The 51,517-nt window shown below is 32.6% G+C and carries 53 protein-coding genes and 1 tRNA gene (1 of these 54 running past the window's edge); 29 read left to right on the forward strand and 25 right to left on the reverse strand.

All coding sequences use genetic code 11. From position 1 onward, the window contains the following. The 3 genes from AAYQ05_RS20520 to AAYQ05_RS20530 all read left to right on the forward strand — a co-directional run. Nucleotides 1-361 carry the 3' portion of a DUF502 domain-containing protein gene (locus AAYQ05_RS20520; protein WP_343545135.1) on the forward strand. It extends 230 nt beyond the left edge of the window, so 361 of the gene's 591 nt are visible here — the last part of the coding sequence; its start codon lies off the left edge, out of view; the stop codon is at nt 359-361. Between the two features lie 59 nt (nt 362-420). Beyond that, nucleotides 421-1,377, forward strand: coding sequence for a geranylgeranylglycerol-phosphate geranylgeranyltransferase (locus AAYQ05_RS20525; RefSeq protein WP_343545136.1), 957 nt, complete (start codon nt 421-423; stop codon nt 1,375-1,377). A gap of 201 nt (nt 1,378-1,578) precedes the next feature. After that, the gene (locus AAYQ05_RS20530) at nt 1,579-2,487 is read left to right on the forward strand and encodes a pseudouridine synthase (protein WP_343545137.1); all 909 of its coding nucleotides are present in this window, start codon (nt 1,579-1,581) and stop codon (nt 2,485-2,487) included. A 64-nt stretch (nt 2,488-2,551) separates the two neighbouring features. Here AAYQ05_RS20530 and AAYQ05_RS20535 read toward each other — a convergent pair whose 3' ends face one another. Together AAYQ05_RS20535 and AAYQ05_RS20540 are read right to left on the reverse strand one after the other, a co-directional pair. Beyond that, a complete protein-coding gene (locus AAYQ05_RS20535; RefSeq protein ID WP_343545138.1) occupies nt 2,552-3,154 on the reverse strand; it encodes a DUF937 domain-containing protein in 603 nt (200 codons plus the stop codon). A gap of 284 nt (nt 3,155-3,438) precedes the next feature. Beyond that, complete coding sequence (locus AAYQ05_RS20540; RefSeq protein WP_343545139.1) at nt 3,439-3,939, reverse strand: DUF456 domain-containing protein; 501 nt, start codon at nt 3,937-3,939, stop codon at nt 3,439-3,441. Between the two features lie 199 nt (nt 3,940-4,138). Between AAYQ05_RS20540 and AAYQ05_RS20545 the strand changes: the two genes are divergently transcribed. Together AAYQ05_RS20545 and AAYQ05_RS20550 are read left to right on the forward strand one after the other, a co-directional pair. Next, entirely contained in the window at nt 4,139-4,369 is a 231-nt protein-coding gene (locus AAYQ05_RS20545; RefSeq protein ID WP_343545140.1) for a hypothetical protein, read from the forward strand. A gap of 34 nt (nt 4,370-4,403) precedes the next feature. After that, complete coding sequence (locus tag AAYQ05_RS20550; protein ID WP_343545141.1) at nt 4,404-4,889, forward strand: hypothetical protein; 486 nt, start codon at nt 4,404-4,406, stop codon at nt 4,887-4,889. A gap of 12 nt (nt 4,890-4,901) precedes the next feature. Here the strand turns inward: AAYQ05_RS20550 and AAYQ05_RS20555 are convergent, their stop codons facing one another. Next, complete coding sequence (locus tag AAYQ05_RS20555) at nt 4,902-6,005, reverse strand: glycosyltransferase family 2 protein (protein WP_343545142.1); 1,104 nt, start codon at nt 6,003-6,005, stop codon at nt 4,902-4,904. Beyond that, nucleotides 6,002-6,946, reverse strand: coding sequence for a hypothetical protein (locus AAYQ05_RS20560; RefSeq protein WP_343545143.1), 945 nt, complete (start codon nt 6,944-6,946; stop codon nt 6,002-6,004). Before AAYQ05_RS20560 ends, AAYQ05_RS20555 begins: the two co-directional genes overlap by 4 nt. A 120-nt stretch (nt 6,947-7,066) precedes the next feature. Here AAYQ05_RS20560 and ruvC point away from each other — a divergent pair, with 120 nt between their 5' ends. From ruvC to AAYQ05_RS20595, 7 genes are all read left to right on the forward strand, one after another. Further along, nucleotides 7,067-7,621 carry a crossover junction endodeoxyribonuclease RuvC gene (gene ruvC / locus AAYQ05_RS20565; protein ID WP_111288456.1) on the forward strand — a complete coding sequence of 185 codons (555 nt, stop codon included), beginning with the start codon at nt 7,067-7,069 and terminating at the stop codon, nt 7,619-7,621. Between the two features lie 86 nt (nt 7,622-7,707). Beyond that, nucleotides 7,708-8,841, forward strand: a complete 1,134-nt coding sequence (gene hemW, locus AAYQ05_RS20570) for a radical SAM family heme chaperone HemW (RefSeq protein ID WP_343545144.1) — start codon at nt 7,708-7,710, stop codon at nt 8,839-8,841. A gap of 78 nt (nt 8,842-8,919) precedes the next feature. Then, the gene (locus AAYQ05_RS20575) at nt 8,920-9,687 is read left to right on the forward strand and encodes a cyclase family protein (protein WP_343545145.1); all 768 of its coding nucleotides are present in this window, start codon (nt 8,920-8,922) and stop codon (nt 9,685-9,687) included. Nucleotides 9,688-9,854: 167 nt separating this feature from the next. After that, nucleotides 9,855-10,256, forward strand: coding sequence for a GNAT family N-acetyltransferase (locus tag AAYQ05_RS20580; protein ID WP_343545146.1), 402 nt, complete (start codon nt 9,855-9,857; stop codon nt 10,254-10,256). Then, nucleotides 10,253-10,603 carry a DUF4260 domain-containing protein gene (locus AAYQ05_RS20585; RefSeq protein WP_343545147.1) on the forward strand — a complete coding sequence of 117 codons (351 nt, stop codon included), beginning with the start codon at nt 10,253-10,255 and terminating at the stop codon, nt 10,601-10,603. Before AAYQ05_RS20580 ends, AAYQ05_RS20585 begins: the two co-directional genes overlap by 4 nt. Before the next feature lie 6 nt (nt 10,604-10,609). Next, entirely contained in the window at nt 10,610-10,969 is a 360-nt protein-coding gene (locus AAYQ05_RS20590; RefSeq protein WP_343545148.1) for an MmcQ/YjbR family DNA-binding protein, read from the forward strand. 84 nt (nt 10,970-11,053) lie between these two features. Then, nucleotides 11,054-11,767 carry a PH domain-containing protein gene (locus AAYQ05_RS20595; RefSeq protein ID WP_343545149.1) on the forward strand — a complete coding sequence of 238 codons (714 nt, stop codon included), beginning with the start codon at nt 11,054-11,056 and terminating at the stop codon, nt 11,765-11,767. Nucleotides 11,768-11,917: 150 nt separating this feature from the next. Here AAYQ05_RS20595 and AAYQ05_RS20600 read toward each other — a convergent pair whose 3' ends face one another. Then, the gene (locus tag AAYQ05_RS20600; RefSeq protein WP_343545151.1) at nt 11,918-13,018 is read right to left on the reverse strand and encodes a DUF4407 domain-containing protein; all 1,101 of its coding nucleotides are present in this window, start codon (nt 13,016-13,018) and stop codon (nt 11,918-11,920) included. 242 nt (nt 13,019-13,260) lie between these two features. Here AAYQ05_RS20600 and AAYQ05_RS20605 point away from each other — a divergent pair, with 242 nt between their 5' ends. Together AAYQ05_RS20605 and AAYQ05_RS20610 are read left to right on the forward strand one after the other, a co-directional pair. After that, nucleotides 13,261-16,071, forward strand: coding sequence for a TonB-dependent receptor (locus AAYQ05_RS20605; protein ID WP_343545152.1), 2,811 nt, complete (start codon nt 13,261-13,263; stop codon nt 16,069-16,071). A gap of 76 nt (nt 16,072-16,147) precedes the next feature. After that, complete coding sequence (locus tag AAYQ05_RS20610) at nt 16,148-17,206, forward strand: phytase (protein WP_343545153.1); 1,059 nt, start codon at nt 16,148-16,150, stop codon at nt 17,204-17,206. A 126-nt stretch (nt 17,207-17,332) separates the two neighbouring features. Here the strand turns inward: AAYQ05_RS20610 and pckA are convergent, their stop codons facing one another. Both pckA and AAYQ05_RS20620 read right to left on the reverse strand, forming a co-directional pair. Next, entirely contained in the window at nt 17,333-18,937 is a 1,605-nt protein-coding gene (gene pckA / locus AAYQ05_RS20615; protein ID WP_278019745.1) for a phosphoenolpyruvate carboxykinase (ATP), read from the reverse strand. Nucleotides 18,938-19,238: 301 nt separating this feature from the next. Further along, nucleotides 19,239-19,625, reverse strand: coding sequence for a DUF423 domain-containing protein (locus AAYQ05_RS20620; protein WP_308067518.1), 387 nt, complete (start codon nt 19,623-19,625; stop codon nt 19,239-19,241). Nucleotides 19,626-19,811: 186 nt separating this feature from the next. Between AAYQ05_RS20620 and AAYQ05_RS20625 the strand changes: the two genes are divergently transcribed. Then, nucleotides 19,812-21,176, forward strand: coding sequence for a saccharopine dehydrogenase family protein (locus tag AAYQ05_RS20625; RefSeq protein WP_343545156.1), 1,365 nt, complete (start codon nt 19,812-19,814; stop codon nt 21,174-21,176). Between the two features lie 222 nt (nt 21,177-21,398). Here the strand turns inward: AAYQ05_RS20625 and AAYQ05_RS20630 are convergent, their stop codons facing one another. The 6 genes from AAYQ05_RS20630 to AAYQ05_RS20655 all read right to left on the reverse strand — a co-directional run bounded on the left by AAYQ05_RS20630 (nt 21,399) and on the right by AAYQ05_RS20655 (nt 27,160). After that, complete coding sequence (locus tag AAYQ05_RS20630) at nt 21,399-22,613, reverse strand: M56 family metallopeptidase (RefSeq protein WP_343545158.1); 1,215 nt, start codon at nt 22,611-22,613, stop codon at nt 21,399-21,401. Beyond that, complete coding sequence (locus AAYQ05_RS20635; protein WP_343545159.1) at nt 22,610-22,984, reverse strand: BlaI/MecI/CopY family transcriptional regulator; 375 nt, start codon at nt 22,982-22,984, stop codon at nt 22,610-22,612. The genes AAYQ05_RS20630 and AAYQ05_RS20635 overlap by 4 nt, the downstream gene beginning before the upstream one ends. Further along, entirely contained in the window at nt 22,981-23,943 is a 963-nt protein-coding gene (locus AAYQ05_RS20640) for a DUF6624 domain-containing protein (protein WP_343545160.1), read from the reverse strand. The genes AAYQ05_RS20635 and AAYQ05_RS20640 overlap by 4 nt, the downstream gene beginning before the upstream one ends. Nucleotides 23,944-24,058: 115 nt before the next feature. Continuing rightward, nucleotides 24,059-25,024, reverse strand: coding sequence for a DUF6624 domain-containing protein (locus AAYQ05_RS20645; protein ID WP_343545161.1), 966 nt, complete (start codon nt 25,022-25,024; stop codon nt 24,059-24,061). Nucleotides 25,025-25,043: 19 nt separating this feature from the next. After that, the gene (locus AAYQ05_RS20650; protein ID WP_281634609.1) at nt 25,044-25,475 is read right to left on the reverse strand and encodes a toxin-antitoxin system YwqK family antitoxin; all 432 of its coding nucleotides are present in this window, start codon (nt 25,473-25,475) and stop codon (nt 25,044-25,046) included. Nucleotides 25,476-25,771: 296 nt separating this feature from the next. Further along, entirely contained in the window at nt 25,772-27,160 is a 1,389-nt protein-coding gene (locus AAYQ05_RS20655; protein ID WP_343545162.1) for a dipeptidase, read from the reverse strand. A 110-nt stretch (nt 27,161-27,270) separates the two neighbouring features. Between AAYQ05_RS20655 and AAYQ05_RS20660 the strand changes: the two genes are divergently transcribed. From AAYQ05_RS20660 to AAYQ05_RS20680, 5 genes are all read left to right on the forward strand, one after another. After that, nucleotides 27,271-27,352: transfer RNA gene (locus AAYQ05_RS20660), tRNA-Leu, on the forward strand. Nucleotides 27,353-27,911: 559 nt separating this feature from the next. Next, nucleotides 27,912-28,490, forward strand: coding sequence for a hypothetical protein (locus AAYQ05_RS20665; protein WP_343545163.1), 579 nt, complete (start codon nt 27,912-27,914; stop codon nt 28,488-28,490). 323 nt (nt 28,491-28,813) lie between these two features. Further along, a complete protein-coding gene (locus AAYQ05_RS20670; RefSeq protein WP_343545164.1) occupies nt 28,814-29,383 on the forward strand; it encodes a hypothetical protein in 570 nt (189 codons plus the stop codon). A gap of 3 nt (nt 29,384-29,386) precedes the next feature. Continuing rightward, nucleotides 29,387-29,701 (forward strand): hypothetical protein, encoded by a 315-nt coding sequence (locus AAYQ05_RS20675; RefSeq protein WP_343545165.1) that lies wholly within the window; start codon nt 29,387-29,389, stop codon nt 29,699-29,701. Beyond that, nucleotides 29,695-29,853, forward strand: coding sequence for a hypothetical protein (locus AAYQ05_RS20680; RefSeq protein WP_343545167.1), 159 nt, complete (start codon nt 29,695-29,697; stop codon nt 29,851-29,853). The genes AAYQ05_RS20675 and AAYQ05_RS20680 overlap by 7 nt, the downstream gene beginning before the upstream one ends. Before the next feature lie 332 nt (nt 29,854-30,185). On the opposite strand, the gene AAYQ05_RS20685 is transcribed toward AAYQ05_RS20680, so the two are convergent. Next, nucleotides 30,186-30,803 (reverse strand): recombinase family protein, encoded by a 618-nt coding sequence (locus AAYQ05_RS20685; protein ID WP_343545168.1) that lies wholly within the window; start codon nt 30,801-30,803, stop codon nt 30,186-30,188. A 276-nt stretch (nt 30,804-31,079) separates the two neighbouring features. Here AAYQ05_RS20685 and AAYQ05_RS20690 point away from each other — a divergent pair, with 276 nt between their 5' ends. From AAYQ05_RS20690 to AAYQ05_RS20720, 7 genes are all read left to right on the forward strand, one after another. Next, nucleotides 31,080-32,351 carry a hypothetical protein gene (locus tag AAYQ05_RS20690; RefSeq protein WP_343545169.1) on the forward strand — a complete coding sequence of 424 codons (1,272 nt, stop codon included), beginning with the start codon at nt 31,080-31,082 and terminating at the stop codon, nt 32,349-32,351. 75 nt (nt 32,352-32,426) lie between these two features. Beyond that, nucleotides 32,427-33,842 (forward strand): KAP family P-loop NTPase fold protein, encoded by a 1,416-nt coding sequence (locus AAYQ05_RS20695; protein WP_343545170.1) that lies wholly within the window; start codon nt 32,427-32,429, stop codon nt 33,840-33,842. Between the two features lie 90 nt (nt 33,843-33,932). Next, entirely contained in the window at nt 33,933-34,763 is an 831-nt protein-coding gene (locus tag AAYQ05_RS20700) for a hypothetical protein (RefSeq protein ID WP_343545171.1), read from the forward strand. Nucleotides 34,764-34,846: 83 nt separating this feature from the next. After that, nucleotides 34,847-35,959, forward strand: coding sequence for a protein NO VEIN domain-containing protein (locus tag AAYQ05_RS20705; RefSeq protein ID WP_343545172.1), 1,113 nt, complete (start codon nt 34,847-34,849; stop codon nt 35,957-35,959). A gap of 67 nt (nt 35,960-36,026) precedes the next feature. Beyond that, on the forward strand, nt 36,027-36,521 hold the full coding sequence (locus AAYQ05_RS20710; RefSeq protein ID WP_343545173.1) for a hypothetical protein: 495 nt from the start codon (nt 36,027-36,029) through the stop codon (nt 36,519-36,521). Next, nucleotides 36,518-37,057 (forward strand): hypothetical protein, encoded by a 540-nt coding sequence (locus AAYQ05_RS20715; RefSeq protein WP_343545174.1) that lies wholly within the window; start codon nt 36,518-36,520, stop codon nt 37,055-37,057. Before AAYQ05_RS20710 ends, AAYQ05_RS20715 begins: the two co-directional genes overlap by 4 nt. 84 nt (nt 37,058-37,141) lie before the next feature. Continuing rightward, nucleotides 37,142-37,963, forward strand: coding sequence for a pentapeptide repeat-containing protein (locus AAYQ05_RS20720; protein ID WP_343545175.1), 822 nt, complete (start codon nt 37,142-37,144; stop codon nt 37,961-37,963). A gap of 392 nt (nt 37,964-38,355) precedes the next feature. Here the strand turns inward: AAYQ05_RS20720 and AAYQ05_RS20725 are convergent, their stop codons facing one another. Then, nucleotides 38,356-38,625 (reverse strand): helix-turn-helix domain-containing protein, encoded by a 270-nt coding sequence (locus tag AAYQ05_RS20725; protein WP_343545176.1) that lies wholly within the window; start codon nt 38,623-38,625, stop codon nt 38,356-38,358. Between the two features lie 122 nt (nt 38,626-38,747). Between AAYQ05_RS20725 and AAYQ05_RS20730 the strand changes: the two genes are divergently transcribed. Then, nucleotides 38,748-39,251 carry a hypothetical protein gene (locus AAYQ05_RS20730; RefSeq protein WP_343545177.1) on the forward strand — a complete coding sequence of 168 codons (504 nt, stop codon included), beginning with the start codon at nt 38,748-38,750 and terminating at the stop codon, nt 39,249-39,251. A gap of 324 nt (nt 39,252-39,575) precedes the next feature. Further along, entirely contained in the window at nt 39,576-39,953 is a 378-nt protein-coding gene (locus tag AAYQ05_RS20735; protein ID WP_343545178.1) for a helix-turn-helix domain-containing protein, read from the forward strand. 5 nt (nt 39,954-39,958) lie between these two features. On the opposite strand, the gene AAYQ05_RS20740 is transcribed toward AAYQ05_RS20735, so the two are convergent. From AAYQ05_RS20740 to AAYQ05_RS20785, 10 genes are all read right to left on the reverse strand, one after another. Then, the gene (locus AAYQ05_RS20740) at nt 39,959-41,260 is read right to left on the reverse strand and encodes a site-specific integrase (RefSeq protein ID WP_343545179.1); all 1,302 of its coding nucleotides are present in this window, start codon (nt 41,258-41,260) and stop codon (nt 39,959-39,961) included. 756 nt (nt 41,261-42,016) lie between these two features. Beyond that, on the reverse strand, nt 42,017-42,460 hold the full coding sequence (locus tag AAYQ05_RS20745) for a hypothetical protein (RefSeq protein ID WP_343545180.1): 444 nt from the start codon (nt 42,458-42,460) through the stop codon (nt 42,017-42,019). An 82-nt stretch (nt 42,461-42,542) separates the two neighbouring features. Beyond that, a complete protein-coding gene (locus AAYQ05_RS20750) occupies nt 42,543-43,277 on the reverse strand; it encodes a hypothetical protein (protein ID WP_343545181.1) in 735 nt (244 codons plus the stop codon). Nucleotides 43,278-43,524: 247 nt separating this feature from the next. After that, entirely contained in the window at nt 43,525-43,758 is a 234-nt protein-coding gene (locus AAYQ05_RS20755; RefSeq protein WP_119789077.1) for a hypothetical protein, read from the reverse strand. A 435-nt stretch (nt 43,759-44,193) separates the two neighbouring features. Then, nucleotides 44,194-44,859 (reverse strand): HAD family hydrolase, encoded by a 666-nt coding sequence (locus AAYQ05_RS20760; protein WP_343545182.1) that lies wholly within the window; start codon nt 44,857-44,859, stop codon nt 44,194-44,196. Between the two features lie 79 nt (nt 44,860-44,938). After that, complete coding sequence (locus tag AAYQ05_RS20765) at nt 44,939-45,949, reverse strand: NHL repeat-containing protein (RefSeq protein WP_343545183.1); 1,011 nt, start codon at nt 45,947-45,949, stop codon at nt 44,939-44,941. A 106-nt stretch (nt 45,950-46,055) separates the two neighbouring features. Further along, the gene (locus AAYQ05_RS20770; RefSeq protein ID WP_343545185.1) at nt 46,056-47,639 is read right to left on the reverse strand and encodes an MFS transporter; all 1,584 of its coding nucleotides are present in this window, start codon (nt 47,637-47,639) and stop codon (nt 46,056-46,058) included. A 1-nt stretch (nt 47,640) separates the two neighbouring features. After that, complete coding sequence (locus AAYQ05_RS20775) at nt 47,641-48,690, reverse strand: HlyD family secretion protein (protein WP_343545187.1); 1,050 nt, start codon at nt 48,688-48,690, stop codon at nt 47,641-47,643. Nucleotides 48,691-48,777: 87 nt separating this feature from the next. Then, on the reverse strand, nt 48,778-50,133 hold the full coding sequence (locus AAYQ05_RS20780; protein ID WP_343545188.1) for a TolC family protein: 1,356 nt from the start codon (nt 50,131-50,133) through the stop codon (nt 48,778-48,780). Nucleotides 50,134-50,404: 271 nt separating this feature from the next. Beyond that, the gene (locus tag AAYQ05_RS20785) at nt 50,405-51,226 is read right to left on the reverse strand and encodes an AraC family transcriptional regulator (RefSeq protein ID WP_343545189.1); all 822 of its coding nucleotides are present in this window, start codon (nt 51,224-51,226) and stop codon (nt 50,405-50,407) included. Between the last annotated feature and the right edge of the window lie 291 nt (nt 51,227-51,517).

Below are 51,517 nucleotides of genomic sequence, written 5' to 3' on the forward strand. Positions count from 1 at the left end.
AAAAACTGCAGCTGCTGAAAAATTAGTTCAGAAACTAGAAGACGGAATTTTAAGTTTTGTTCCTGGCTATTCATTTATGAAAAGCATGAATGAAAATATATTGGGTTTAGAATCTAAAGACGATTTAAAAGTAATTTTAGTTCCTACAGATGCTGGTTTGCAATTTGCTTTTTTAATAGAGCAAGTCAGTGATGAGAAATTCACCGTCTTTATACCAGATGCTCCAAATCCGTGGAGCGGATCGGTGGTTTTTGTCGATAAAAAAGATATTACAGAAATCGATATTACACAAAAACAAGCTCTAGCCTGCATTCGAAAATTAGGTTATGGATCTGAAGAATTGTTAAAAAACAAGCTCTAGTTTTCAGAATCAAAAAATATACTTTAACTTCCCTAAAAATCAATCCCACTATATCATCTATGTTAAGCAGGCAACAAAAACTTTTAGTAATGAAAATTGTTAGTCTGTTCTCTGTAGTTCGAGGTTACAATATTCCTATTATTGTTTTAGCACAATATTTATCGGCAATTTTTATACTTGCCCCAGAAATTAGAGCACTGGATATCTTACTTGATTTTCATTTGTTTTTAATTGTTTTTGCTTCCGCTATTACAATTGCTTCAGGATATATCATCAATAATTTTTACGATAGCCAGAAAGATCTGATTAATCGTCCGAATAAATCAATGCTCGATCGTTTGGTAAGTCAGAAAACTAAATTGAATGTTTATTTCAGTTTGAATTTTCTTGCGGTTCTCATGGCTTTTATAGTTTCATGGAGAGCTTTTTTGTTCTTTTCGGGCTATATTTTTATGATTTGGTTTTATTCGCATAAAATTAAGAAGTATCCAATTATTGGAAATTTAATGTCTGCATTGCTTGCTGTGACGCCTTTTTTTGCCATTTTACTTTATTTCTATAATAAGATTTCGTTTGAAGAAATTGAGAATCACATGAGTCATTTTGTGGTGATTTCGGCACATGCAGTTTTCCTGTTTCTGCTTTTGTTGATTCGCGAAATGATAAAAGATCTTGAAAATCTGAAAGGTGATTTGGTAAGTGAGTATAGAACAATTCCAGTTTTATACGGAGAAAAAATTTCTAAGCAAATTATAACAATTTTGACTTTGTCTACCATTTTACCTGTTTATGTTTTGGTTAATATTTATGACGTGGGCTATATGGATATTTATTTTTACGTCTGTTTTGGAGTTTTGCTTTTCTTCCTAATTTATTTATGGAAATCTGATTCTAAAGAACAATATCTAAAACTTCATAATGTTCTTAAGTTCCTGATTGTATCTGGCGTTTGCTGCATTGTTCTGATTAATCCAAGCGTCTTATGGCATGGTCGCGAATTGATTTCTAATTACTAAGTTTTTTCTTCCATAGAGATTCGCAAAGTATTTTTGTATAACTACGTGAAATTCTTTGTGAATCTTTGCGTAATAATCTATTACAAAAAAGCCAATTACATTGCTTCTGAACATCTTAAAATAAAACGCTATTAATCTAAGAACATTGAACTTAAGATTTATTAGCAGGAAAAAACTATCTTTGCACAAATTAATGATTCTATGAACAACAAGGAAGGCAACAATAAAAGAGGCGGATCGAGACCAAATAGCTCACGACCAAACTCTAACAAGCCAAAACCTCCTATGGCTAAGCGCGCGCAAGGGCCTAAAAAAGTAAAACCTGAAGTTAAAGCTGCTCAGGAAGCTGCTGCTGAAAAATTTAGAAAACAAAATCAGCCAGCTAAGAGACAAAAGGCTTCTGATGAAATTCGTCTGAACAAATACATCTCTAATTCTGGTGTTTGTTCTCGTCGTGACGCCGACATTTATATTCAGTCTGGAAACGTAAAAGTGAACGGTACTGTGATTACTGAAATGGGATATTTGGTAAAACTAAATGATGTTGTAAACTTTGACGGTGTAACATTAACTCCTGAAAAGAAAGAATATATTTTATTGAATAAACCTAAAAACTTTACAACTGCCTTTGATGAAGGCCAGGAATATCGTAACGTTCTAGAACTTGTTCGTGGTGCTACAAATGCAAAAATTGCTGCTGTCGGAAGAATGGACAAAAATACAACTGGTTTGTTATTGTTTACTAACGATACCGATATGATTCGTAAATTTACATTGCCGAATCAGAAATCGTCTAAAATATATCAGGTTTCTTTAGACAAAAACTTAAAATTTGAAGATTTAGAAAAAATCAGCAAAGGTTTAGTTCTTGACGGACACCGCGTTTTTGTCGAAGAAGTAAGCTATATTGATAATGAACCAAAAAGTGAAGTTGGTCTTAAGTTGCGTACTGCTAACGTAAAAGTGGTGCGTTCTATTTTTGAATCCTTTGAATATAATGTTCTTAGAATTGACCGTGTTTCGTTTGCTGGATTGACCAAAAAGAATCTTCCTCGCGGAAACTGGCGCTTTTTGACCGATCAAGAAGTTATCAATTTGAAAAACGTGTAAGCGTCTTTCAAATTTAAGTCATAAATGAATCCTGTTTTCTTATTGAAAATGGGATTTTTTATTTTTAAAAACTAAAGAAATTATGTCCGAAAAGGGTAAAAATAGATCTTCCGATAGATTGGTTTTTGTCTTCTACTGTTTCGTAATTTGAAAAACCTAGTATGATTTTGATTCCGGGCGGAATGCTGTTTAAAATATCTCTTTTTTGATCTTCTAAAAGGAGTTTTAAACTTTCTATTAATTGAAGATTGTATCTCAAGTAAGACATTACAAGTAATGCTGAAAAGTTAAGTATTTCTCTGGCTGTTTCGCTTTTTATTCCAACTTCGTTAGAAACCATTTCTGAAATTCTCCCTTTCTTGTTAGAGAACAATTCTTTCAGCAATGCATTTCCTTCTAAACGGTAACAGTCGTCGACTGATAAAATTCTGCCTGCATTAAAATCTACTTCTTGATAAAAAGTGGAATCTTCTTGGATAAGAGAAACAATTTCAGAATAAAAATCAGATTCTTCGGCTTTGTTGTAGAGTCCCATCAAAATTGTGCCGATCGAGACGTCTATTCCCTTGATTAAAAGTGCATCATTCTCAAAATAAAACTTGTTTAACTTGGAGACAACATTAGAAGAAATAAAGCGTCTAAGTTCAATTTGTAGGTTTGGGGTCATACTCATAACTTAAAAAAATGATTATTTATACTTATTTAAAATAACCGATAAAGTGAGGCTTTTCATCGATTATCGTGATAAAAATATAAAATATTTTAACATTTCCAAAAATTAAGTTAAAAATTTAGACAGTCGATTTTCAAGCATTTAGCCCTAAAAAATAGGGAAATGAGTAAATATAAAGCTTGGCGTAGTTATAAGATACGAAAATTATATTCAAAATTTTAAGAGTTTTTTTCAAAAAATCAAAAATATAAGAAAAAGCTTAAAGTCAAAATTACCATTTAGAAAATCAAGTGTCTAGTTTGCCAAAGGATAGTCAGAAAAATACCTAGATAAATTACTGAGAAAAAGAAGTTAACAAAACTCGAAGCTAAGAATCCGAGTACAGAGCCAGTAGCCGCTTTCAAAGCGCGTTTGTGATTTTGAGAATCGTATAATAGCTCGCCAATTAAGGCACCGGCAAACGGTCCAATAATGACTCCAAACGGAATTGGCGCAAGAATTCCAACAATTAAACCAATATTCGTTCCCCAGACTCCGTAAGAACTTCCGCCAAATTTTTTAGTCCCTTTTGATGGAATTACATAGTCTAAAATTGTGATAATTACCATTATAAGAAAAGTAATCCCGAGAACCCAATAATTGTTTTCTACCGCCTTGGTCAGATAGAGCAATAACAATCCTACCCAACAGCTTGATAATCCCGGCAAAACAGGAAGAAAACTCCCAAAAACACCAACAATTACACATATAAATCCGAGTAATACTAAAAGTAAATCCATAATAGTTTTGTAAATTTGCACTTACAATTTAAGCAATTTTAATAATATGCGAACTCTTGTAAAAATATTTTTATGTTTATTCTTTGTATTCTTTATTAACGACGATACAATAGCTCAATCTAAGAAACTTTCTTCAGACGATCAAGTTTTGCAGGATAGTCTTTACAACAGTAATAAGAAAAAAGTAATGAATTTTTCTATGAAAGACTTTGATAGTCTGTTCTTTGAGTTTTTCAAAAAAAAGAATGACCCAAATATTTTTTTAACCAAAACTGAGTTTTATAATTACACTGTTCAAATAGCAGCTTTTTCGGACAGACTTGCCAAACTATATCCTGACCAAAAGGTAGTTGCAGAAAAAAACAAAGAAAATTGGCTATCCGAAAAATATGAAGATTATTTAGAATACAAAGCTTCTCAAAAAAAATAATCGTATTTTTGTTTTATCATCCAATTTTAAAACTTTGAGGCAGTTTTTCCCTTTTTTTATATGTATTCTTTTTAATTCTTGTCAATATTTTGAGAAGCAGGTTCCTTCTGAAAAAGAGTTACTTCAAAAAGAGTTAAAATCGATCAACTGGAAAGAAGTAGACGAATATCCTTCTGTTCCTAACTGTGATAAAATTGCCGACAAAAAACTTCGCCAGCAGTGTTTCTTTGAAGTCATGTCGGGTCTTATTCAAGAAAAACTAAACATCGATACTTTGTCTATAATGTATCCAGAGTTGGACACAATCGAAGTCAAAGTAACCGTTTTTCCAAATTCTACTATGAAATTTGAACCTCAGTTTCCTAAAGATTCTGTGGCTTACGACACCATAAAAATAGACAGCATTTTGCATGCGCGTCTAGTCGATTTCCCAAAAGTAAATCCAGCTATAAAACGTGGAATTCCTGTAAAAACGCAATTTATTCTGCCTGTTATCATAAAAGCAAAAGACGAGAAGTAATTTTATAAGTAGCTATTTTTTAAACTGGCGATCTTTCCATTCATAAGAACCAACCAAACTATACAAAGCCACTATCGAACTAAAAAATGGATACAGCAAACTACTCAATAAAAGGCTTTTTATTCTAGTTTTTGTCAAAAATTGATTCGTTAGAAAAAGCAAAACATAATCGATTGCAAACTTAGAAAAAGCAAAAAGCACAAAAATGGCATAAGACCAAATTCCTAAAATCACAGAGAAAAAGCCAATAACAAAACTCAGATTTCCAAAGAAAACAATCAAGCCCAAGAGTTTACCAAAAGTGCTTCTATATGAACTAGTTTTAGCCGCCCAACGCACTCGTTGATAAAAAAGAGCTTTCCAATTCTCTGTTGGCTTAGTAACCACAATTGCATCTTTGGCTTTTAAATAATGAACTTCGTCAGGGAACTTTTCAATTGCTTTCTGTAGTAAAAACACATCATCTCCACTGGCAATTTTGTCGTTTCCATCAAAGCCGTTTAAGCTTTCAAACAATGATTTTGTGTAGGCAAAATTGGCTCCATTACACATAAAACCTTTCTTTAAACCAAAACTCCCAATTGTAGCACCTTGCAAACTGGTTAAATCCAATTGCTGGAAATGATCTAAAAATGAGTTTTCGCATTGATAAGTTACTGCTCCAGCAAGCATTGCAACTTTGTTCTGCTGAATATAATTATCAAAAGTCAACAACCAATTTTCAGGAACAATACAGTCGGCATCGGTTGTAATAACCCAATCAGTTTTTACATGCTGCATTGCCGTTGTAATGGCGTCCTTTTTGGGAGAACTGGAAATTCTAATGTTATCAATTATTGAAACTTGGAACCTAAAACTTGAAACCTGAAACTTTTCAATTGAAGCGTCATCAACCAAAATCACTTCAAATAAATCTGTCGGATAATTTAAGTTCGAAATGCTGTTTAAAAGATTTGGCAGATTTTCTTCTTCATTCCGAAACGGAACTATAATAGTAAAACTCGTCTGTGGTTTTAAATCTGTTTTGTAATATTGATGCACTTTGAAAAAACCATTAATCAGCAAAGAAATGCTAAAAATATAAATGGTTAATATTGTGAACAATCCGAAAATCATTCTATTGTTTTGGTTTTAAAATTCAGCACAAAATAACTTCCTAAAACAACTGGTAAAACGACGTTCAAGAACCACATTAAAGTGCTGATAAAAATTACAATCCATTCGTTTACACCCAAAATTCCGAAGAAATATATCGCAACACTTCCTTTTACCGCAAAATCCAAAAACTGAAATGTTGGCAATGAAGAAGCTAAAAAGTAAACCGATGTAATGGCTGCCATTAAAGTTAAATAAGGCAAATCGACGTCAAAACCTAAAAACAAAAAGTAATATTGATGCGAAAAAACCAAATAACGGCAGATTCCTAAAAAAATATTTTTCTGATGAACAGATTTTGGAATTTCGTTGATTTTATGAATCAGTTTTTCGATTGAATAACCTTTTACTTTTATCTTTTTAATGGAGAATAATAGAATTAAAATTAGTGCAAATCCGCCAAAAAGAATCATAACCGTTTTAGTTGTAATTACATTAAATTCAGCATTAAAATACAACAGTCCGAAGATCCCAAAAATGATGGTTAAAATCATCTGGATTCCGTTGCAGATTAAGTTTAAGAAAACAACTCTTTTAGCTTCAGATTTTGGGTAATACAAAGCTTTTCCAGCATACTCTCCTACTCCGTTTGGCGTAAAAATTCCAGCGGTTAAAGCAGCTAAAACTTGTTTTGTAGCTTCATAGACAGAGATTTTATGAATAACTTGTACCAAATTCTGCCACTTTAAAATCTCAAAATAACGATTCAAAACACTCAAAAGCAGAATAAACGAAATCCCTAAAACCGATTGGTTTTTCTTGAACAAAACAATAAACTTCTGCCAGTCCAATTTGTCATTGTTAGCCAGCTGATTATAAATAAAATAAAATGCGCCGCCAACAATTAAAAGTTTGGCCAGAAGAACTAGGAATTGCTTAGCTTTGTGAGGAATTGAAATCATGCCGCAAAAGTAAAGCTATTTCACAAAGATTCACGAAGAAATCACAAAGATGCACGGAGAAAATAAAAACTTTGTGAATCTCTGTGCTAACTTGGCGAAACTTTGTGTAACCAACTAAGAATGACACAAGAACGCATCATATTAGGTATTGACCCTGGAACCACAATTATGGGTTTTGGATTGATTAAAGTAATCAATAAAAAAATGGAATTTCTGCAATTAAACGAATTGCAATTGTCCAAATACGACAATCATTACCAAAAACTAAGAATCATTTTTGAACGAACCATCGAATTAATTGAAACGCATTGTCCAGACGAAATTGCAATTGAGGCTCCTTTCTTTGGCAAAAACGTGCAATCGATGCTGAAACTAGGACGCGCGCAAGGTGTTGCAATGGCAGCAGGACTTTCGCGAGGAATTCCGATTACAGAATACGAACCTAAAAAGATAAAAATGGCGATTACTGGAAACGGAAATGCCAGCAAAGAACAAGTTGCCAAAATGCTGCAACAGCTTTTGGGTCTAAAAGAATTACCAAAAAATCTCGATTCAACAGACGGTTTGGCAGCTGCGGTTTGTCATCATTTTAATTCAGGAAAAGTTGTGGCTGGAAAAAGCTATTCCGGTTGGGATGCTTTTGTGAAACAAAACGAGGATCGAGTTAAGAAATGAGTCAATGTGCCAATTTGATAATTAGATAATTCTATAGACAACCATAAATTATCTAATTGACACATTCTCTAATTATCTAATTAAAAATGAGCGGCATTTATATTCACATACCATTCTGCAAGCAGGCTTGCCATTACTGCGACTTTCATTTTTCTACTTCGATGAAAAAGAAAGACGATATGGTTTTGGCTTTGGCTAAAGAAATTGCTATGCGCAAAACCGAAAGTGATGGTGAAATTGAAACTATTTACTTTGGTGGAGGAACTCCTTCAGTTTTATCGAATGACGAAATAAATTTTTTACTTTCTGAAGTTTATAAAAACTATAAAGTTGTAGAAAATCCTGAAATTACGCTTGAAGCCAATCCTGATGATTTATCTGCCGAAAGAATTTTAGAATTGTCTAAAAGTCCTATAAATCGTTTAAGCATCGGAATTCAGTCTTTTTACGAAGAAGATTTGAAAATGATGAATCGCGCTCATAATTCGGCGGAAGCCAAAAAATGTCTTGAAGAAGCGACCAAATATTTTGACAATATTTCCCTGGATTTAATTTACGGAATTCCAGGAATGAGTGACGAAATGTGGAAACAGAATATTCAGACTGCTTTAGATTTCGGCATTCCACATATTTCTAGCTATGCTTTGACGGTTGAGCCAAAAACAGCTTTGAGCAAATTAATTCAAACCGGAAAAGTGGCTGAACCTCAAGACGAAGTGGCGTCTAATCATTTTGCGATTTTGGTTGAAATGCTTCAAAAAAATGGTTTTATTCATTACGAATTATCCAATTTCGGGAAAGAGAATTATTTCTCCAAAAACAATTCGGCTTATTGGCTGGGGAAAAAATATATCGGAATTGGCCCTTCGGCACATAGTTATGATGGTGAAAAAAGAGGCTGGAATATTGCGAATAATTCATTGTATTTAAAAGCAATTCAAAACGACGAACTTCCAATAGAAACAGAAATCCTGACTATTTCAGATCGTTATAATGAATATGTTATGACCGGATTACGAACGATTTGGGGCGTTTCTTTAGAGAGAATTGAAAAGGAATTCGGATCAGAATATTTAAATTATTTACTGGAACAATCTCAAAAGTTCTTAAACGACAATTTGCTATCGATCGAAAACAACATTTTAAAACCAACTCTGAAAGGAAAATTTTTAACGGATGGAATTGCAAGTGATCTGTTTTATTTAAATTTGGAAGAATAAAATTAGCCACGAAGGCACAAAGACTCAAATTTATTAAACTTTGTGACTTAGCGTCTTTGCGGCGTAAAATCCAAATTTGTGTTAGCAAAAATCAACAACTTCGAAATCGACTTATCAAAACCCATTGATATTTCTATTCCTTTAACCAATACAGATGAAAATCCGATTGCTTGGTATATTGAAAAACCAGTCATTGAACCAGTAGTTTTTGGCGACTGGATTGGGAAAGTTTCAGAAGGAAAATCATCTACTAATTTCAATAATATTTTCTTCAATCCGCATGGGCATGGAACGCACACGGAGTGTTTGGGACATATTACGAATGATTTTTATAGCATTAATCAATCGTTGAAACAGTTTTTCTTTATGGCGAAATTGATTACGGTTGAACCTGAAAAGATTGGGGATGATTTTGTGATTACTAAAGAACAGGTTCGAAAAGCTTTAAGCGCTTCGACTTCGTTCAGCGTTACAAATGAAGCTTTGATTGTCAGAACACTTCCAAATCAAAAGGAAAAGAAATCGAGAAAATATTCAAATACAAATCCACCATATTTGTCTGAAGAAGCTGCAATTTTCATCCGCGAAAGCGAAATTCAGCATTTATTGATCGATTTGCCAAGTGTTGACAAAGAACATGATGAAGGAAAATTATTAGCTCATAAAGCATTTTGGAACGTAAAAGACACGCATAATGTAAATCCAGACACAAGATTTAATGCTACAATTACCGAAATGATTTACGTTTCAGACGAAATTGAAGATGGAAATTATATACTAAATCTTCAAATCGCTTCGTTTGAAAATGATGCAAGTCCATCAAAACCAATTTTATATAAAATTTAAAAATTTGCCACAACCCGAGCGATAGCGAACAGGCGAAGCAATTACACGAATTTTCACGAATTAATTTTTTGCCACAGATTAAAGGATTAAAATGATTAAATCTGTGTGAATCTTTTTAATCTGTGGCAAAAAAATCTAAAATCTGAACTCTAAAATCTAAAATTAAAATGATTAGTGTTTCAACTGACAAAACTAAACTCGACGTTCCGTTTATACAAAACTTCCTGAAAGATATTTATTGGGCAGCAGGAAGAACTATAGAAGAAGTGCAACGCACAATTGACGCTTCGGTTTGTTTTGGGATTTATTTAGATGACAAGCAAATTGGTTTTGCACGCGTTATAACCGATTATGTGGTTTTTGCTTATTTAATGGATGTTTTTATTGATGAAGCACATCGTGGAAAAGGTTATTCATCGATTTTAATTGAAGCGATGATGAATGAACCTCAATTGCAAGAAGTTAAAATCTGGCGATTAGCCACAACCGATGCCCACTTTTTATATGAAAAATTCGGATTTACAAAACTGAATCATCCTGAAAAGATGATGGAAAAAATAGTAAAATGAAAACAGTCTTAAAACTAGAAGAAGTCGCATTATTTATTCTCGGAATTTTCCTTTTTAACCGTTTAAACTACGAATGGTGGTGGTTTTTGGCTTTAATTTTGACTCCAGATTTATCGATGATTGGTTATGTTTTTGGAAATAAAGCAGGTGCATTTGCTTATAATTTATTTCATCATAAAGGAATTGCGCTTTTAATTTATGCTTTAGGATGTTATTTAAACATTGAGAGTATTCAGTTAGCTGGAATTATATTATTTTCACATTCAGCATTGGATCGCATTTTTGGTTACGGACTGAAATATGAAAAAGGTTTTAAATACACACATTTAGGTGAAATTGGTAAATAAGCAATTATGAATTTAGAAACGTTTTACGAATATTGTTTGTCGAAAAAAGGAGTAAGCGAGCACTTTCCTTTTGATGAAGATACGCTGGTTTTTAAAGTGGGCGGAAAAATGTTTGCTTTATCTTCTTTATCACAATGGGAAAAAAACGAACCGTCTGTCAATTTAAAATGCGATCCAGATCGAGCACAAGAACTCAGAGCCGAATATGACGAAATTCAGCCAGGTTATCATATGAGCAAAATACATTGGAATACGATTGCTTTAAACGGAAATCTTCCAGACAGATTCGTCAAAGAATTGATAGATCATTCGTATGAATTGGTTTTCAAAAGTTTGACAAAGAAAATTCAGAACGAAATTATCTAATTAAAAAATTAGGCATTACATTTGCAGGGTGAGATCAAAACTTAACAACCCGAATCAGTTTGCAAATTAGCATTTTATAGCATCATGAAAGAACAATTTAAAAAATTTCTAAACGAAGAACAAGATCCAAAAGCGATTGAAAAAATCACTTCGAAACTCACAGATTTATTGATGAAAGGCGAAGAAGTTGGATACATCGCAGTGCAAAAAAAACCTGCAATCACTGTTTTTCCTGATAGTATTGTATTAACAAATAAACGTATCATTATCTGCAAGCCTAAAAATCTAGGCCTTTCTATGGATTTTACAGATTATACGTGGGATGATATTGCAAGTACTTTTGTAAAAGAAAACATTTTAGGTTCTGAATTTTCATTTGGCACCAAAACAGATTTAGCCGTTTCTATTGATTATATTCCAAAAATTCAGGCTAGAAAAATTTATACTTACGCTAAAGAACAATTGGATTTATTAAAAAATCCTGTTCAAACGGCAACTCCAATTCAAGAAACTGCTGAACCTGTTTTTGAAGAAGAAGCAGAGGAAGAAATTGAAGAAGTAGAAACAGAAGAAGTAACAAGCTTTGCTGAAATTTTACCAGCTGCTCCTGCTGTTACAGAAACTTACGAACCGCTTCCAACTCAGCCAGCTCAACCAACAGGAGAACGCAAATTAAGCGATTTATCTAAAGAAGAGCTTTTTGATAAATTACAGAATTACAAAAAACTTCTTGACAATGGTTTAATCATGCAAGGAGAATATGACGCTTACAAAAAAGAGATATTAAGCTACATGTAGGTTAGTCTTAAAGTCAAAAGTCAAAAGTCGAAAGTCTTAAAGTTTTTGACTTTGTCTAAATAATAAAAGCCAGAAATAGAATTTCTATTTCTGGCTTGTTCTTTTTAAATCTGCAATTGACTTTGAGACTTTCGACTTTCGACTTTAAGACTAAAGCGTAGCCTTCTGTTTTTCTACAAATTTATGCGATTGCAGTTCTAGCAACTCTTTTGCATTTTTTCGCTGCAGATCAAACAAACCTTTATCTTCTGCAATATCAGCGTAGACTTTATCATGCATTTCGGCGCTTGTTTTAACTAATAATTCGCGCTGGTATTTGTTTTGCGTCAAAGTCGCTTTCATTGCCGTTTCGGCTTCTTCTTGCTTGAAATCGAATTCTCCTTTTGGAGCTAATAATTTAGCAATAATTGGAGATGTTTCAATTGCCAGAAACAAAAGCATAATAAAAAATGACGGCAGCCAAGGCAGTTTGTTCAATGCATTGATTCGCGCCATTAATCCGTCGAAACCTTCAATGATGGGCTGTGTTTGCGAAACCTTTTTGTCTAAATCGGCTTGAAGCTGTACGCCTGCTTTTTCTTTTTCGGCAATTTTAGCTTCGTTGGTCTTTTTCAGCGTTTCGAATTCTTTTAGAGCAGCATCGTGTTTTTCGCGTTTCTCTTTATAAACTGGGCCTTTTCCTAGTTTTTTAGTTCCTGCAGTTCCTTCTGCTTCAGTAATATAAACCGAATACAAATCGTTTACTTCTTTTTCTTTCTTTACAATATCTGCTTTTAATGCCGTAATTTCAGCTTTATTTTTATCTAAGTCTGTTTTGAAATACGTTCCGATTTGTTTTTTGTTGGCCAATTCCATTTCGTTTTTCTCTTTCAACAAAACGGTATTGATTTCTTTTTCGAAAATTTTAATCTCCAAAGGTTTCGAAATTACAATAGCAATAATAATAGCCAAAGCAATACGCGGAGTTGCCTGCAGAAATTCGTCTAAGAAACGATCTCTTTTTTTAATAGTAGAAACGATAAATCGGTCTAAATTGAAGATCAGTAAACTCCAAACAAATCCGAAAATTAAAGCAGGATAAATAGAATCGAAAACAGTAAAAAGCGCATAAGCACTGGCTAGAAAAGCCATTACTGCTGTAAAGAATACTGTGGCGCCAATACCAACATATTTGGTTTGTTCGCCTTCTGAGCAGTCTTTCAGGAGATCACGGTCGGCTCCTGAACATAGGATGAAAAATTGTTTTAACATGATTGATGATTTTTGATTGTGATTGATACGGCAAATTTAACGCCAAAAATTTAATTCTCAGGTAAATAGTTGATTTGTTTTTACTTGACTCTATAAAATTCCTTTTTTTATTAAATGTTATTTTAACATTAATCTATTTCTAATGTTAGCCAAGAATCATAACACTATGTTAATTTTTTTTCAAGGCTTTAGTAATACGCAGGCCTTAGTTTCGCAATCGAAAATCAAACTAAACACACACAATGAAAAAATTTTATCTATTAACCGCATTCTTTTTATTCGCCTTTACAGGTTTTGCACAGAAGGCCATTATCTCTGGAAAGATACTGGATGCTGATGACAAACTGCCTCTTCCTGGAGCTATGGTTCAAATTGTAGGCGAGAAAAAATACACCGTTTCTGATTATAACGGTCGTTTCGAGTTATTAAATATTAACGAAGGAACTTACAAAGTTGAAGTAAAATATATTGGATATGCTACTTTAACGCAAGAAATAAAAGTAGAGCAAGGAAAAAACAATGTAATTGACTTTGCTCTTAAAGCTTCTGAAAATGAATTGAAAGAAGTTGTTGTTGGAGACATCTTAAAAGGTCAGGCAAAAGCGCTGAACCAACAAAAAAACAATAAAAATATCGGAAACGTAATCTCTTCTGATCAAATGGGTCGTTTCCCAGATGCTAACGTGGGAGACGCTTTAAAACGTGTTCCTGGTATTACCATGCAAAATGACCAAGGTGAAGCGCGTAACATTATTATTAGAGGTTTAGCTCCTTCTTTGAACTCTGTAACTTTAAATGGAGACCGTATTCCATCTGCAGAAGGAGATAACAGAAACGTACAAATGGACTTAATTCCGTCTGATATGATTTCTACAATCGAAGTAAACAAAACGCTTACATCAGATATGGATGCTGACGCAATTGGAGGTTCTGTAAACTTAATTACAAGAGCAACTCCAAACGGAGAAAGAATTTCTGCAACTCTAGCTGGAGGATATTTACCAATTCGCGATCACGCTTCTTACACTGCTGGTTTAGTTTATGGTAACCGTTTTGCAAACGATAAATTAGGAGTAGTTTTTAGCGGATCATACAATAATGTGGATTACGGTTCTGATAACATCGAAAACGAATGGGTAAAAGATGATTTTGGAAATGAGTACTTACAAGCATCTGAAATTAGAAAATATGATGTACAACGTATCCGTCGTAGTGCTTCTGTTGCTTTAGATTATAAATTCAACGACAACAATACCATTTTTGCAAATGCCATCTACAACTGGAGAGATGACAGAGAAAACCGTTTCAGAACTACTTACGATGATATCGAACCGCTTTATAATGGTGAAGAAATTGTTGGTTTTGAAGGTCGTGTAAAACGCCAAACAAAAGGTGGTTTAGACAACAATAGAAATAAAAACAGAAGATTAGAAGACCAAAGAGTACAAAACTATTCTATTCGCGGAGAGCACTTAATCAACTCAACTTTAGATTTAGACTGGTCTGCTAACTATGCAAAAGCAAGAGAATACCGTCCGGGTGAGCGTTATATCGAATACCGTCAGAAAGGTTTAGAAATGTTTGAAGATCTATCTGATATCAGATTCCCGTTAATGACAACTGTTGGAGAATCTGTTGACGAATTTAAATTTGATTCTGTTACCGAAAACACAGACGAAACTAGCGAAAGCGAGTTTGGTGCTAAAGTAAATATCCGTTTCCCTTTCTCTGTAATTGCTGGAGAAAAAGGAAGATTGAGAACTGGTCTTAGACTTCGTTTAAAAGAAAAAGAAAGAAACAATATGTTCTATTCTTACACTCCGCTAAACGACGATATGGAATTATTATCGCAAGTTCCAACAAGTTATTATGACGGGAAAGATTTTAATCCAGGAAGCAAATATGTACCAGGAACTTTCGCTTCGGCTTCTTTCTTAGGAAGTTTAGATTTGAACAATGCTTCTCTATTCGAAAAAGAAGCAGATCCAGCAGAATATTTAGCTGTAAACTATAATGCTAAAGAAAGAATTACTGCCGCTTATGTAAGATGGGATCAGGATTTTAACGATAAACTTTCTATGGTTTTAGGTTTCCGTGTCGAAAATACGCATATCGATTATACAGGAAACCGTGTATTGGATGAGGAAGAATTAGAAAGCAAAATCAACAATACCAACTCTTACACTAATTTATTGCCAAGTATTTCATTACAATACAACGCAACAAAAGATCTAGTTTTAAGAGCTGCTGCTACAACAGCATTAGCAAGACCAAACTACTACGCATTAGCACCTTATGTAAATAACATTGCTGCCGATAAAGAAATTACAGCTGGAAATCCAGATCTTAATGCTACATACTCATACAACTATGATTTTATGGCAGAGAACTATTTCAAATCTGTTGGTTTAATTTCTGGAGGTGTTTTCTACAAAAGATTAAATGATTTCATTTACAACTATAGTGACAACCAATATACTGCTGAAAAATTCGCAGCCGATTTTCCAAATCAGGCAAATCCAATTCCAGCGGGAGAAAACTGGTCATTCTTACAATCAAGAAACGGAGAAAATGTTGACGTTTACGGATTTGAAGTTGCTTTTCAGCGTCAGTTAGATTTCTTGCCTGGTAAGTTCTTAAAAGGTTTTGGTATCTATTTAAACTATACCTACACAAAATCTAAAGCAAGCGGAATTGCTGATGAAGATGGAAATGAAAGAAACGACATTAGTCTTCCTGGAACAACGCCTCACATGTTTAACGGATCTTTATCTTGGGAAAACAAGCGTTTCTCTGCTAGAATCTCAACCAACTTTACTTCTGATTATTTAGATGAATTAGGTTCTGAGTCTTACAAAGACAGTTACTATGATAAGCAGTTTTTCTTAGATGCAAATGCAGCTTATAAGATTACTCCAAAACTTCGCTTTTTTGCAGAAGCAAATAACTTAACAAACCAGCCGTTACGTTACTACCAAGGAGTTGCGGCTCATACAAAACAAGCAGAATACTACCAGCCACGTTACAATTTCGGATTGAAATTAGACTTGTAATTCTGCACTTTTATAAAATTCTTAAATTAGACAGAGTTTAATGCTCTGTCTAATTGCATTAAAATATACTATACAAATGAAAAATAAATCTTTAGTTGCTTTTTTACTTTTAAGCTTGGCTTTTACAGCTTGCAAAAACGATAAATTAGCGCCAGTTCAGCCAAATGCTGTAAAACCAACAATTGTTACAGAAGCACTACCTCATGATACAGATGATCCTTCAATTTGGATCAATCCAACTGATGCTTCAAAGAGTATTATTGTTGGAACAGATAAAGACACAGACGGAGGTTTGTATGCTTTTGATTTGAATGGAAAAATCCTTAAAAAATCAATTCCGCTAAAACGTCCGAACAACGTTGATATCGCTTACGGATTAATTATTGACGGAAAAAAAGTTGATGTTGCCGTAACAACTGAACGTGAAGAAAACAAAATCAGAATTTTTAGTTTACCTGATTTAGAGCCAATTGATAACGGCGGAATTCCCGTTTTTGAAGGAGAAACGCAACGCGATCCAATGGGAGTTTCATTATACACTCGCCCAAGCGATGGGAAGATTTTTGCTATTGTAGGAAGAAAAACAGGCCCTTCTGGAAGTTATTTATGGCAATATGAACTTTCTGGAAACGGAAAATTTGCTGCTGCAAAAGTGGTTCGTAAATTCGGAACGTATAGCGGTAAAAAAGAAATCGAAGCTATAGCTGTAGATAACGAATTAGGTTTCGTGTACTATTGCGATGAACAGGCTGGAATTAGAAAATACAAGGCAGATCCGGCTTTAAACGATAATAAAGAATTGGCTTTCTTTGGTCAGAAAGATTTCAAAGCAGACCACGAAGGAATCGCGATTTACAAAAAAACAGATTCTACAGGATATATTTTAGTATCTAACCAACAGGCAAATTCTTTCATGGTTTATCCTAGAGAAGGCGCCAACGGAAATCCAAACAATCATCCGTTATTGGCTGAAGTTCCAACTTCTACAATTGAATGCGATGGTGCAGATGCTACAAGTGTAAATCTAGGGCCAAAATTCAAAAACGGACTTTTTGTAGCAATGAGCAACGGAATGACTTTCCACTATTATACTTGGGATTTAATTCAAAAACGCATAAACGAAGCTAAAAAATAAAAGTTTCAAGGTTTTCAGTCGCAGTCCCGTGTTCAGTGTCTATTTTTTTTACTGCGATTGGAAACCAACTAAAAAAAGCTGTTCATTTCTGAACAGCTTTTTTATTTTTGAATTAAATAATTCCTTTTATTCTGTAATCGGTGCACCTGCTAAGATTTCAGCATTTGCAAACTCTTCAAATTTGGCGAAATTAGCTTTGAATTTATGTGCTAATTCCAACGCTTTTTTATCGTATAAATCTTTGTCTTCCCAAGTGTTTCTAGGATTTAAAATTTCCACTGGAACATTTGGACAATCTTGAGGAATTTCAATTCCAAATACTTCATGATTTTTAAACGCTACATCGTTTAATTCTCCTTTTAATGCAGCAGTAATCATAGCACGAGTATATTTAAGCTTCATACGGCTTCCTGTTCCGTAAGCACCACCAGTCCATCCTGTATTGATTAACCAAACTTTTACGCCCGCATCTTTCATTTTTTTGCTCAACATTTCAGCATAACGCGTTGGGTGCAAAGGCATAAATGGTGCTCCAAAACAAGCAGAGAAATTAGGTTGTGGCTCTGTTACACCCGCTTCTGTTCCAGCAACTTTTGCTGTATAGCCAGAAATAAAGTGGTACGCTGCCTGACCTGGAGTCAATCTTGAGATTGGAGGCAGAATTCCGAAAGAATCAGCCGTTAAGAAAAATATATTTTTAGGATTGTGTCCAACCAAACCTGGCTGTACATTATCAATATGTGTAATTGGGTAACTTACACGTGTATTTTGAGTAATAGAAACATCGTCAAAATCAACTACGTTTGTTCCTGCTTTGAAAACCACATTTTCTAAAAGCGCTCCTTTTTTGATCGCTCTAAAAATGTCTGGTTCATTTTCTTCTGTTAAATTAATCACTTTTGCATAACATCCGCCTTCAAAATTGAAAACAGTGTTTTCGTTTGTCCATCCATGCTCATCGTCACCGATTAATTTACGCTCTGGATCTGCAGATAAAGTTGTTTTTCCTGTACCAGACAATCCGAAGAAGATTGCTGTATCTCCTGCCTCACCAACATTGGCGCTACAGTGCATTGGAAGTGTATTTTTGAAAACTGGAAGAATAAAGTTTAATGCAGAGAAAATTCCTTTCTTCATTTCTCCTGTATAACCTGTTCCACCAATTAAAGCAATTTTTTTAGTAAAATCTAAAATAGCAAAATTAGACTGGCGCGTTCCGTCTACAGCAGGATCTGCCATAAAACTTGGAGCACAAACTACTGTCCATTCTGGAGTAAAATTAGCCAGTTCTGAATCTTCTGGTCTTAAGAACATATTGTAGCAAAACAAGTTTGACCAAGCAGTTTCTGTTACAACACGTACATTCAATCTATAATTTGGATCAGAACAAACATAAGAATCGCGAACAAAAACTTCTTTGTCTGATAAAAATGCTGTTACCTTATTATAAAGCTTTTCAAAAGCTTGGGGCTCAAATGGGATATTTACATTTCCCCACCAAACTTGATCTTTTGTAATATCATCTTTTACGATAAAACGATCTTGTGGAGAACGGCCTGTAAATTCACCTGTATTAATTGCTAACGCTCCAGTAGAATTTTCAACACCTTGACCTGACTGCAAAGTAATCGCATGTAATTCATCTGCAGATAGTTGATAACGAACTTTTGCATTTTCAATTCCTAACTCTTTTAACGAAATCGATTGCGCGAAAACTGTATTAGTGTCCATAAGTTTTTAAGTTGTGTGTGATTTTTTGTTTAAAGCAAAATTACAGATTTATTTTTATTTCTTTTAAAATACTTAAATTTCACTTTAATTTATATGAAAAAAGAGAAATTTCACTTTAAAAATTATAAAAAGAAAAAAATAACCGCCTCTAATTTGTTTATTTACAACCTTATACGCGAATTTGTTATATTATTTTTGTTTGACAACAGAAAATACAAAAAAGTCACACAAATAAAGTTATATGTTATTTATGTGACAAAATTAAAGATTAATTCTTAGACAGAATTTTTTTTTCGGGATTTTATGATTTTCTCTTCAAAATCGTAAAGAATAATAGCGCCCAAGCAATAATTAATAAGAAACCACCCAAAGGTGTTGCGAATACGATAATTTTAGATTCGAAAAGTGTATAGTCTTTTGTTGCCAATAAATAGATCGAACCACTAAAAAGTAAAACGCCTGCCACAACTAAATTATAGATCGTTTTTAGAGTCTTCTCTGCAATATCTTTTTGGGTAGATAAAAATAGAAGAAAAAGAGCATGATACATTTGGTAGCGAACACCAACTTCAAAAGTATTTAATTGATCAACCGAAAGATATTTTTTCAATAAATGAGCACCAAAAGCGCCCAAAATAATAGCTAACATACCAATAAAAGCTCCAGTTAAAACGATTCTTCTTTTCATAATATATCTCTTTTAAATTTCAAACAAAAATACTTCAAACGAACTGAAAAACCGCCTTTGTTCCTAGATTATTTAGAACAAAATCAAATTATTTTTGGGGTTTTGCGAAAAAAATAATTTTATTTTCTTTAATTTGAATTGTTATATTTATAACATTTAAATATATTTGTGTTAAATATTTAAGACATGAGAAACATTTTAATATTTGGAGCAGGAAGATCTGCATCTTCTTTGATTCGATATTTACTATCAAAATCTAATGAAGAAAAGCTGCATTTAACGGTAGCTGACCTTTCATTGAATCTTGCTAAAGCAAAAACACAAAATCACCCAAATGCCACTCCGCTTGCCTTAGATATTTTTAATGCCGACGAAAGAAAGAAAGCTATTGCAAATGCGTCAATCGTAATTTCAATGCTTCCCGCACATCTGCATATCGAAATTGCAAAAGATTGTCTGGAATTTAAAAAACATCTTGTTACGGCTTCTTATATCAGCGATGCTATGCAGGCTTTAAATGAAGAAGCTATCAAAAATAATCTGATCTTCATGAACGAAATTGGCCTTGATCCAGGCATCGACCACATGAGCGCCATGAAAGTCATTGACGAAATCAGATCAAAAGGCGGTAAAATGCTTTTGTTTGAATCTTTCTGCGGCGGACTTGTAGCTCCGGAATCTGACAATAATTTATGGAACTACAAATTTACTTGGGCGCCAAGAAATGTTGTTTTGGCGGGACAAGGCGGTGCTGCAAAGTTTATTCAGGAAGGAACTTATAAATACATTCCGTATAGCGCTTTGTTTAGAAGAACCGAATTTCTTGAAGTAGAAGGCTACGGAAAATTTGAAGCTTATTCTAATCGCGATTCGCTTAAATATAGATCGGTTTATGGTTTAGATGATATTCTTACCTTATATAGAGGTACAATCAGAAGAGTGGGATATTCTCGCGCTTGGAATATGTTTGTACAGCTCGGGATGACTGATGATAGCTATGTTTTGGAGGGGTCAGAAAATATGAGTTATCGTCAGTTCATCAATTCCTTTCTTCCGTATCATCCAACAGATTCTGTCGAAATTAAAACTCGATTGATTCTAAAAATCGATCAGGACGATATTATGTGGGATAAACTTTTGGAGTTGGATTTATTTAACCCAAACAAAAAAGTAAATCTGCCAAATGCAACTCCAGCACAAATTTTAGAGAAAATATTATCTGAAAGCTGGGCTCTTGAACCAGAAGATAAAGATATGATTGTGATGTATCACAAGTTTGGCTATGAATTGAATGGCGAAAAGAAACAAATCGACTCTAAAATGGTTTGCATTGGCGAAGACCAAACTTATACTGCAATGGCAAAAACAGTCGGACTTCCGGTTGCGATTGCCACTTTGTTAATCTTAAACGGAAAAATTACAACTCCAGGCGTTCAGCTTCCAATTAAAAAAGAAGTTTACGAACCTATTTTGAAGGAATTAGAAGAATACGGGGTCATTTTTAACGAACAAAATGTACCTTATTTTGGTTACAATCCAGACTTGTTTTAGTCTAGGTTGCATGTTTATTTTTAGAATTTTTTTTTAATTAGTTTTTAATTTTATCCGCTTCTCCCATCAAGAAGCGGATTTTTTTATTTTGAGGTGCAAAGAAGCAAAGGTTCAAAGGCACAAAGCGATAAAGGTTTTGGACAAACTCCAATCTTTGTCAAAGTTTGAAACTTTGACAAAGAAAAAAACTCAGCATCTTAGCAGCTTAGAAACTCAGAACCTCTATTTCTCACTCTGAAGCGTTATAGGCAACGAATACAACACGCGAATAGCCTGACCATTTTCAGTTGCGGGAATCCATTTTGGCGAAAGTTTCAAAACTCTTATTGCTTCATCTGCAGCTCCATAACCTAAATCTTTTACGACTTTAAACTCAGACAGACTTCCATCTTTTTCGACCATAAATTCAATAAAAAGCTTTCCATCCTTTTTTTGTTTCGAAAACTCTTCCGGCATTTTAAAATTTTGTCCCACAAACATATAGAACTTTTCTATTCCGCCAGGAAATTGTGGCTGAGTAACATCTGCCTTTTCATTAACATCAATACTGTTTTTTCCATTAAAACTAGTTTGTACAGCTGCCTCTGCATTAAAAGCAAACAATAACAAACTGCAAACAACTCCAACAATAAATACTTTGCCGATTTCTTTTACTGCCGATTCTTTTTTGGTCATCATAAGCAAGCGTTTTTTAGTTATTAAATAATTGATAGTACTAGCCAAAGCAACAGTTTGTTTATTTGAAGCAAAATCTAACAGCAGATTCTGGTAATTTTTTATTTCACCAAATTGTCTATTTACGGCTTCATCGGCCAAAAATTCATGATTGAGCTTTATGGCTTTTTCAAACAAAACAAACATCGGATTAAACCAAAATACGATTTGTAAAACCTCAACAAAAAGAATATCCAATGTATGTTTTTGCTCTAAATGTGCTTTTTCATGAGCGATTAATTCTGATGGAATTTTTCCATTTGCAAAATCTTCTTTACTAATAAAAATAGCATTCCAGAAAGAGTGTGGCAAAATCGATTCTTTCATTAAAACAAGTTTCTGATTGTCTATAAATTGTACCGAATTCTTTTTCATTTTGAAGAAAAAGGAAGACACATTTACAGCAAATCGAATCAGTAAAATTGCTGCAATTAGAACATAAATTGCACCTAAAAAGAAATATACGATTTGATTGTACGAAACTTCGTTTAAGATTGATTGATTAGACACAATCATTATTTCATCTAGCTGAATTGCTTTAATTTTTGACGGAAAAAATGATGCAATCGAAAACAATTGCAGCGGAATAATTAGGCTAAAAATTAAACTTCCGAGAAGATAAGCACGATTAAAACGAAACATCCTTTCGTTTTCTAACAACAATTTATACACTGCATAAAAAACAGCAAGCAGTAAACCTGATTTTAAAAGATACGTTATCATTTTTTCTTTTTTTGAATTTCTGAATCGATTATTTTTTTAAGATCTTCCAATTCTGAAGACGATAAATTGGTTTCGGTTGTAAAAAACGAAGCAAATTGCGAAGCCGAATTATTAAAGAAATTACTAATCAGTCCTTTTACGTGTTTTGCAAAATAGTCTGTTTTCTTTACCAGCGGATAATATTCCCGAGAATTCCCAAATTCATTATACGCCACAAACTTCTTATCGATCATTCGTTTTAAAAGCGTCGCTACGGTTGTTGTTGCCGGTTTTGGTTCCGGATACGCTTCGAGCAAATCTTTCATAAAAGCCTTTTCAAGCTTCCATAAATACTCCATTAACTGTTCTTCTGCATTTGATAATTGTATCATGGTTTTATATTTTCAAGTTTTTCTGTTTCAGCCAATTCCTTTTTATATTCCTCCAAATTCCAGTCAATATTCAATTTCGTTGCATATTCGGCCATAGTTCCAAGTCCGACTTCTGCACGCCTTTTATCTACATTATCTGGATCTATCATGGGCGATATACGAATTTTATTAGTCTTTTTATTCATTGAACTCTGACTGCCATAAATTTGTTTTTTTCCTTCTCTCAAAGCCACTCTATCTTCTAAATACGCCAGATTTCCCGGATTGGCATTTCCGTTTTTAACCGCCTCTCTCATCATAGGCAGATATTTTTGCTGATATTCTAAATCGGCATGCTGAATCACCAGAAATAAAGTCTGATTTCCCTGAGAGCCTACAACATTTTTTCCTAACCAGCCTTTTTCGTCCAGTATTTTCGTCACTTTAATGAGATTAATACTGTCTTTTCTTTGCATGATTTTACCAATGCTGTCAATTTTCTTTTTATCAGGTTTGGCGGCTCTATAAACATTCATAAATTCCCCACGAATTTCCTGATCTTCGGTATAAATTTCTGCAAGTTGTTTTTCTAGCACCTTATCATAATTTGCCCCAATAATATCTAATTTCTTCTGGAGTTTGTCAATTGTTTTATTCCATTCTTTTTCCGAGTGCAAAGACTTTAAATCGTTATCAATTTTAATATGCGCCATATTCTCGTATCCGTTATCGATCGAAAGATTCAGCCATTTAAATGCTTTTTTATGCTGTCTTGCCATAGAAGCAGAACAGCCCGCGTTGTACAAATCTGACCATGATTTCTGCTCTATTTTAAAAGCTTTTCCGTAGTACGAAACAGACAACTCATAGTTTTTTGCCGTATAGCACGAATCTGCTTTATGAACCCAGTTTTTATACGTTTGAGCATTTAAAAAGCCAAAATTGATTACAAGTAAAATAAAAACAATCGATTTTTTCATAGGTTAAATTTAGCCTTTTATTAAATTAATATGTTCTCAAATTAATTTTCTTTTGTCACGAATTTATTTTCATTATCTCGTTTCTCAGCAACTCATTTATAATAACCATTCTTACTTAACCTTTTTTTTGACGAATGATTTCCTCCAGTTCAGGAAGTTCTTTTTTATAAGCCTCAACATCCCAAGTTGCATTCCAATATTTAAGATAATCTGATAAAGTTCCTAGTCCTACTGATGCTCTTCTTTTATCTACATTATCGGGATCTTCAAGCGGAGAAACAAAGGGTTTCTTCGTAATCGGATGATTCATTACCTGGCTTCCATAAATTTGTTTTCCTCCTTCACGCAAAGCAACTCTGTCTTCTAATAAAGCCAAAGAACTTGCTTTTGCATTGCCTTTTTTAACGGCATCTCTCATCATGGGCAAATACTTTTGCTGATATTTTAAATCGGCATGCTGTATCACTAAAAACAACGCCTGACTAGCCTGAGAGCCAACAACGTCTTTTCCTACCCAACCCTTTTCATCTAATATTTTGATAACTCTAATTAAATTTATACTGTCTTTATAACTCATAATTTTGCCAATACTGTCCAAAGCTTTGCTTCCACGACCATCTGTTTTAATAATTTTCATGGCTACACCACGAATATCCTGATCTTCTGCATAAATATCCAAAAGTTCTTTCTGTAACGGTTTATCATAGTTAACTTCAACAATATCTCTTTTCTTTTGAAATCTAGCGATCATTTTTTTCCAGTCCTTATCTTCATGCAAAGATTTTAAATCGTTATCTTTTTTCATACGAGCAATATCTTCAAATCCATTATCAATTGCCAAATTCAGCCAATTCAATGCTTTTTTATTTTCCTGAGCCAAAGCTGCAGAACATCCTGCATTGTAAAAATCACCAGAATCTTTGTTTTCTACTTTAAAGGCTTTTTCGTAAAAATCAACAGACAATTTATAGTTTTGTGCTCGGTAGCAAGAATCTGCTTTACTAGTCCATTCTTTATACGTTTGGGCTTGCATCAAAATGCAGTTTAGTACAATAAAAGAAAACGTGATTAATTTTTTCATGGTTTAGAGGTTAGTTGGTTTATTTAATATTTTGTTCTGAAATCAATTCTCCTTTATCGTAATTTTTGATTCCTTTTAATTTTCCTTTGTCCGAATAAAACTTCCATTCTCCAAAATAAAACCAATGCGACTGAACCGAATCAGTCTCAAATTTAGTTTTTCCTTTGGATTCCAATTTTCCGTTTTCGTAATAACTTTTCACGACACAGATTCCGTTTTTATATTTCTCTGTTTTATAGATTTTCCCATTAATGTATGATTTCCACTTTTTTACCGGAAGATCATTTTTATAATATTCATACGATTTATAATTTGTACCATCCTGCGTATAATTATCTATCCAAACGCCTTCTTTTTTCTTGTCAATTTTCTGATTAATCGGCTGGCTTTTACAGCTCAAAAGCATTGAACCCAAAAGAAATACTAAAAAGATATTTTTCAAATTTATCATTGCTCTACAACTATAGATTCGTTTCTACAAATGTAGAGTTAAATTTTAAATATGCAAGAAAAAAGTTTCTTTTTTAGAAGCAAAGGTTCAGAGGTGCAAAGTGGCAAAGGTTTTTCTTTTGAATCTTAAAACATGGGAAACAAAAAAATCCGCTCATTTCTGAACGGATTTGTATCTGAATTAAACTTTGACAAAGCATCAAAAAATCTTTGCGACTTTAGCTCCCGATAGCTATCGGGATTGCGAGCAAAAACACAACAAAACTTAGTGTCTTAGCGCCTTCGCGGCAAAACACCTTATTTACTTAATTCCACAAAATACTTGTAAAACAACGGAATAGTCTCAATACCTTTCAAGTAATTAAAGATTCCGAAGTGCTCATTTGGCGAGTGAATAGCATCGCTATCCAAACCAAATCCCATTAAGATCGTTTTGCTTTTTAATTCTTTTTCAAACAAAGCCACAATCGGAATACTTCCACCAGAACGAACTGGAATTGCAGGAACTCCAAACGTTTCTGTATATGCTTTATTTGCTGCCTGATATCCGATGCTGTCAATTGGCGTTACATAACCTTGACCACCGTGGTGAGGCGTTACTTTTACCGTAACTCCGGCTGGAGCAAGACTTATAAAATGTTTCGTGAAAAGTTCTGTAATTTCTTCCCATTCCTGATTTGGAACCAAACGCATTGAGATTTTAGCGAAAGCTTTGCTTGCAATAACCGTTTTAGCACCTTCGCCAGTATAACCGCCCCAGATTCCGTTTACGTCTAAAGTCGGACGGATTGAGTTACGCTCGTTGGTTACGTATCCTTTTTCACCGTAAACATCTTCGATATTTAAAGCATTTTTATATTTTTCTAAGCTGAAAGGCGCTTTTGCCATTTCTGCTCTTTCTTCTGCAGATAATTCTTCTACTTTATCGTAGAAACCTGGAATTGTAATATGATTGTTTTCGTCGTGAAGCGAAGCAATCATTTTTGCCAAAATATTAATTGGGTTCGCGACAGCTCCACCGTATAAACCTGAATGCAAATCGCGGTTTGGACCTGTAACTTCTACCTCAACATAACTCAAACCTCTTAAACCTGTCGTGATAGACGGCTGTTGGTTAGAGATCATTCCTGTATCTGAAATCAAGATTACGTCGTTTTTCAGTTTTTCCTGATTGCGCTCTACGAACCAAGCCAAACTTGCAGAACCTACTTCTTCTTCACCTTCGATCATGAATTTTACGTTACAAGGCAGCGTATTGCTTTGTACCATTAACTCAAGCGCTTTTACATGCATATACATCTGACCTTTGTCGTCACACGCTCCACGCGCGAAGATGGCGCCTTCTGGGTGAATATCTGTAGTTTTAATAACCGGTTCAAAAGGTGGTGAAGTCCATAATTCTAATGGATCTGGCGGTTGTACGTCGTAGTGGCCGTAAACTAAAACCGTTGGAAGATTTGGATCTATAATTTTTTCTCCGTAGATAATTGGGTAACCTGGAGTGTCGCAAGTTTCGACATAATCGCACCCTGCTTTTGATAAACTTTCTTTTACAGCCTCTGCTGTGTCAATAACATCTTGAGAATATGCAGTGTCGGCAGAAACCGACGGAATCTTTAATAATTCGATCAATTCGTTGATAAACCGATCTTTATGTTGTTGAACGTAGGACTTAATATTTTCCATTTAAATTATTTTTATAGAAAACCAAAAGTACGAAAAAGAGAATTAAAAAAAATTTTCAAAAAATGCTTTGATAATTCAAAAGTATGCCTATCTTTGCACCCACAATTACCGCGGATATGGCGAAATTGGTAGACGTGCCAGACTTAGGATCTGGTGCCGCAAGGCGTGTAGGTTCGAGTCCTATTATCCGCACTTTAAAAACCCTTTAAACGTTAATTTATAACGATTAAAGGGTTTTTTATTTCTCATTACCCCCGTATTTCCCCCAAAACATTTTTATAACTTATAAAAATCAACAATTAAATTGTGTAAGACCAATAATTTCAGGTCAAATACAAAAAAAATCGCCTCCACCTACTTGACACCATCAAAAAAAAATCGTAGTTTTGTATTAACCTCAAAAGGTCATACTATTACAGGTGTCGATAGTACAAAATGACCTCTTAGTGACCCGCTTCGGCAAATAACGGAACACCTACTCAATACTCTAATTAAAGAGGACAAAAAGAAGTCCTTACTTCAACAAATCAAAATTAAATTTTCAGAAAGCATCAACCAGTATCTATTGGCTGTATTTTCTTGGTCCTAGCTTTTTAGGATTAACAAGTGATAAATTAGTTGCTTATCACTTAGTAAATATTTCGTCTTTCAAAATATCTGAATTTCGAGGCATTTATTATAAATAAGAAATCTATTGAGAGAACCATTTGTCATGTTCTTAATAGGTTGAAAAATAAAACAAGTAAAAAAAATGACAAAAAATAAAAAAAACAATGAAATAAATTTTAAAACGAAACCTAAAAAATGTGTTGTAATACCGATAGGTTATGAAGAAGGTGAATACGACAACTTGTATTTAACGGTAAAACAAATAAGTGAACTAACAAGTCAATCAAAAAGTAATATCAGAAGAATAATTCTTGATATACTTGAGGAAGAGGGTCCAGGCTGTATTCATAAGGATAGAAATCTCAAATGGAGAGTTCATCAGTTAGCGTTGGATAGGTTTGCACCTACTAGAAAAAAATGGGCAAAACGTTATGCTTTGACTATCCACCTATATTATTGTTATTCAGAAAGCGATATTCACAGAATAATGAAGTTTATTTTGGACAATACAGAAGATGATAAATTGGAAATCAACTATTCATTATATGGAGAAGGAAAACGATTTGATGTGAATTGTTTTGTAAAGTCTAATAGCAAAAAAAAACTTTATGATTCTATTCATGAAGGTTTTTCAAAAGCCATATGCATTAGAGACAACATTTTCGACTTTAAAGATTGGAGCAGTTACATAACATTGGACAGGGACACACCTATAGAATAAAAACACCTTTAAAACAAATTAGTAAGCTACTTGATCTCTCAAGTGGCTTATTAATTTCAGACACTATTCTATTAGGCTTCACAACCACTCTACATTGCTCCTTAAGTTTTATTGGTGCAATTTCAACTTTTAAATCTTTTATCATTTACTTATTGTACTTAAAATTTATCTTGGGTGAAGCGACTGAAATCATCTGTAATTAAGAAAATTTTGATGATTTCAAAAATATTTTTGGCTTTTACTGATTAGGTGCATATTTATTAGAATAAGGACAAATTGAATCAAACTTCTCTTGTCCTAGTTGTGTCAAATAGATAAGCAAAATGAAAGAAGAAAGTAAAAGAATTATTAATGATATAAATAATGGTAGAGCTAGAATATACTACCAACTAAATCAATTAGAAGAAATAACAGGATTATCACCAAGGACCTTAAAATATCGTATGAAATTGGTGAAAGAAAAGTACTTAAATGTTCCTAGTTTATTAAACCGTAATGGAAAGGCTTGGCAAATTCATTATACGTTGATAGATGAGTTTCTTCCAAAGTACAAAAAGAGTCAAACAACTTTAACAAACCATAAATGGGAGACATTGGTCACTTGGAATACAAAAGATAGTTACGACATTAATTATCACATACAGTTGATTAAAGAGGTTAAACAGGAATTACCATCTGTAAATATAGGTTACGTAATTGAAGCAGATGGACGTGGAGTAAATCATCTTCATGCAGTAACTGATGGATATAAGGACCGTGTTGAGATTGCCGTTTCTGAAGTGCTGAAAAAATATATTGAATTTGGTCAATATCGTACTCAAATTGAGAAAATAAATAATAATGGTAGCATCATCAGTTACCTTAAAAAAAGTGGTGAAATAACAATCATATAAAAAATGGAAAAAACAAAAAACAAAAAACTTGATAATAAAAAATTAAATAGAGAACTCAGGTTCATTCCTAGAAGGTTACAGCCTTATAATTACGAGAGATACAAGAAAGTAAATCCAAATCTTACAGAATCAGTATACAAACAATTAAGAAGAAATGGTTCGGAATGGAAAATACTATGCGGACTAGAAGTTTCTACGCATTGGGGACAAGTAGTTTTAGAGGAAAGATGGGAACTTAAATGCGGTGAATTATATAAGGAAAATGATTTTTATAAATTCAGATATGTTCCAGAAAAATACTTAGAATTAGAATGGTAACTAGTATCGACGATAGAATAAGAGTTAAACAATTGGAAATTTCTGTCGAAAATGACCCGAATCGCAAACAAGATTTACATGTTCAGTTACAGAAATTACAATTGGAAAAAGAAATTGAAGGAATACGTAAAAGGATTGAGCAATTGGGGTAGTCATACCCCTCCTGCCCTGCCTTGTCTGAAAAACAATTTGACTAGTTACCTGCTAGCTCCTGAGACTTTGTTTTCTGAAATATTAGGGTATTCGAATAGCTAGTCGAAATTTTTTTGGGATTTTTTTCGAGATATAATACCCCCCTTATGGTTCTTAAACATACCTATACATACCTGCATCCACTCTTCGAGTAGTTTCTATAAATGTGACCTCATAGCTTAAAATAAAGCATTATAATCATGTGGTCCATTCATTGTTTTAGAAAAATAAAAATAAACTTTTTAATAAATTAACAAACCCCTCTGTTGATCTCTCAGAGGGGTTTATTAATTTATATTGCTAATTTTTTTATTTTTTGTATTGTACCACTACTTTTTCCTGTTAGCTTCATTATGTTGCGAACTGATTGACCTTGCTTTATAAATTTTACAATATCGGCATGCTCTGACATAAGTTGCCTTGGTTCTTTCTCAGAACCAACTTTACGCCCAAGCTTTCCACCATCACGAATAAATTTGTCACGCCCCGAATTTAATCGCTCCTTAATCATAGACAATTCTAACGAGGCAAAAGTTGAAGCAATCGAAAGCATCGTTTGAACCATCCCATTAATTTCTCCTGAAGGTAGCAAGGTATGAAGCTTGAAGTTATCGATAATGATATTGATCTTGTTTTCATTGCATTTTTCCAAAAACAAAGCAAAAGACGATATCTTGCGGGAAATTCTCGAAATCTCCAAAGAAATTATATGGGTTACCTTATTATTGATAGCGTACTCTAAAATCTCGGCATTAACCTCATCATTTTTAGTTCCTGACTTGTAATAAGTGAACTCTTTTACAATGTCATACTGATTTCCATAATTAGAAATTAGCTCCTGAGATTGACGTGTAACATCTTGACGATTCTCATTAGTCGAACAGCGGGATATGATAATTGCTTTTTCCATATTTCAAAAGTCCAGGTATTTTCTGACACATCAAAATAAATCAAAGGTTTTTTTTGATACATTTAGTCGTATCATTATCTATTGAATATAGATTTATTTTGATACAGTTGATAATTTGATACAATAGATTATTTTAGGTAAGGTTATTTTACGTTAGATTTGGTATAACTAAAATCGTACAAATTGACCACTAAGAATTATTTTTACATTTGAATTGATTAACGAAATTAGTTTTGAATAAACCAGTTGCAATATAGCTTAATCCAGACATTAAATATGAACTATAATTTTTCGATAGAATCTTCAATAGAAAAAATTCAAAATAACAATACAAAAGAATATTTTAAAGAAGTATATCAAACTTTTGTAAATGGAAATTTTCGCTCATGCACCGTCATGCTATATTCTGTTCTTATTTGTGATTTAGTATACAAATTAAGAGACTTAAGAGATATTTACGGCGACTCAACAGCAAAAAAAATTTTAGATGAAATTGAAGATTTACAACGAAAAAATCCTAGATCCCCAGATTGGGAATCCAAATTAGTTGAATTTATAAACACACGAACTAGTTTGTTAGAAGTATCTGATATTGTTGCAATCGAATCTCTTCAAAAATTCAGACATTTATCCGCTCATCCTGTTTTAAATAATTCTGACCTTCTATATTCACCAAATAAAGATTTGATACAAGGACTAATTAGAAATATTTTGGACGGCATTTTAACTAACCCTCCGTTTTTTTCAAATAAAATTTTTGACACTTTTTTAAGCGACCTTGTTGATGTTAAAGATAAAATAATAGAAGATGAAAATCTTGAAAACTATCTAAATTCAAGATATCTCAAACGTTTAAAAGATACCGATTTTAAAAAATTATTCCGCAGTCTTTGGAAAATCGTATTTAATTCGGAAGATCCAAAATCTAAAGAAAACAGAGCAATAACTTACAAAGCTTTAAGATTATTATTAAAGAATAAAAAAGAGATTTGCTTAGAATTGATTCGACACGAACAAGATTTTTTTAGCAAAGTATCAAATAAATCGTCTTTAACAAATCTTGTTGGTTTACTTTCTCGTTTTCCTGAAATCTATAAACTATTAGATAAACCTCTACAGCTTCTAATTGACGCGCAGATTGCTTCAGATGACAATTTAGTTTTTATATCTTGGTTTCATAAATCATCTTTTGAAGAACACCTTAAAACATTAGATTACAAAGAAATATCAGGACTTCAGACAGATTATATTGTTTTCTTAAAAAACATGTCAATCGACAATAATTGTCTAAATCTTTTTATAGAATATTGCTTGAATTATTTCGGAGAAAGCAACAGTTTCGATGCCGCACAAAATAGGTACGATAAAGCAATAGTTAATATTATCGATGAGCTAGACACGGAGCAAACAATAAAATTGATAACTCTATCTGATGAAAACAACCAAATTTATCATAGAATTGGAATGAAACAAAAAATCAAAAATATAGCTGAAGAAAAAAATATTGACGAAAACGAAATGAAGAAGTATAAACGAATTTTAAAGTAAATCCATCATATACTTACCACATAACAAAAGTTAGGAAGAAGCAAAAAAATATGCCAAATTTAAAAAATCAAATGAATGAGTATTAAACATTACGATATTAAAATTGAATCAGGGGACCCATTCGCTAATTGTAAATTAGACAGAAAAAAATATGCAAACATACTATTAGATTTAGTTAATTCTTATTCAAGTGGTTTTGTCTTGGCTATAAACAATCAATGGGGAACAGGAAAAACCACGTTTATAAAAATGTGGGAGCAGGATTTAAAAGACAAAGAATTTCAAACTGTATACTTTAACGCTTGGGAAAATGACTTCGAAAACAACCCTTTAACAGCTTTAATGGGCGAGTTAAAGAACATCACTACTAAATCTACTGAACCTAAATTTAAAGTCGCCTTAAAAAATGCTTCTATCCTATCAAAGCACATTGCCCCAATAATAGTTCAATCTATCGCAGATAAATATATCAATACTAAAGAAATTAAAGATGCGGTAGTGAATGTTACAAAAGGTCTGAACGATATTTTCGAAAATGATGTTAACGAGTACGCTAAAAAGAAAAAGGGAATTCTAGATTTTCGCAAAAGTCTTTCCGAATTTATCGCTAATACAAATAAAGGCAAACCACTTATTTTTTTAATTGATGAACTTGACCGATGTAGACCTGATTATGCAGTATCAATTTTAGAACAAATAAAACATTTTTTTTCAGTTCCAAATATCGTATTCGTATTATCAATAGATAAAATTCAACTTGGGAATTCCGTTAAAGGAGTTTATGGTAGTGACAAGATTGATGCTGATGAATATTTAAGACGATTCATTGATATTGAATATTCTATACCTGAGCCTGAAAATGAAATATTCCATAAGTATTTATACGATTATTTTGAATTTGATCAATTTTTTATTTCTGAAAATCGTAAAAAGTATAGAGAACTCGATTCAGATAAAAATAATTTCCTAGGAATCTGTTCAATACTATTTTCAAATGGTCCAATTGCATTGCGTAAACAAGAAAAAATATTTTCACATTCAAGATTAGCCTTACGTTCTTTTGACAGTAACAGTTATGTAATACCTCAACTTTTCTTCTTTTTGGTTTTTATTAAAACAATTCATGAAGATTTTTACAACAAAATAAATAGTAAATCATTAACAATTGAGGAGTTACAAAATTATTTTTTGAAAATTATAAATAAAAAAGTTAACGAAAATAACGAAAGAAGAATTATTCAACTTGAAGCTTATCTAGTAAATGCATACAATAACTATATAAATTATCCATACACAAGAGATAAGATCTATAAATACGATGAGGACACTCGTGAAAATAAACTTGTAATTAAATCGGTCATAGATAAAACAGAGAAAGGGAGTAATTTTTTAAACATGTTTGAGAATATGAATCGTTATGAAAGTGTAGAGGGAGTATCTATTGAACACCTCTTAAAAAGAATAAATTTAACAGAAGCATTTAAACAATAATTATCTTTTGTTATAAAATTCTAATTTCTGGCTCTAAAATCTTTACAGTATTTTTATAAAACAAAAAAATCAAAAATAAAATTTTAACACATGAAGTTTAAAAAAGGAAATTGGAGAATTGATTCACGAACTATAATTCGATTAGAATGGGCAAAATATTATCCAAAATTAATTGTCCATGAAAAATTTGAAAAATATGTAAAATGGTTTTTACGAATATTAACAGCAGTTGGTATTCTTATTTCCTTTTTGACTTTCTCATATATAACAGGAATTGTTATTACAATCAGCCTATTTATTATTGAGCAATTCTTTGAAAGAACAATTTTTGAATATTCAGTCATGATTATTCAACCTTTTCCAAATTTTGAAATAGAATATGACCAATGGTTGACAAACGGTTATTTTTTATTGAATCCTGAAATAAAAGACCATAAAGGCTACTTGAATTATTTTGGTCCAGCTTACAAAGATAAAGATTACGCAATCAAATTTTTTGAATATATACGCTCATGGAATCAAGATGAAGATATAGATGATAACAACAACATCTGTATTTCCTTCGTATTAGAAGATGATGAAACTTACTCAACTTATCTATATGCAAACACAGAACGTAAATGGTTAAAACCAATGTTTAACGAATATGAAAAACAAATGCAAGTTGAGAAATACGGAAAGAAACAACAATCGATAACACTTCAAATGGTCTATTGGAAAAATTTAAAAGTACAATTAGGAATGTTTTTCTATAAATTTCTAGAGCAACAACCAAAAAATGGTGAGTTTTATTTTGCTCCATTTTATATAGATGGAGGAGCTCCAATAGTTATAGATGAGTTAAAAGTTTTGAAAACTCAATATAAACTAAAATCTAGGAGTCAGTTAACACCAAATGAAATTGAATACCATCATAGATAGAATACTCTCTCTAATTTACCAAATAAACGAATGTTATAAATAATTTAGACAACTATTAAAATTCAACATCCCTGACATAACCAATGAAAAAAATAACCGCAAATGACTTAAAACTCATTAATGATTTATATTCTAGATCTTATACAAGAAATACCATATTGTCGAATGCAAATGAATCAGAAAGGGTACAACTTTTACTTATTCGTCGAAAATTAAAAAGTATCGCTGAATATTTTTCCGCAAAATACGTGTCTAATTATGGTCCATTTGAAACCGAAATGTCATCTGGAAATCCAGTGGGGCAAAGCACAAATTTAAATAACGTATGGGCAGGCTTTTTCAAAGGAAATAGTAATAAACAATATTCCGCACAAATAAGTTTTGTAGTAAATCGATTTGAAAAATGTTTAGATGTTGGTTTTTATTTTGGTCGAGCATCATCTCGAAGTATTACTAATGAAGAAAAGCGAATTTTAGAAAGCCAATTTAAAGAAATAGGCGCAAATCTTTCTGCTTCAATAGAAAAAAACGTCTATATAAAAGAACGCTTCAATTCTTTATTTGAATATGGATTTAAAGCTTATCTAAATGGCAATCCTTCAACTCCAAATCAATGGAAAGAAGGAATCGCAATAAATCCGCAATCGTCTCATATAATTGCAAAAATTTATCCTGATGAGTTTGGCGAGATTGAAAATGCTAAACTTGATTTATTAGTTGCTCAGGTTGTATTTTTGATGGGGTCGATTGATAAAGTAACTGAAGCGGATAAAGTAATCCCTCCTTTAACTTCTGAACAATATATAAAACGAGCAGAACGGTTAGCTGAAATTGGATTAAAGGGCGAACTTTTTATTATGGAACAAGAAACAGAGAAATTAGAAAGACTTGGTTTTCTAAATAATGGGTATCCACGCCATGTTGCATTAGAGTCTAATAGATTTGGCTACGACATATTATCAAAAAATGAACTCGGAGAAGATATGTATATCGAAGTAAAATCAACAACCAGAACCATTGATGATATATATTCTAGAAAATTCTATCTGTCAAACCACGAGCATAATACATATGTAAACAATAATAAAAATTATAAACTAGCACGTGTTTATAATATAGAAAATCTAGCTTCCGTAGAATACCTTAATTTAGAAGAAGTTATAAAAAAAACAGATGGATACATTATTGAATACTAACAAAGATATACCAACACTCTTTAAATCCAATAACACAAGTAATTAAACTCTATTAAAAACAATTTAGATGAGCCATTATACTAAGAAACACGAATTACTTGGCATTCTGTATGATGATGTACCAGAAGAAGGAGGAGTCAGAATCAATAGAATGAGCCCAACAGAAATAGCTCAAAAAATGAAAATAACTGTACTTACAGCCTCTGTTCTTATTAAATTTTTAAAGTCAAAAGGCGAAGTACGTCCAGCACAACTTGGTATTGACATTTACGACGTAAGAGCTAATACTCCATATGAAATTACTCCTGAAGGCATGGTGTCTCATCAATTCGGCAATTATAGAAAAGAGTGGCTAAATTTAATAAAAGACAATGCAAAAGATTTAATTGCAATTGTAACTCCATTACTATCGTTAGTCGTTGCTTTAGTTGCGATTATATATTCTAAAGACAAAGATTTAGAAAACAAGATTGACAATATCGATAAAAAAATTCAAAAAATAGAAGCAAGAATCACTCCTCTCAACCAAGCAAAAGCACCATCAAAGACAACAAAATTATGATCGAATTTAACAATAACGAATACATCGAAATTAATAATCCTGGCAAGAATAATTATATACCAATCAGAATTTTGAACAAAAATGAAGATGGTTACAATGCAATATTACTGCCAACTTCCAAAGAAATTAAAATCTATAACTATCAGTTAATAAATTATGGTTACAAAAAAATTTGGGTTTCTGAAAAACTACTCAATAAATTAGGTTTTAAAAAGGTGGGATTTATTTATACACTTGGAAATACTATTATATGGGAATGTATAATTGGAGAAATGAAAAACATAATTGACCCTTATTATTTATATGAATATAAATCCAAATTTCTCGGTTATGTCATATTGAAAGACAATGAAGTAGAGGATTTTAAAAAGGATTACAAGGAAATAGATTTTAATTCAACCAACCACAAGATTATGGAAAGATACTTTTTCACTAGTTCCATTTCTGACATTTTTAATCGTTTACTAGATGATGGACTTGAAAAGTATAATTACGAAGAGTTTGACAAAATTATATTAGATAACAATCAAATATAGATTAAGTATATCTAAAATTAGTTACGAATTAAATACAAGATTTAAAAAGAAAAAAAGCTAAGTATTAAAAAATGACGAATTCCCATGAATTATGTAAAAACAATTATTATCATATTTATAATCGGATTTTCATTATACATTGGCTACAATGGTATTTTTCCATATAATTCCCCTGAATGGATGGGTTTTGCTCCATATGATGCAAGCAAAAATGGACCAGAACCGAAAAAGCTATGGGATTGGCTAGATCTTTTAATTGTCCCTATATCAATTGCGACAATAGGATGGATTTACAAGGAATATGAAAAATCTAAAGATGAAAAAAAAGATTTTGAAAATAAACAAAATGAGACATTAGATTCTTATTTCAGAGTCATTTCTGATTTAATAATAAAATCAAATTTACTAGATATTAATTTAAATAAAGAAAGTAAAATTATTGCTAGAACTCGTACAATTGTTGCAGTAGAGACCTTAAGCGATGAAAGAAAAGGGCAAGTTCTTCAATTTTTACATGAATCTAAACTAATAAACGAGGATATTATAGAATTATTAGGAGCTAATTTTAAAACTGCGGAGGTTTCTGGTATAGTATTAAAAGATACGACAATCAAAGGTGTCTATTTTTGTAATTCCAAATTTATACGCACATATCTAGACCGTTCCGTCTTTTCAGCCTGTGATTTTACTAATACCGATTTCACCGACTCGACTATGCAAAATACTGATTTATCTTATACCAAGCTAATCAATTGCAAATTAGTTAATATTGACCTGACCACAGTTGAATTTGAAGGTGCTGATTTAACAGGTGCTGACCTAACAGATTCAATAATATACCAAAGCCAATTAGATAAAATATTTAAAAAAAATAATATCAAATTAAATAAAACTAAAGTATTATGAGTGAAAGTTGTTCAAGATGTAATGGAAATGGTCAAATAGCTTGTCCTGGCTGTGGAGGGAGAGGTACCAAAAGCCAAAATAAAGGTCTAAATGAAACTAGAGTTGTTAATTGTTCTGGTTGTAATGGAAGTGGTCGAATAACATGTGGGGGATGTGGAGGAAGTGGTAAAAGATAGTTCTATTTGGACCTCAATAATTTTACTATTCCTCATTTTTAAAATTTAATCAAATCTCATGATTTTACAAAAAAGAGATAATATGAACTGTAAAAATAGTTGTTCAAAAATACTTGTTCAAAAATCACTTTTTCTTAGAAAATAAATTGTTATTTGTGATTGATCTGTGAAAACAAATTTATCACAAATAATAATTTATCTAATTATTACAAAGTTTCAATACTCATTGAAACCTGTAAAAAATTCTTCAAGAGTCACATTCATTGCTTTCAGTATTTTAATTAAAGTATTTAATTGAATGTTTGCTCCAGCTTCGTACTTTCCATATTGCGGTCTGCTTATATTGTTTTCATAAGCAAAATATTCAGAGTTTGTGTAACCTGCTTTTTTTCTGAAATACTTTAATCTTTCCCCTACTCTTTTTAAGTAAATTGATTCTTCAACTTTTGCTTCTTTCCCAATATTCTCATTATTTTTCGAAGTCATTTTTTCACTCTTTTTATGAAGCAAATCAATTAAATGTCTTTAAATAATGTAACTCTTTATTTATTACCTCTTTATTTGGAGTATTTTTTATATGTTTGTACTGACAATTTAAAACTTAAAAAATGAAAAAAATCTTTACCCCTACTACATTCTTTATCTTTTCTCTTTTATTTCTTGTTTTTGCTTTTGGACTAAAAAGTTATAAAAAAGGGAACAATATTGATTCTAAAGAAAACGTTGAAAATTTTATTAAAGGGAAATGGCATGATGAAACCACTGAGTCTGGTGGCGTTGTAACATATTATAGATTTGAAATAACTGAAACAGAAATAAAATGTTGGAAGTCGCATCTCATTATGTCGAACAACGGGGTTTCATCTGACAATGTAACTAGTGATTGGACTGAACAACCTCCAGTTTCTTTATCAATAGGAAGTGTTGAAATAGAATCTGTTAATTATAGCAATGGTAAAACTGATTACAAGTACAGATTATTAGGGAATTGTACTTATGGAACATATAAAATTTGGCGTACTTCAAATGGAGATTTATTTATACGTTTTAAAGACAATAATTCAATCAATAGTGATACTGAATGTTCATTAAAAAAAGGTTGGGAATATTAATAAAAAAACAATCTAAAAGTTAAATAGTTGATACATCAGAAACTTATTTAAAAGCCACATTTTTTGTGGCTATTTTTATTATTGGCATTCATTTTTAGACAGCTAAACCTTAATTATTGATCTAATCGAAGCTGAATTAATAAATCAATTATTATCCATAAAATTTAATCTGAGATACCCTGTCTTTTCTAGACTAGTTGATTCTATCAAATAAAAATAGTAACTTTGTAATAACAGCATTCTAAATGCTATTTCCATAGTCAATTTGGGTTAACTCTTTATTTTGGCTACTAGCTGACGAAAACTTTTTAAATACCAAATAGAATGTTTTCTCAATACCTCAAAATGAGGAAAAATAACTCTCGCTACCTTTATAAAGAACTGAGATGTGGTAGCTATGTTTACATGTTAACTAGTAGTATTATTAACCAAGATGCGCTACAAGCGCAAATCAACAATGAAGTCGAACGACTTACGGCAATAAGATTCGAAGGATTTAAAAATGAATTGTTGGAATCATTGTCAAAAAATTATTATTTCGATGATTGCTTACTCTCCAGAGAAGAAGTCGCTCAAAAACTAAATGTTTCTATTGGTACGGTCGACAATTTAAAAAAGAGAGGCAAGATAGCAAGTTCTAATATTGGAATGGGAGTGAAATATAAAAAATCTGAAATTCTAAGATACATAAACACATTGTAAAATAGTTATTCATTTTTTTGATATACTTTGGACCATAATTCTTTTAACCTCATTGCATATTCTTTAGGAGATATTTTAACATAATCTAAAAATTGCTTTTCTGTCTTATGACCAGTTATCTTCATAATTGTAAGTGTGTCAATTTTTCCATAAAGGTTTGTTGCAAACGAACGTCTACAAATATGTGATGTAACTAATTCGTATTTGTGATATTTTGCGCGGACCTTTCTGCTTACTTCATTATTATTGCCGTCAAGAACTTTAACCATCTTACTTCCTTCCACTTTTTCGGTAAAACCAACTTTTTCCGCAACGATCTTAATGTAGTCATTAAAGTTTTGGTCAGAAATCTCTCGTGGTAAGTTTCCATTTCTCTTATCCAAAACTTCTTGCACATCTGGGTGTATTGGTATTACTACAGGAATTCCAGTCTTAAAATTATTGTTTTGAATAAAGCCATCAACGTAATCTTTCTTCTTAAGCTGTAAAAAGTCCGAGATTCTCAATCCAGTCCACAAACCAATTATTAACCAATCACGGGCATTATCTAAATATCCGTTTGGCTCAAATTGGTGTTTTTTTATCTTCAAAATTTCAGTTTCATTAAAATAGATATCAATTGTTTTGGCTGAAGGAGCAACAAACTCACGGCTCTTGTAATCTTGATTTACTCTATAACCATAACTTTCAGCTGACTTCAAAAAGGCTTTAACATTAGCTATTACACCACCAATAGTATTCGGACCCAATTTATCCACATCTGTTAGATAATCAATAAAATGAGTATGAAAAACTAAACTTACATCATCAAGTCTAATCCTTGAGCCTATATGTTTTTCATAATCCTTTAATTTATTGACCGAATTGTTGTAATCTTGAAAAGTTCTTATATCCAATTTTTTTCCTGTTCTTGGATTTATACGGTTTTTGGATTTTTCAGAATAAAAATCTCCAAAATCGGTTAAGAATATTTCTTTATCAGTTGAGTCAGATGTTGGTTTGTTATGAAACTCCAGAATGACATCTTTCAACCATTTGGTATTTATAGTTTTTCCTGCATGATTATCTATACCATATTTTCTAACAATAAGAGACTTTAGGTCGTTTAGTTGTTTATTTGCGATATTTCGATAATCATCAGAATCATGATTAGATTTGACAGTTTGCTTCGCTTTACTCCAATGCCTTTTAAAGACCACAATTGATGTTGGTACTTCCAAGTCTATTTTAGCTTCTTTGAACCTTACATAAATCATTGCAGGGTCTTTTGCTACTTTTTCGTTTATTCTGTAATTGATGGTTGCCATATATTACAAATATAAATATTTCCCCCATATTTCCCCCAAAATAATTATGTTTGTGTGAGTTTGTGTATGATTTAAAAATATCATTACTCATTAAAACCCTTTAAATAAAGGGGTTTACAAATATTATCGTCATACAAAATTACACACAAACATAAGGATTCGAATCCTATTATCCGCACTTTTAAGAAGCTTCTGAATCAGTTTTTCAGAAGCTTTTTTGTTTTTATTACATTTTATTTTTACTGTTAAATACATTTCAAAACAGCATTTACACGTTTTCGAAAACCTGAATTTTACATTTGTAAACATCGTTTTAAATCTGTAATTTTACTTAACTTTCTATAAATCTGGAACTATTGAATTTATAGAATATAAAAATCAATTTCTAACAGACGACACAACCAATTGAAATGTCGCTAAAAACAGATAAATTATGTCAAGAATTTTTATGGCAATGGGTTTAACGCTCGCTTTCTTCGGTTGGGTTTTATATCACCTTATAATTAAAAAGGACTTAAAGAAAAACTTAAACAATATGTACCTCGGATTTTTTTTCATAGGAACTTGGGTATTATTCTACTTTTTTATTGTTGAGCTTTTTTAATATCAAATCCACGCTACAAAAGCATTCTCATAAAAAAAGCTTCTGAAGATTTTTCAGAAGCTTTTTTGTTTTTACTAATATTCAACTAATTTTACCCTAAAATTTAAAATTAGTTTAAATATTTTCTGCGTTATAGTAGCGGCAATAGTTTTTTATTTAGAAGAATAACCTAAAATATCAAACTTCTTTTTATTTGAATTATATTTTAATCTCACATTAATTTTTTGAGTTCCATTATTTAATATTAAAACATTCTCTGCTTTGGAATCTCCAAAAGGATAATTTAAGTCCTTATTTTTAACTTCAAATTTAAATTTAGAGTTTTGCTTTTTTAATTCACTTATTTTTTCCTTTAGACCTCTTCCAATAAATACAATATTTCCAGTAGAATCTATTCTTGATAAATCATTCGTAGTTAATTCTTTTCCAACATTCAAAATTTCCTTTGTAGCCGTTTGACTTTCGCAAGAAACAAAAAAGACAAGAATAATAAAGCTAAAACATATCTTTACTAAATTTAGTAAAATCTTTACTAACTCATTAACATCACCGTCTAATTCTTCTTCCTTTTTATATTCTCCGTTAATGCTATCCATTTCTCTTTCTAATTTGAACACTTGTTTATTTTAATCGGTAACTCCAAACAAGCTCTGTTCGCGTATTTGTGTTTTATTTTTTCTATTTTAATTTTACATTTAACCCTCCAAAAAAACCTATTTGAAAAGTTTTATTAAAACTTTGCTGCCATTGCCCTCTCATTTCATACGGTCTTGCTCCGCAATATTTTTCTACCAATAAAGCATCCGAATCGTTCACATATCCAAAACCATTGATATAAGCATTTGCACCTTTATGCCAATCGTACCTATCCCACCAATAATGAATGATTGTTCCTGACAAAACAAAATTATCTTTCCTCCTAGTAACTGTAAAATTACCTTTTGAAGTTATTGTACTTGTACCGCAAACATAATACAATTCGCGAAAAATGCCCCCAGTAAATTGGCGCTGAAATTCATTAGTATACTTTGCAGAATCTCCTTCTTTTGTTAACCTTTTTTCAAAATTCTCTAGTCCAAGTCTTTCTTCAAAACGTTCAATATTTACATTCTCAGCAACAACAACTTCATTGTTGCCTCTAAGCCATTTAAAATCTATCGTTTTTGTAAATCCTGAACCATCCAACCACCATTGCAAACAATCTGCTGCCATATTAAAATTTCTTTGTCTGGCTTTTTCAATCATTTCAAGATAATTCTTTTTTAACATTAAAGCCTTTTCTTTATCCTGCAGTTGAAGGTAGAAACTTCTAGCTTTTGAACTTCCTTGCTGATTCCAAAATGGATCTCCAAATAATTTTTTATATTCTAAAGGATCTAAATCGGTTTTTACTTTAAAATCACTTTCATTCATAATTATTGTTTTATAAGTAAATATTTACAAATATATGATTTTAAAATTCTTTTATTAGTTATTTTTTTGTTTAAAGCCATATCTCAGAATAGGTTAACACAACAAGCATCCATCTTGACGAAAGGAGCTTTTCAGCATCACCAACAGGTTGTACACTATGAAAAAAATTGCGGAAATCACTCTGGAATTTTTTGTCGGTTTTGCTTTTGGTTTCTCCTTTCGTCGAAATGAAGATAATTTCTTTTACTTAATCAACATCTAAATAAGGGTCGAGAACTTCTGCTAATTTATTGAGCCAGTAAAAATTATCTTCAAGATTATTGAATTCGGTTTCCACAGTTTCGCAACCCCTAATGATACTTAAGGAAAGAATATAATTTACTTGCCGTATAGCTCTTGCCATTTCATCAGAATCAATTGTATTTGTAAAAAAATCCTTTAATCTAATTTCAACTTCTTTTGAAAAATGATTTTTGCCCATATTTTTTAAATTTAAATTATTGCAAAAATCCTTAGAACTTAATTTCATTTGACCCCATATATGCGTTCAACTTTAATTATTTTTTTCTTATAGAAATCAATTTTCGGCTAAAGCCTTTCCCTTTTTAAACATAAAAAAAACTCCAGCTAAAGCAGGAGGCAATTCATATAGTTTTATTATTAAACAAAGTGAATCTGTGCAGTTTGTCATTTCGACGAAAGAGAAATCTTCGTGAGAAGCTCGACACAGATTAACACATTACTTTATGGAGCTACTTGTGGGGATTTGCTTCGCCTATTCGCTATCGCTCGAGTCTTCTTCGTCGAAATGACAAGATTGTGGTTACAATATGAAAAAAAACCTTTGTCAAAGTTTAAAACTTTGACAAAGGTCTCTCGTATAGTATTTTTGGTCCTGATAGCTATCGGGAGGAATTTATTTTTTGGAATTTAATATTTCAATAATCTTATCAACATTAATCTCACTATAATCATTAATATAAAAATCGCATGGCGGAAGCTGTTCTTTTGTATGCGTGCTCAAAACGCCCACGACTTTCATTCTGGCATTTAATCCTGCTGTAATTCCCGAAAAAGAATCTTCGAAAACCACACAATCAGAAGGAGAAACTCCAACTCTTTCTGCTGATTTTAAATACACTTCTGGATTTGGTTTATGAAACGTTACGTCTTCTGACGACATCATCGAATCCATTTTTTCGCCTAGCTTCAAAGCATTTGCAATCAAATCAAGATTCGCACGAGGCGCAGATGTTGCAACTGCAGTTTTGAAACCACGAGATTTTAGCTCGTTTAAAAAATCCATATAATGTGGAATCGTTTCGACTTTGTCTTTGTAGATCTCACGAAACATTCCTTCTTTTTCGTCTTCTAATTTTATCAGTTCTTCTCCCGCAATTGGGCGTTTGAAGAAATGAGTCATGATATAACTGTTATGTTTTCCGTACATATGTTCTTCAAATTCTTCTTTCGTGTACGGAATATTATATTTATCGAAAAACTTTTCAAAAGCGATTACATGATGCGGATTTGTATGCGAAATCACGCCATCCATATCAAAAATTACACATTGCTGGCTCATATACTTGTTTTGTTATTTTATTATCTTCAAATATACTGAATCGCTTTATCTACCTCTATTATATAAAATTAAATTTTGATTATTTTCGAGATAATTTACGTACGTTAATTCCGTTTTTTCTATTCTCGATCATAATAAGATCCCCATTTTCATCAAAAGCGATTCTTCCTATATTAGAGGTTAATGCTTCACCAACCAAACCATCTTTATATCCGCTAGGCCTATCACCTTCTCCTAATAAATATTTCCCTTTTCCGTCAGGCGTAATTTGTAAAATATTATTATTAGATGTTGATATGTATATAATGTCATTTTTATCTATAGCCAACCCTTGTGCGTCTTCTAAACCTACATACGGCACATAGACTCCATCTTGTTTTACCGTAATTTTAATTGTAGTTACAAGTCCTTCTGGTGTTATTTTTCGAATCCCTTCGGCACCAACATTTTCTTTCATGTATAAATTACCCCTACTATCCTTAGCCATAAACTGCGCAGAACTAAAACGTGCCTCTTCGCCTTTACCATCATTATGTCCCCATGCATCAGGTTTTCCAGCTAAAACAGTTGATGTTCCTTTTGGATTAAATTTTAATATGGATGTTGCATCAGAAATATACAAATTATCCTCTTTGTCAATAAGAAAACCAAAAGCCTGGCGTCCCATTTCTGCTTCTGTCAGATAAGTAGTCACTAAGCCGTCTGGAGTAATTTTTCTCAAAGTTCTATCATGAGAACCTGAAAAGTATATATTTCCTTTAGAATCTGTATTTAAATCAACAATTGTTGTAAAAACAGCTTCTTCGCCCTGTCCATTTACATCTATCTCACTATATTCTCCAGATCCAGCAAGAACTGATACAACGCCATTTTTATCTACTTTTCTTATCTGATCAGATTCAAAACTTCCTACATATATATTTCCATTTCCGTCAATAGTCAATGCTGTAGGAAATAAATCTCTTGGCTTAAAGACCCCTGCCACAACAGTACTTACTTTATCATATTGAATAATAGCTACATTTTCATTGTCATCACTCGAACAAGAAATCATTGTGATAGCAAATAGAAAGAATATAATTTTTCTCATAGGTTCTTAAGATTTTGGATTTGATTTTGAATTAGTTAAAACAAAACTAATAGAATAATCTTTCAAAAAACATTATTTCCAATAAAAAAACTACAATTTAACTTTCTTACCCAATCCAAATTTTACTTTTAACCAAAGTCATCGTCTGTCTCAAATGCTGATTGCACGCAATAAGAATTATCAAAACCAATAAACCGTAACCTACAATGGTGTAAATCTCCATATCGGCCAACAGAGTCGACTGTTTGACAATGCTTCCAAAGATCTTTTTCATAGCTAAAACATTCGCATTATCTGCGGAATATCCTTTGGCAATAAAACTCTGTGTAGCATTTGCAATGTTTTGCTGTGCTTCGGGATTTTCGCCAGTCACAAATTGACTTAGTTTCAAAAAGTGTTTTTTGTTTAAAAATACTGTTGCATTCTGCATGACGCAAAAACCAATTGTACTTCCCCAAAAACGTCCAGAAACGCCCACAATTCCTGAAGAAACCGCCATATTTGCAGGAACCGAAGATGTAGTAAAGAGAATTAACGGAACAAATAACAATCCAACTCCGATGCCCTGCAAAAAGTACGGAACAATAATATCTGACAAAGCCACATCGGGCACAAATAGAAACGTAAACCAAAAATGATACAAGGCAATTAGCGAAAAACCAATCAGAAAAATGATTTTGGTCGAAAGCGATTTCATCAAGAAAAAAGCCGCCAAAACCAGTCCGATAATATTTCCGAGTCCGTTAATGTATTGCACACCCGCAACTCGGGACGGATCCCAATTCCAAATCGAATACATCGCCGAATGGCAAAGACTCAGCGTTGCTCTGCTGATGTAAAACAAGAAAAATAATAAAAATCCAATTCTCAGATTAGCATATTTAAAAACTTCAAAATTAAAAGTTGGCCTTTTAACCAAAAGCTCTTTGAAGATGAACAAACCTCCCGTAATAAGTGCCGTAATAAGCATTAAAACCATTTGAGAAGATTCGAACCAATATTTTTTCTCGGCATACACAAAAAAGTAGGCACCGCAAAGAATAGCTGTTAAAACCAAAAAATAGCTCATCCAGTCGATTTGATACAACGGAATTTTCTTTGTTGTTCGGTGCCCACGAAAAGTAACCAAGATTAAAAAGACATTTAAAACCTGCAGTCCGCCCGAAACATACAGCATGTATTTCCAGTCGTAATGATCCAGAAACCAAACCGCAATATTCATAATAAAAGGCGTAGACAACAGTAGAGAACCATAATAAAAGGAAAAACCAATTATAATGGCATTTTTAGAATCAAACTGCTCAATAAGCAATTGTCTGATGGTAATGGCAGGAAGCGCCATTAAGATTCCTTCGGCAACTCTCAGCAATAGAAAAACCGCAAAATTATCGACATAACCCGACGTTATAATCGTAACTCCAATTAACGAATAAACGCCCATGAGGTAATTTTTGGCAGGAAAAAAACTCGAAAATCGGCTTTCTATAAGAATTGTAGCCAGCAGAGTTCCATACGTAACGCACATCGCGTACTGCAAATCTTCGGGCTCGATGTCCAGAAAACTTGCCGCATACGTTACGTTTGACGTATAAACTCCCAATAAAATCATGGAATGCAAAAGACAAACAAACAAAATCGTAATGATTGCCCATTTTGGAACCCATGATTTAAAAATACTTTTATCTTCCATTTTAGTGTGCTGCGATCACAGTAATATTCATTCCCGCTCTTAAAAATTCGGCTTGTTTGTCGCTGTCTTTCAACTGAATTCTAACCGGAATTCTTTGTTCGATTTTTACGAAGTTACCCGTTGCATTATCTGGAGGAAGCAATGAAAATCTTGCCCCGCTCGCTGGCGATAAAGATGCTATTGTACCAACAAAAGTTTTATCGCTCAAAGCATCGGCTTTAATTTCAACATCTTGCCCCACGGTTAAATATTGCAATTGGGTTTCTTTAAAATTGGCCGTAATCCATTTTTCTTTACTTACAATTGATAATAAAGACTGACCTTCTTTTACCAATTGTCCTGGCTGTAAAGTTCGTTTTCCAACCCAACCGTCATAAGGCGCTGTAATTATGGTGTACGAAAGAAATAAAGCAGCATTATCTGCAACAGCTTGTTTGGATGCAATATTGGTTTGCGTTGTCGGAACATTTGCTTCGGCAACAGAAGTGCTCAAAGCAGATGAATGAATTCTATTTTTCATTTCCTGAAAATGCGCCTGAGCCGACTCGTAATCTGCCTTTACTTTCTCTAATTGCTGAGAAGTTGCGGCTTCTTCGCTTACCAAAGCTTTGTATCTTTCGTATTCTAATTTGGTTTTCCAAAGATTCGATTTCGCAGCTTCTAACTGCGCTTCGTTAATCGCTGTCGCACTTGCCGTATTTATAGCATTTTTCTGCGCCACAACGCTGTTTTGCTGCGCGTTTTGAACATCGGCAAGAGCCACATTCAATTTTGATTTATATTCACGATTGTCAATTACAACCAAAGTATCTCCTTTATGCACAAACTGATTTTCGTTAAAACGAACTTCCTGCACATAACCCGTAATACGCGACATAATTGGCGTTACATATTGTTCGACTTGCGCGTCATTAGTCTCTTCGTGATTTCTGTTGAACACATAAAACCAAATTCCTAAAATAACACCGCTTATAACAAGCACACACGCAATAATTGTTATTAGTATATGAAACGTTTTATTTCTTCTAGTTTCATTTTTTATCTTAACCATCTTTTTCTTTTCTCTTTAACTTAGTTCTTTCTAAAAATCTTTCTTCTTGTCTCTTTCTTCTTAAGGCTTTAGCCCAGTCTTTCACATCTAGCTCTGCGGAAGCATTCCAGCCGTATGAAGCAATTCGTAATGTTTTAAAACCGCATCCAATCGTGTAGAAATTTTGTTGTATTTCGCTTGAAGCAAAGCATTATCGGCATCAACCATTTCGGTAATTAAAACCAGCTGATTTAAGTATTTCAGCTTTACAATACGGTAATTTTCGTCAGCCAAATCCAGTGCTTTGTCCACAACAACAAACTTTTCAAGAATTTCCTGATACTGCGTATGTTCTTTATACAACTTGTCCTGAATTTCCTCTTTTACAATTTCATTCTGCATTTCCTGCCATTTAATTTTGGTGCTCGCCTGCTCCATTTTGGTTTTATTTTTATATAAAGACGAAAGATCAAAAGTGGCTTCAATACCAACTTGTCCTAAAGTATACAGATACGGATTAGGTGGAAAGAATTTATAGTTTGGATAATAAAAACCGTAATTCCCAAAGAAATGAACACTTGGCAAATAATTCCCTTTTACCATTTTTAGTTCGGTTTTACTGATATTCAGCTCCTGACTAGCAATACGCATTTCTTCGTTTTGCAAAGCTTTATTCATATAAAAATCATACGGATCCAAACCATTCATTTCGTCCAGACTCGACGTTGTATCAATCGCAATTTCTTCGTTTTCTGGAATCTGGATCAGCGTTTTCAGATCGTGAAGTGCGATTTTAATGTTTTTGGAGTTAGTTAACGCATTCAATTCGCGATCTGAAAGCTGTAATTCGGCACGAATAACTTCGTTTTTCGTAACCGTTCCATGTTTTTGAAGCGACTGTACTTCTTTCAATCGGCTTTTTTCTTCTTTGATGTTTTCTTCGAATATTTTCTGAAGTTCCATCATTTTATAAATTGCCAGATAGTTTGCCACCACTTCAAGCTCGATATCATTTTCGGCCTTTTCGGTTTTTATTTTAGCTATTTCGCTTTCCTGATTGGCAATTTTGATGGCATTATTGATCTTATTTCCAGCGTAAATTGGCATTTTAAAAGTCGAATTGACCTCATAAATTTCAGGAATTGCCGGTGTAACTTCTTTGTCTTTTAAAAACCCGCTTCCTTTGAATTCGGTAATATTCGTAATTCGAGAATACATACCGTTTAACTGTACGTCTGGCAGTCGGAGTTCTTTTCTTTCTTTGATATTCTGCTCTGAGAGCGTGACCTCCAATTGAGATCTGAGGATTTTTTTGTTGTTTTCTTTAGCTAGCTTCAAAGCTTCTTGCAATGAAACAGTATGAACTTCCTGCGCTTGTAAGCCATTGAATGCTAATACAATTAAGAATAACAGCAGGATTCTGGGAAAACAATCGTCTGTAGAATTTGTTGTTTTAAGGAACATGAATAATTAAATATTTGATGCTGCAAAGTTCCTTCATTTTTCTGGTGACTGATAATTCTAAAAAGCCAAGAACATATTCATTTCAGACAAATGTTAAAATCGTGTTTTCCGAAAAAGTTATATTAAAACATTGAAAAACAATTTATTACAAAATAGATTTTGATTGTGATTATTTTTTGATTTCTCCTGCAGATTTGGCAGATAATTAATGAATTAAAGAATTAAAGTAAAAATCTGCACAATCTGCACAATCTGCGAGAGAAAAAACAAATCATTTGCTTTCTAAAATCTCCTCACCGTTTAAGTAATCGGAAGGTCTTTGTCCTAAAATCTTGAAGAATGTGTTACTGAAAGTCGGAACGCTATTGTAACCAACTTCTTCGGCTACCTCTTTTACCGAAAGTTTTCTTTCTAATAAAAGTTCGATTGCCTTTAAAATTCTTCGAATCGTATAATATTGAATAAACGACATGCCAAGATCTTTTTGAAACAAGCGATACAAAGAGCGTTCGCTGAAACCAAATTCATGAGCTACATCGGCAAACAGAATTGTTTCTCCCAGATTATTTTCAATATAACGAAGAATCTTTCCAAGTCGCTTGTCTTTTGGTTGTGGCAATTCTAAAGGAAGATTATTGGTGCATATTTGCGGAAGAATCGCTTTTATCGCTTTGGCAATGGCAAAGTTTGGAGTTCCTTTTTTAAGATCACCGTTCCATCGATTGGTAAAAAGCATCATTTGCAGCAATAAGTTATTAACGGGATAAATTCCTTCTACTTTATAAAAGTCATCTTCGTCTTTTTCTACCGGAAAATACAGATTTCGCATTGTCACACTTTCCGATTTCGGCTCAATGCTATGCTCCACTCCACTCGGAATCCAGATAAAATGTCTTGCTGGCAAAAAGTACGTTTTGGTTTCTGTAGTCACAAAAACAACATCACCTTCCGCATAAAGCAATTGCGCTTTAATATGCCTGTGTGGCGGAATAAATAATTCACCCATCAAATCATGGTGACAGTATATGCTTTTTTTATCAGCATCTACTTTCCTGATATAATATTTATCGAGTTTCTGACCAGAATGTTCCATTGGTGTTTAATACAGCGGTTTTTTCGTTATATTAAAGATAAGGAAATTAAATTCCAAATTTCAATTCCACAACGTTTGTCATTTCGACGAAGGAGAAATCTCCGTAAGTAGCTCCGTCGCTATAATCCAATCTTTGTGGAGCTTCTTGTGAAGATTTCTCCTTCGTCGAAATGACAAATCACAGTGAATAATACAAAACTTTGCGGTTAAATACTGAGTCGTCCTAAAATAGATTGACAGATTTTACAATAAAAATTTATATTAACCAGTCAGGTTTTCTTGGCTGGTTTT

Source organism: Flavobacterium movens, assembly GCF_039581425.1.
Classification (GTDB): Bacteria; Bacteroidota; Bacteroidia; order Flavobacteriales; family Flavobacteriaceae; genus Flavobacterium; species Flavobacterium luteolum.

What these genes read in the sequence shown, in the direction of transcription:
- AAYQ05_RS20525 (WP_343545136.1), top strand. Translation starts at nt 421, where the DNA reads ATGTTAAGCAGGCAACAAAAACTTTTAGTAATGAAAATTGTTAGTCTG.
- AAYQ05_RS20530 (WP_343545137.1), top strand. Translation starts at nt 1,579, where the DNA reads ATGAACAACAAGGAAGGCAACAATAAAAGAGGCGGATCGAGACCAAAT.
- AAYQ05_RS20535 (WP_343545138.1), bottom strand. Translation starts at nt 3,154, where the DNA reads ATGACCCCAAACCTACAAATTGAACTTAGACGCTTTATTTCTTCTAAT.
- AAYQ05_RS20540 (WP_343545139.1), bottom strand. Translation starts at nt 3,939, where the DNA reads ATGGATTTACTTTTAGTATTACTCGGATTTATATGTGTAATTGTTGGT.
- AAYQ05_RS20545 (WP_343545140.1), top strand. Translation starts at nt 4,139, where the DNA reads ATGAAAGACTTTGATAGTCTGTTCTTTGAGTTTTTCAAAAAAAAGAAT.
- AAYQ05_RS20555 (WP_343545142.1), bottom strand. Translation starts at nt 6,005, where the DNA reads ATGATTTTCGGATTGTTCACAATATTAACCATTTATATTTTTAGCATT.
- AAYQ05_RS20560 (WP_343545143.1), bottom strand. Translation starts at nt 6,946, where the DNA reads ATGATTTCAATTCCTCACAAAGCTAAGCAATTCCTAGTTCTTCTGGCC.
- ruvC (WP_111288456.1), top strand. Translation starts at nt 7,067, where the DNA reads ATGACACAAGAACGCATCATATTAGGTATTGACCCTGGAACCACAATT.
- hemW (WP_343545144.1), top strand. Translation starts at nt 7,708, where the DNA reads ATGAGCGGCATTTATATTCACATACCATTCTGCAAGCAGGCTTGCCAT.
- AAYQ05_RS20580 (WP_343545146.1), top strand. Translation starts at nt 9,855, where the DNA reads ATGATTAGTGTTTCAACTGACAAAACTAAACTCGACGTTCCGTTTATA.
- AAYQ05_RS20585 (WP_343545147.1), top strand. Translation starts at nt 10,253, where the DNA reads ATGAAAACAGTCTTAAAACTAGAAGAAGTCGCATTATTTATTCTCGGA.
- AAYQ05_RS20590 (WP_343545148.1), top strand. Translation starts at nt 10,610, where the DNA reads ATGAATTTAGAAACGTTTTACGAATATTGTTTGTCGAAAAAAGGAGTA.
- AAYQ05_RS20595 (WP_343545149.1), top strand. Translation starts at nt 11,054, where the DNA reads ATGAAAGAACAATTTAAAAAATTTCTAAACGAAGAACAAGATCCAAAA.
- AAYQ05_RS20600 (WP_343545151.1), bottom strand. Translation starts at nt 13,018, where the DNA reads ATGTTAAAACAATTTTTCATCCTATGTTCAGGAGCCGACCGTGATCTC.
- AAYQ05_RS20605 (WP_343545152.1), top strand. Translation starts at nt 13,261, where the DNA reads ATGAAAAAATTTTATCTATTAACCGCATTCTTTTTATTCGCCTTTACA.
- AAYQ05_RS20610 (WP_343545153.1), top strand. Translation starts at nt 16,148, where the DNA reads ATGAAAAATAAATCTTTAGTTGCTTTTTTACTTTTAAGCTTGGCTTTT.
- pckA (WP_278019745.1), bottom strand. Translation starts at nt 18,937, where the DNA reads ATGGACACTAATACAGTTTTCGCGCAATCGATTTCGTTAAAAGAGTTA.
- AAYQ05_RS20620 (WP_308067518.1), bottom strand. Translation starts at nt 19,625, where the DNA reads ATGAAAAGAAGAATCGTTTTAACTGGAGCTTTTATTGGTATGTTAGCT.
- AAYQ05_RS20625 (WP_343545156.1), top strand. Translation starts at nt 19,812, where the DNA reads ATGAGAAACATTTTAATATTTGGAGCAGGAAGATCTGCATCTTCTTTG.
- AAYQ05_RS20630 (WP_343545158.1), bottom strand. Translation starts at nt 22,613, where the DNA reads ATGATAACGTATCTTTTAAAATCAGGTTTACTGCTTGCTGTTTTTTAT.
- AAYQ05_RS20635 (WP_343545159.1), bottom strand. Translation starts at nt 22,984, where the DNA reads ATGATACAATTATCAAATGCAGAAGAACAGTTAATGGAGTATTTATGG.
- AAYQ05_RS20640 (WP_343545160.1), bottom strand. Translation starts at nt 23,943, where the DNA reads ATGAAAAAATCGATTGTTTTTATTTTACTTGTAATCAATTTTGGCTTT.
- AAYQ05_RS20645 (WP_343545161.1), bottom strand. Translation starts at nt 25,024, where the DNA reads ATGAAAAAATTAATCACGTTTTCTTTTATTGTACTAAACTGCATTTTG.
- AAYQ05_RS20650 (WP_281634609.1), bottom strand. Translation starts at nt 25,475, where the DNA reads ATGATAAATTTGAAAAATATCTTTTTAGTATTTCTTTTGGGTTCAATG.
- AAYQ05_RS20655 (WP_343545162.1), bottom strand. Translation starts at nt 27,160, where the DNA reads ATGGAAAATATTAAGTCCTACGTTCAACAACATAAAGATCGGTTTATC.
- AAYQ05_RS20665 (WP_343545163.1), top strand. Translation starts at nt 27,912, where the DNA reads ATGACAAAAAATAAAAAAAACAATGAAATAAATTTTAAAACGAAACCT.
- AAYQ05_RS20670 (WP_343545164.1), top strand. Translation starts at nt 28,814, where the DNA reads ATGAAAGAAGAAAGTAAAAGAATTATTAATGATATAAATAATGGTAGA.
- AAYQ05_RS20675 (WP_343545165.1), top strand. Translation starts at nt 29,387, where the DNA reads ATGGAAAAAACAAAAAACAAAAAACTTGATAATAAAAAATTAAATAGA.
- AAYQ05_RS20680 (WP_343545167.1), top strand. Translation starts at nt 29,695, where the DNA reads ATGGTAACTAGTATCGACGATAGAATAAGAGTTAAACAATTGGAAATT.
- AAYQ05_RS20685 (WP_343545168.1), bottom strand. Translation starts at nt 30,803, where the DNA reads ATGGAAAAAGCAATTATCATATCCCGCTGTTCGACTAATGAGAATCGT.
- AAYQ05_RS20690 (WP_343545169.1), top strand. Translation starts at nt 31,080, where the DNA reads ATGAACTATAATTTTTCGATAGAATCTTCAATAGAAAAAATTCAAAAT.
- AAYQ05_RS20695 (WP_343545170.1), top strand. Translation starts at nt 32,427, where the DNA reads ATGAGTATTAAACATTACGATATTAAAATTGAATCAGGGGACCCATTC.
- AAYQ05_RS20700 (WP_343545171.1), top strand. Translation starts at nt 33,933, where the DNA reads ATGAAGTTTAAAAAAGGAAATTGGAGAATTGATTCACGAACTATAATT.
- AAYQ05_RS20705 (WP_343545172.1), top strand. Translation starts at nt 34,847, where the DNA reads ATGAAAAAAATAACCGCAAATGACTTAAAACTCATTAATGATTTATAT.
- AAYQ05_RS20710 (WP_343545173.1), top strand. Translation starts at nt 36,027, where the DNA reads ATGAGCCATTATACTAAGAAACACGAATTACTTGGCATTCTGTATGAT.
- AAYQ05_RS20715 (WP_343545174.1), top strand. Translation starts at nt 36,518, where the DNA reads ATGATCGAATTTAACAATAACGAATACATCGAAATTAATAATCCTGGC.
- AAYQ05_RS20720 (WP_343545175.1), top strand. Translation starts at nt 37,142, where the DNA reads ATGAATTATGTAAAAACAATTATTATCATATTTATAATCGGATTTTCA.
- AAYQ05_RS20725 (WP_343545176.1), bottom strand. Translation starts at nt 38,625, where the DNA reads ATGACTTCGAAAAATAATGAGAATATTGGGAAAGAAGCAAAAGTTGAA.
- AAYQ05_RS20730 (WP_343545177.1), top strand. Translation starts at nt 38,748, where the DNA reads ATGAAAAAAATCTTTACCCCTACTACATTCTTTATCTTTTCTCTTTTA.
- AAYQ05_RS20735 (WP_343545178.1), top strand. Translation starts at nt 39,576, where the DNA reads ATGTTTTCTCAATACCTCAAAATGAGGAAAAATAACTCTCGCTACCTT.
- AAYQ05_RS20740 (WP_343545179.1), bottom strand. Translation starts at nt 41,260, where the DNA reads ATGGCAACCATCAATTACAGAATAAACGAAAAAGTAGCAAAAGACCCT.
- AAYQ05_RS20745 (WP_343545180.1), bottom strand. Translation starts at nt 42,460, where the DNA reads ATGGATAGCATTAACGGAGAATATAAAAAGGAAGAAGAATTAGACGGT.
- AAYQ05_RS20750 (WP_343545181.1), bottom strand. Translation starts at nt 43,277, where the DNA reads ATGAATGAAAGTGATTTTAAAGTAAAAACCGATTTAGATCCTTTAGAA.
- AAYQ05_RS20755 (WP_119789077.1), bottom strand. Translation starts at nt 43,758, where the DNA reads ATGGGCAAAAATCATTTTTCAAAAGAAGTTGAAATTAGATTAAAGGAT.
- AAYQ05_RS20760 (WP_343545182.1), bottom strand. Translation starts at nt 44,859, where the DNA reads ATGAGCCAGCAATGTGTAATTTTTGATATGGATGGCGTGATTTCGCAT.
- AAYQ05_RS20765 (WP_343545183.1), bottom strand. Translation starts at nt 45,949, where the DNA reads ATGAGAAAAATTATATTCTTTCTATTTGCTATCACAATGATTTCTTGT.
- AAYQ05_RS20770 (WP_343545185.1), bottom strand. Translation starts at nt 47,639, where the DNA reads ATGGAAGATAAAAGTATTTTTAAATCATGGGTTCCAAAATGGGCAATC.
- AAYQ05_RS20775 (WP_343545187.1), bottom strand. Translation starts at nt 48,690, where the DNA reads ATGGTTAAGATAAAAAATGAAACTAGAAGAAATAAAACGTTTCATATA.
- AAYQ05_RS20780 (WP_343545188.1), bottom strand. Translation starts at nt 50,133, where the DNA reads ATGTTCCTTAAAACAACAAATTCTACAGACGATTGTTTTCCCAGAATC.
- AAYQ05_RS20785 (WP_343545189.1), bottom strand. Translation starts at nt 51,226, where the DNA reads ATGGAACATTCTGGTCAGAAACTCGATAAATATTATATCAGGAAAGTA.